The sequence below is a fragment of the Achromobacter sp. ACRQX genome, assembly GCF_022346505.1.
Lineage (GTDB): Bacteria > Pseudomonadota > Gammaproteobacteria > Burkholderiales > Burkholderiaceae_B > Achromobacter > Achromobacter animicus.
In genome coordinates, this window is record NZ_JAKRML010000015.1 from 1 (window position 1) to 55,710 (window position 55,710).

General features: G+C 66.5%; 50 protein-coding genes, 1 tRNA gene and 1 riboswitch (1 of these 52 only partly in view). Of the genes, 18 read left to right on the forward strand and 33 right to left on the reverse strand.

Annotated features, from left to right (window positions below; all coding sequences use genetic code 11):
• Positions 1-24 precede the first annotated feature (24 nt).
• The 3 genes from napE to MHZ91_RS14970 all read right to left on the reverse strand — a co-directional run bounded on the left by napE (position 25) and on the right by MHZ91_RS14970 (position 2,377).
• Entirely contained in the window at positions 25-183 is a 159-nt protein-coding gene (napE, locus tag MHZ91_RS14960; RefSeq protein ID WP_056569899.1) for a periplasmic nitrate reductase, NapE protein, read from the reverse strand.
• Between the two features lie 314 nt (positions 184-497).
• Entirely contained in the window at positions 498-1,370 is an 873-nt protein-coding gene (locus MHZ91_RS14965; RefSeq protein ID WP_239214334.1) for a 3-keto-5-aminohexanoate cleavage protein, read from the reverse strand.
• Between the two features lie 44 nt (positions 1,371-1,414).
• Positions 1,415-2,377 carry a 3-hydroxyacyl-CoA dehydrogenase family protein gene (locus MHZ91_RS14970; protein ID WP_239214336.1) on the reverse strand — a complete coding sequence of 321 codons (963 nt, stop codon included), beginning with the start codon at positions 2,375-2,377 and terminating at the stop codon, positions 1,415-1,417.
• A 121-nt stretch (positions 2,378-2,498) separates the two neighbouring features.
• On the opposite strand from MHZ91_RS14970, the gene MHZ91_RS14975 reads away from it, so the two are divergent.
• Positions 2,499-3,407: a LysR family transcriptional regulator gene (locus MHZ91_RS14975; protein WP_239214338.1), complete on the forward strand. Its 909-nt coding sequence runs from the start codon at positions 2,499-2,501 to the stop codon at positions 3,405-3,407.
• An 85-nt stretch (positions 3,408-3,492) separates the two neighbouring features.
• Here the strand turns inward: MHZ91_RS14975 and MHZ91_RS14980 are convergent, their stop codons facing one another.
• The 5 genes from MHZ91_RS14980 to MHZ91_RS15000 form a co-directional block, all read right to left on the reverse strand.
• A complete protein-coding gene (locus MHZ91_RS14980) occupies positions 3,493-5,928 on the reverse strand; it encodes a TonB-dependent receptor (RefSeq protein WP_239214340.1) in 2,436 nt (811 codons plus the stop codon).
• A gap of 70 nt (positions 5,929-5,998) precedes the next feature.
• Positions 5,999-7,051, reverse strand: a complete 1,053-nt coding sequence (locus MHZ91_RS14985; protein ID WP_239214341.1) for a FecR family protein — start codon at positions 7,049-7,051, stop codon at positions 5,999-6,001.
• 8 nt (positions 7,052-7,059) lie between these two features.
• Positions 7,060-7,581 (reverse strand): sigma-70 family RNA polymerase sigma factor, encoded by a 522-nt coding sequence (locus MHZ91_RS14990; protein ID WP_175124130.1) that lies wholly within the window; start codon positions 7,579-7,581, stop codon positions 7,060-7,062.
• Positions 7,582-7,809: 228 nt separating this feature from the next.
• Entirely contained in the window at positions 7,810-8,526 is a 717-nt protein-coding gene (locus tag MHZ91_RS14995) for a GntR family transcriptional regulator (RefSeq protein ID WP_239214342.1), read from the reverse strand.
• Between the two features lie 15 nt (positions 8,527-8,541).
• Entirely contained in the window at positions 8,542-10,317 is a 1,776-nt protein-coding gene (locus MHZ91_RS15000) for an IlvD/Edd family dehydratase (RefSeq protein WP_175124132.1), read from the reverse strand.
• A gap of 220 nt (positions 10,318-10,537) precedes the next feature.
• Here MHZ91_RS15000 and MHZ91_RS15005 point away from each other — a divergent pair, with 220 nt between their 5' ends.
• On the forward strand, positions 10,538-11,533 hold the full coding sequence (locus tag MHZ91_RS15005; protein WP_175138452.1) for a tripartite tricarboxylate transporter substrate binding protein: 996 nt from the start codon (positions 10,538-10,540) through the stop codon (positions 11,531-11,533).
• Between the two features lie 288 nt (positions 11,534-11,821).
• Complete coding sequence (gene pdeR / locus MHZ91_RS15010; RefSeq protein WP_175124134.1) at positions 11,822-13,819, forward strand: cyclic di-GMP phosphodiesterase; 1,998 nt, start codon at positions 11,822-11,824, stop codon at positions 13,817-13,819.
• 24 nt (positions 13,820-13,843) lie between these two features.
• On the opposite strand, the gene MHZ91_RS15015 is transcribed toward pdeR, so the two are convergent.
• Together MHZ91_RS15015 and MHZ91_RS15020 are read right to left on the reverse strand one after the other, a co-directional pair.
• The gene (locus MHZ91_RS15015) at positions 13,844-14,728 is read right to left on the reverse strand and encodes a crotonase/enoyl-CoA hydratase family protein (RefSeq protein WP_175124135.1); all 885 of its coding nucleotides are present in this window, start codon (positions 14,726-14,728) and stop codon (positions 13,844-13,846) included.
• A 322-nt stretch (positions 14,729-15,050) separates the two neighbouring features.
• Positions 15,051-15,794, reverse strand: a complete 744-nt coding sequence (locus MHZ91_RS15020) for an SDR family oxidoreductase (protein WP_239214343.1) — start codon at positions 15,792-15,794, stop codon at positions 15,051-15,053.
• Between the two features lie 117 nt (positions 15,795-15,911).
• Here MHZ91_RS15020 and MHZ91_RS15025 point away from each other — a divergent pair, with 117 nt between their 5' ends.
• The gene (locus tag MHZ91_RS15025) at positions 15,912-16,823 is read left to right on the forward strand and encodes a LysR family transcriptional regulator (protein WP_239214344.1); all 912 of its coding nucleotides are present in this window, start codon (positions 15,912-15,914) and stop codon (positions 16,821-16,823) included.
• On the opposite strand, the gene MHZ91_RS15030 is transcribed toward MHZ91_RS15025, so the two are convergent.
• The 7 genes from MHZ91_RS15030 to MHZ91_RS15060 form a co-directional block, all read right to left on the reverse strand.
• Positions 16,802-18,196, reverse strand: a complete 1,395-nt coding sequence (locus MHZ91_RS15030) for a GntP family permease (RefSeq protein ID WP_175124139.1) — start codon at positions 18,194-18,196, stop codon at positions 16,802-16,804. The genes MHZ91_RS15025 and MHZ91_RS15030 overlap by 22 nt on opposite strands.
• A 60-nt stretch (positions 18,197-18,256) precedes the next feature.
• On the reverse strand, positions 18,257-18,694 hold the full coding sequence (locus MHZ91_RS15035) for an NUDIX hydrolase (protein ID WP_218343448.1): 438 nt from the start codon (positions 18,692-18,694) through the stop codon (positions 18,257-18,259).
• Positions 18,695-18,744: 50 nt separating this feature from the next.
• The gene (locus MHZ91_RS15040; RefSeq protein ID WP_239214345.1) at positions 18,745-19,956 is read right to left on the reverse strand and encodes a hypothetical protein; all 1,212 of its coding nucleotides are present in this window, start codon (positions 19,954-19,956) and stop codon (positions 18,745-18,747) included.
• A gap of 179 nt (positions 19,957-20,135) precedes the next feature.
• Positions 20,136-21,377 carry an ABC transporter substrate-binding protein gene (locus MHZ91_RS15045; RefSeq protein ID WP_370647822.1) on the reverse strand — a complete coding sequence of 414 codons (1,242 nt, stop codon included), beginning with the start codon at positions 21,375-21,377 and terminating at the stop codon, positions 20,136-20,138.
• 172 nt (positions 21,378-21,549) lie between these two features.
• On the reverse strand, positions 21,550-22,293 hold the full coding sequence (locus MHZ91_RS15050; protein WP_105238367.1) for a GntR family transcriptional regulator: 744 nt from the start codon (positions 22,291-22,293) through the stop codon (positions 21,550-21,552).
• A gap of 14 nt (positions 22,294-22,307) precedes the next feature.
• The gene (locus tag MHZ91_RS15055) at positions 22,308-23,912 is read right to left on the reverse strand and encodes an AMP-binding protein (protein ID WP_239214349.1); all 1,605 of its coding nucleotides are present in this window, start codon (positions 23,910-23,912) and stop codon (positions 22,308-22,310) included.
• Positions 23,913-23,915: 3 nt separating this feature from the next.
• The gene (locus MHZ91_RS15060; RefSeq protein WP_239214352.1) at positions 23,916-24,956 is read right to left on the reverse strand and encodes a cyclase family protein; all 1,041 of its coding nucleotides are present in this window, start codon (positions 24,954-24,956) and stop codon (positions 23,916-23,918) included.
• Positions 24,957-25,059: 103 nt separating this feature from the next.
• On the opposite strand from MHZ91_RS15060, the gene MHZ91_RS15065 reads away from it, so the two are divergent.
• Complete coding sequence (locus MHZ91_RS15065; RefSeq protein ID WP_175124144.1) at positions 25,060-26,052, forward strand: tripartite tricarboxylate transporter substrate binding protein; 993 nt, start codon at positions 25,060-25,062, stop codon at positions 26,050-26,052.
• Positions 26,049-26,771, forward strand: coding sequence for an SDR family oxidoreductase (locus MHZ91_RS15070; RefSeq protein WP_239214355.1), 723 nt, complete (start codon positions 26,049-26,051; stop codon positions 26,769-26,771). The genes MHZ91_RS15065 and MHZ91_RS15070 overlap by 4 nt, the downstream gene beginning before the upstream one ends.
• A 796-nt stretch (positions 26,772-27,567) precedes the next feature.
• On the opposite strand, the gene MHZ91_RS15075 is transcribed toward MHZ91_RS15070, so the two are convergent.
• Positions 27,568-28,455, reverse strand: a complete 888-nt coding sequence (locus MHZ91_RS15075) for a DJ-1/PfpI family protein (protein WP_239214473.1) — start codon at positions 28,453-28,455, stop codon at positions 27,568-27,570.
• Positions 28,456-28,545: 90 nt separating this feature from the next.
• On the opposite strand from MHZ91_RS15075, the gene MHZ91_RS15080 reads away from it, so the two are divergent.
• Positions 28,546-29,220 (forward strand): DJ-1/PfpI family protein, encoded by a 675-nt coding sequence (locus MHZ91_RS15080; RefSeq protein WP_218343455.1) that lies wholly within the window; start codon positions 28,546-28,548, stop codon positions 29,218-29,220.
• Positions 29,221-29,386: 166 nt separating this feature from the next.
• Here the strand turns inward: MHZ91_RS15080 and MHZ91_RS15085 are convergent, their stop codons facing one another.
• Positions 29,387-29,869, reverse strand: a complete 483-nt coding sequence (locus MHZ91_RS15085; protein WP_105238374.1) for an Lrp/AsnC family transcriptional regulator — start codon at positions 29,867-29,869, stop codon at positions 29,387-29,389.
• A gap of 132 nt (positions 29,870-30,001) precedes the next feature.
• Between MHZ91_RS15085 and MHZ91_RS15090 the strand changes: the two genes are divergently transcribed.
• Complete coding sequence (locus tag MHZ91_RS15090; RefSeq protein WP_239214358.1) at positions 30,002-30,634, forward strand: LysE family translocator; 633 nt, start codon at positions 30,002-30,004, stop codon at positions 30,632-30,634.
• 259 nt (positions 30,635-30,893) lie between these two features.
• On the opposite strand, the gene MHZ91_RS15095 is transcribed toward MHZ91_RS15090, so the two are convergent.
• Together MHZ91_RS15095 and cydC are read right to left on the reverse strand one after the other, a co-directional pair.
• A complete protein-coding gene (locus MHZ91_RS15095) occupies positions 30,894-32,780 on the reverse strand; it encodes an ABC transporter ATP-binding protein (protein ID WP_239214361.1) in 1,887 nt (628 codons plus the stop codon).
• Between the two features lie 455 nt (positions 32,781-33,235).
• On the reverse strand, positions 33,236-36,844 hold the full coding sequence (cydC, locus tag MHZ91_RS15100; protein ID WP_239214364.1) for a thiol reductant ABC exporter subunit CydC: 3,609 nt from the start codon (positions 36,842-36,844) through the stop codon (positions 33,236-33,238).
• Between the two features lie 93 nt (positions 36,845-36,937).
• Here cydC and MHZ91_RS15105 point away from each other — a divergent pair, with 93 nt between their 5' ends.
• Positions 36,938-37,975, forward strand: coding sequence for a LysR substrate-binding domain-containing protein (locus MHZ91_RS15105; protein ID WP_239214367.1), 1,038 nt, complete (start codon positions 36,938-36,940; stop codon positions 37,973-37,975).
• Here the strand turns inward: MHZ91_RS15105 and MHZ91_RS15110 are convergent.
• From MHZ91_RS15110 to MHZ91_RS15120, 3 genes are read right to left on the reverse strand one after another with little or no spacing between them, the layout of a single operon-like run.
• Positions 37,972-38,760, reverse strand: coding sequence for an ABC transporter ATP-binding protein (locus MHZ91_RS15110; RefSeq protein ID WP_239214370.1), 789 nt, complete (start codon positions 38,758-38,760; stop codon positions 37,972-37,974). The genes MHZ91_RS15105 and MHZ91_RS15110 overlap by 4 nt on opposite strands.
• Entirely contained in the window at positions 38,748-39,518 is a 771-nt protein-coding gene (locus MHZ91_RS15115) for an ABC transporter permease (protein ID WP_175124152.1), read from the reverse strand. Before MHZ91_RS15115 ends, MHZ91_RS15110 begins: the two co-directional genes overlap by 13 nt.
• 18 nt (positions 39,519-39,536) lie before the next feature.
• Positions 39,537-40,535, reverse strand: coding sequence for an ABC transporter substrate-binding protein (locus tag MHZ91_RS15120; RefSeq protein ID WP_239214373.1), 999 nt, complete (start codon positions 40,533-40,535; stop codon positions 39,537-39,539).
• Between the two features lie 203 nt (positions 40,536-40,738).
• Between MHZ91_RS15120 and MHZ91_RS15125 the strand changes: the two genes are divergently transcribed.
• The 4 genes from MHZ91_RS15125 to MHZ91_RS15140 all read left to right on the forward strand — a co-directional run bounded on the left by MHZ91_RS15125 (position 40,739) and on the right by MHZ91_RS15140 (position 44,285).
• Entirely contained in the window at positions 40,739-41,926 is a 1,188-nt protein-coding gene (locus tag MHZ91_RS15125; RefSeq protein ID WP_239214376.1) for an FAD-binding oxidoreductase, read from the forward strand.
• Positions 41,910-42,536, forward strand: coding sequence for a HutD family protein (locus MHZ91_RS15130; RefSeq protein WP_239214379.1), 627 nt, complete (start codon positions 41,910-41,912; stop codon positions 42,534-42,536). Before MHZ91_RS15125 ends, MHZ91_RS15130 begins: the two co-directional genes overlap by 17 nt.
• Before the next feature lie 67 nt (positions 42,537-42,603).
• Positions 42,604-43,353 carry an electron transfer flavoprotein subunit beta/FixA family protein gene (locus MHZ91_RS15135; protein ID WP_191577349.1) on the forward strand — a complete coding sequence of 250 codons (750 nt, stop codon included), beginning with the start codon at positions 42,604-42,606 and terminating at the stop codon, positions 43,351-43,353.
• On the forward strand, positions 43,353-44,285 hold the full coding sequence (locus MHZ91_RS15140; protein ID WP_239214382.1) for an electron transfer flavoprotein subunit alpha/FixB family protein: 933 nt from the start codon (positions 43,353-43,355) through the stop codon (positions 44,283-44,285). Before MHZ91_RS15135 ends, MHZ91_RS15140 begins: the two co-directional genes overlap by 1 nt.
• A 90-nt stretch (positions 44,286-44,375) precedes the next feature.
• Here MHZ91_RS15140 and MHZ91_RS15145 read toward each other — a convergent pair whose 3' ends face one another.
• Together MHZ91_RS15145 and hutG are read right to left on the reverse strand one after the other, a co-directional pair.
• On the reverse strand, positions 44,376-45,389 hold the full coding sequence (locus MHZ91_RS15145; RefSeq protein WP_218343464.1) for a LysR family transcriptional regulator: 1,014 nt from the start codon (positions 45,387-45,389) through the stop codon (positions 44,376-44,378).
• 32 nt (positions 45,390-45,421) lie between these two features.
• Positions 45,422-46,225, reverse strand: a complete 804-nt coding sequence (gene hutG / locus MHZ91_RS15150; RefSeq protein ID WP_218343465.1) for an N-formylglutamate deformylase — start codon at positions 46,223-46,225, stop codon at positions 45,422-45,424.
• A 264-nt stretch (positions 46,226-46,489) separates the two neighbouring features.
• Between hutG and MHZ91_RS15155 the strand changes: the two genes are divergently transcribed.
• Both MHZ91_RS15155 and MHZ91_RS15160 read left to right on the forward strand, forming a co-directional pair.
• Positions 46,490-47,173 (forward strand): MarC family NAAT transporter, encoded by a 684-nt coding sequence (locus tag MHZ91_RS15155; protein WP_304505269.1) that lies wholly within the window; start codon positions 46,490-46,492, stop codon positions 47,171-47,173.
• Between the two features lie 254 nt (positions 47,174-47,427).
• A complete protein-coding gene (locus tag MHZ91_RS15160) occupies positions 47,428-47,661 on the forward strand; it encodes a hypothetical protein (RefSeq protein ID WP_239214384.1) in 234 nt (77 codons plus the stop codon).
• A 33-nt stretch (positions 47,662-47,694) separates the two neighbouring features.
• Here MHZ91_RS15160 and MHZ91_RS15165 read toward each other — a convergent pair whose 3' ends face one another.
• Entirely contained in the window at positions 47,695-48,981 is a 1,287-nt protein-coding gene (locus tag MHZ91_RS15165) for an LLM class flavin-dependent oxidoreductase (protein WP_239214385.1), read from the reverse strand.
• Between the two features lie 240 nt (positions 48,982-49,221).
• Positions 49,222-49,328, forward strand: a riboswitch (TPP riboswitch).
• Positions 49,329-49,429: 101 nt separating this feature from the next.
• On the opposite strand from MHZ91_RS15165, the gene MHZ91_RS15170 reads away from it, so the two are divergent.
• Both MHZ91_RS15170 and MHZ91_RS15175 read left to right on the forward strand, forming a co-directional pair.
• Entirely contained in the window at positions 49,430-50,881 is a 1,452-nt protein-coding gene (locus MHZ91_RS15170; protein ID WP_218343468.1) for a sodium:solute symporter family protein, read from the forward strand.
• Between the two features lie 101 nt (positions 50,882-50,982).
• The gene (locus tag MHZ91_RS15175) at positions 50,983-51,681 is read left to right on the forward strand and encodes a metallophosphoesterase (protein ID WP_239214386.1); all 699 of its coding nucleotides are present in this window, start codon (positions 50,983-50,985) and stop codon (positions 51,679-51,681) included.
• Between the two features lie 147 nt (positions 51,682-51,828).
• Here MHZ91_RS15175 and MHZ91_RS15180 read toward each other — a convergent pair.
• A tRNA-Ala gene (locus MHZ91_RS15180) sits at positions 51,829-51,904 on the reverse strand.
• A 204-nt stretch (positions 51,905-52,108) separates the two neighbouring features.
• Between MHZ91_RS15180 and MHZ91_RS15185 the strand changes: the two genes are divergently transcribed.
• Complete coding sequence (locus MHZ91_RS15185; RefSeq protein WP_239214387.1) at positions 52,109-53,167, forward strand: site-specific integrase; 1,059 nt, start codon at positions 52,109-52,111, stop codon at positions 53,165-53,167.
• Here MHZ91_RS15185 and MHZ91_RS15190 read toward each other — a convergent pair.
• The 5 genes from MHZ91_RS15190 to MHZ91_RS15210 all read right to left on the reverse strand — a co-directional run.
• Entirely contained in the window at positions 53,151-53,510 is a 360-nt protein-coding gene (locus MHZ91_RS15190) for a hypothetical protein (protein WP_239214388.1), read from the reverse strand. The genes MHZ91_RS15185 and MHZ91_RS15190 overlap by 17 nt on opposite strands.
• A gap of 54 nt (positions 53,511-53,564) precedes the next feature.
• Complete coding sequence (locus MHZ91_RS15195; RefSeq protein ID WP_239214389.1) at positions 53,565-54,236, reverse strand: hypothetical protein; 672 nt, start codon at positions 54,234-54,236, stop codon at positions 53,565-53,567.
• Entirely contained in the window at positions 54,223-54,522 is a 300-nt protein-coding gene (locus MHZ91_RS15200; protein ID WP_239214390.1) for a hypothetical protein, read from the reverse strand. The genes MHZ91_RS15195 and MHZ91_RS15200 overlap by 14 nt, the downstream gene beginning before the upstream one ends.
• The gene (locus MHZ91_RS15205) at positions 54,519-55,175 is read right to left on the reverse strand and encodes an AAA family ATPase (RefSeq protein WP_239214391.1); all 657 of its coding nucleotides are present in this window, start codon (positions 55,173-55,175) and stop codon (positions 54,519-54,521) included. Before MHZ91_RS15205 ends, MHZ91_RS15200 begins: the two co-directional genes overlap by 4 nt.
• 110 nt (positions 55,176-55,285) lie before the next feature.
• Positions 55,286-55,710 carry the 3' portion of a tyrosine-type recombinase/integrase gene (locus MHZ91_RS15210; protein ID WP_239214392.1) on the reverse strand. The gene runs 100 nt beyond the window's last position, so the window shows 425 of its 525 coding nt (coding positions 101-525); its start codon lies off the right edge, out of view; the stop codon is at positions 55,286-55,288.

Sequence of the window (55,710 nt, forward strand, 5' to 3'; positions counted from 1 at the left end):
GAATGGGGGGGCGGAGGCTTTGCATCAGCTTCCCGGGGGGCCTGCGAACATCTGGTAGATCCAGACCGCAAAACCGTACCCGGCCACGATGATCACTGCCAACACCGGGGCCATGACTGCCGTCAGGAATAGGAAACTTCGCAGTTCCTGGGCTTTTGTGTAGCCATCGGATTCGTCTTGCACACACCACCTCGCAGCAGAAACTTGTGGGGGTATTGCGTTAAACGTACAGATGCGAAAGTTTGTAGCAGATGCGCTTGCGCGGCGTCAATGTTGCAACACAGCGAAATAATGTCGGAGAGATTACAGAGCGGGGGAAAGGGGGCGCGTGCGTTCACCGGCAGGGGGCGATCGAAAGCGGGGTATCCGGCGGCCCCAGTCGACTGTGCGGATAAGCTGACAACGGTTAAATCCGCAGCCAGTTGACCGGCAGCCGGAATAACCGGTTGCGGATTAACCGGCTGCGATTTGCTTGCACCGCGTCAATCGTTAGCGCATCAACCGATCGCGCCGTAGATACGCCGCGCGTCCGCCGCCGTCGCCAGCGGCCGGCCCAGCGCCCGCGCGCCTTGCGCGGCCTGTGCGACCAGCGCCGCGTTGTCCGGCGCCACCGACCCGTCGCGCAGCTTCAGATTGTTTTCAAACCCGACTCGCATATGGCCGCCAAAGGCCGCCGCGGTCGTAACGCAGGCGTTTTCCTCGGGGCCGAAGGCGCAGATCGCCCAGGGCAACGAATGGTCGTAAGCGGCCAGGAACGGCAGCAGGTCGTAAGCCGACGACGTCTGTCCCGCGCTGTAGCGGCCCAGCACGAACAGCACCGACCATGCGCCCGGCGGCACCAGGCCGCGCGCGCGCAGCGACAGCCAGCGGCGCACGTCGGCGTCGTCGTACAGGATGATCTGCGTCATGACGCGTCGGTCGGCCAGCCACGCCAGGAAGGCGGCCAGCTCCGCTTCCGGAATGCCGGGCACGGCGATTTCGCGCAGGCCGATGGAGACGGCTTCGGGCTGCAATTCGCGCACCATCGCAATCTGCTCGGCGGCCTGATAGACGCCCGCCGCCTCGCTCGTCACCTGCACCAGTAGTTCGTCGCCGACGGCGCGCTGCACCGCCGCGAGCGCGTCGCGATAGGCCTGCGCATCCAGCAGATGGCTGCCGTCGGGCTTTCGGACGTGCATGTGCATCATCGCGGCGCCGGCGTCCAGGCATGCGCGGGCCTCGGCGGCCAGCGCGTCTGCGGTCAGCGGCACGGCGGGGTGGTCGGCAGCCTTCTTGTACGCGCCGTTGGGCGCGACGGTGATGATGACGGGCGAGTCGGCCAATGCGGCGCGGGGGAGGGCCGGAGCGGTGGTTGACGCAGAGGTGGACATGGTAGCGGGTGCGCAAGCAGGCACGGAGCGGGTTGCAGGCGCGTTCAAGGCTTGATCTCCGGCAGTTCGGGAGCGATCAGGTCCAGGCCGGCGCGCAGCAGCCGGTCGTAGCGGGCGCGCTCTGCGGCAATGGTCTCGGGCGTCCAGGCATAAAAACCTTCGCCTGCCTTCATGCCATGCCGGCCGTCGGCGGCGCGTTCGGTCAGGCAGCGCGCCGGATGGTCGGCGTTGCAGAATGTCGGATACATCGTCGCGCCGGCCGCCGCGTGCACGTCGATGCCCGCGTGATCGCGCTGCATCACGGGACCCGCCGCCAGGAACCGGAACCCAAATCCAAACCGCACGGCGGCGTCCACGTCCTCGGGCGACGCGATGCCGCGGTCGATAAGGTCGAAGGCTTCGCGCGACAGCGCGTGCTGCAGGCGGTTCGCCAGAAAGCCCGGCAGATCCTGCTTCACCTTGACCGGCACGCTGCCGCAGCGCCGCATGAAGTCGATCAGCGAATCCGCGCAGGCCTCGTCGCTGGCTTCGCCCAGTACCACTTCCACGAGCGGCACGAGGTGCGCCGGCATGAAGAAGTGCAGGCCCAGCATGCGGCCGCGCGTGTCCAGCCCCTGGCTGATCGCGCTGATCGGGAAGCTGGAACTGTTGCTGGCCAGGATGGCCTCGGGCCGCGTGCGCCGCGCCAAGTCCGCAAAGAGCGCCTGCTTGATGTCCAGGCGCTCGGGAATGCACTCGATCACCAGATCCACCGTGGACCAGTCCACCTCGTCCAGCGACGGCGCGGTGGCCAGCAGCGCGGCGTTTGACTCGCGCCCGATGGTCTTCAGGTTTTCCGCCACGCGCGCCGGCAGACCGGCCGCGCGCTCGGCATTCGATTCGATCACCGTCGTGCGGCACGCCGCGCGCGTCAACACGACGGCGACATCCGCACCCATCGTGCCGCCGCCCACCACTACCGCATGCGCCGCGCCCGGATTGGGCAGCGCGTTCCTGTCTTTCTGCATGCTGTTCTCCTGATTCTGAAATCACGCTTTGGCGCGAGTGTAGAGAAGGGCGGTTGATTGATGAATCAGAATTTTTGAATAGAATGATCGGTCAATCAGATCAATAGGCCGGGGACAAAACATGCAGATCAACCTGTCGATGCGGGACATCGACACCACGCTGGTGCTGGGCCGAACGCTCAACTTCCGCCAGGCCGCGGGGCAGCTGCATCTGTCGCAATCCGCGCTGTCCACCCAGATCCAGCGCATCGAGGACGCGCTCGGCGTGCGCCTGTTCGACCGCACCACGCGCACGGTTCGGCTGACGGCGGCGGGCGAGGTCTTCCTGCAACAGGCCGCGACCCTGCAGGCGGCATTCCGCGATGCCATCGCCGCGGTCGGCAGCATCTCCAGCGCGGAACAGGGGCAGGTGTCCGTGGCGGCGCTGCCGTCGCTGGCGGCGCGGCTGCTGCCGCGCGTGCTGATGGCCTACCGCCAGGCGCACCCGCACGTCGCGCTGAAGGTCCGCGACACGCTATCTGGCCCGGCGTTCGACCTGGTGCGTGCGGGCGAGGTCGACTTCGCGCTGACCGCCGCCGACCCGCAGCACGCCGACCTGCACTACGTGCCGCTGATGTCCGACAGCTTCATCTTGCTGATTCCGGAGGCACATCCGCTGGCGCGGGCCAAAGGGCCGCTGCGCTGGGCCGATACGGCTGGGGCGGAACATGTGTCCATGGTGCATCCAAGCAGCGTGCGCCAATACACGGAATGGGCCTTTCTGCAGAACCGCATTCGCTTCGCACCCGCGTTCGAGGCCGAGCACCTTACGACTATCGTGGCAATGGTCGAATGCGGGTTTGGCGTCGCGGCGTTGCCGGAGATCGCCGCAGGCGCGGTGGCGCAGACCGGCATCGTGCAGCGGCGGCTGACAGCGCCGGTGGCCGAGCGCTCGATTGGGTTGGTGACGGCCCGCCACCGCAGCTTGTCGCCCGCTGCGGTGGCGCTGGTGCAGACGTTGAGGGAATACGTGGCGCAGCCGCGGCAATAAAAAAGCCGGCCTCAAGGCTGAGGCCGGCTCTGCGGCATGAAGGCGATTCGCGGCGTCGGCCGTGAACCGCGGCACCCCCGTTGGATCAAAAGTCAATCTGCGCCGACAACAAGAACGTACGCGGCGCAGCAACCGTCGCGTACGAGCCGCTGGCCAGCCAGAAGTCCTTGTTGAACAGGTTCTCGATGTTCGCGCGGAACACCACGGAGCGGCCCAGGATCTCGGTGTTGTAGCGCGCGCCGATGTCGTAGCGCGTCCACGAGGGCAGGGTCAGCGTGTTGGCCGCGTTGAAGTACATGGACGACGTGTGGATCACGCGGGCGTTCAGGCTCAGGCCGCGGACCCACGGCGTGTCCCAGTCCACCCCCAGGTTGAAGGTGTTCTTCGGCACGCCGTTGGCGTCGTTGCCGTCGTTCACGCCGCCTGCGGTCTGCTTGAGCGTGGCGTCGTAGAACGTGGCGCTGGCCATCATGCGCAAGCCCGGCATGGCTTCGCCGAAGGCGGCCAGTTCCAGGCCGCGGTTGCGCTGTTCGCCGTCGAAGCTGTAGATGCGCGTGTCGGGATCGGTCATCGAGTTCGGGCGCGTGATCTGGAACACCGAGGCGCTGGTGATGATCTTGCCCCAGTCGACCTTGACGCCCGCTTCATACTGCTTGGACTTGTACGGTGCGAAGACCTGGCCGGCGTTGGCGGCGGTGGCGGGCGCGATGCCGCCGCGCGTCAGGCCGGACGTGAAGTTGCCGTACAGCGAGACGTTGGAGATCGGCTTGAACACGATGCCCGCGACCGGCGAGATCGCGCTTTCGTCGTACGACCCGGTGCGCGCGCCAGTGGCGGTCGAGTAGTTGTCGAGCACGACGCGCTGGTTGCGCATGCCGCCGGTGATCAGCAGGGTGTCGCCGGCGAAGGACAGGGTGTCGGTCAGCGTGTAGCTGGTCAGCTCGGTCTTCGATGCCTTTTGCGGCGCGCCGCGGTCGGCGGTGACGGGCGGTAGCGGGGCGGGGCGGAAGATGCTGGACGGCACGCCAGGACCGGAGGAGGTGACGTAGGCGTTGCCGGACTCCTGGTCCAGGCGCGTGGCCGACAGGTTCACGGTGTGGCCGATGCCCCAGGTGTCGAAGCGGGCGCGCAGGCCGATGTCGCCCGTCCATGTGCGCGAGTACGAATCGTAATAGGCGTTGGACACCGTGAAATTGCCCTGCGCGTCCGCCGGCCCCGACGGGAAGGTCTGCTCGGCGGTGCCGTAGCGGTAGCCGGTGGCGCCGTAGACCATCAGGTGGTCATTGATGTCGTACTCGAGGCGGGTGGCCACGGTCGAATCGTTCAGCGTGAGCTCGGTGCCGGGGTAGAAATTGCGGTGGCCCGAGGGCGGCGAGGGCAGCGACGTCACATTCGACTGAAAGCCGATCTGCGGACGGAAGTTGTCGATGTTCTCGTGCTGGGTGTAGGCATCCAGCGACCAGCGCAGTTTGGTGCCGCGGTAGTCCAGCGCCAGCGCGCCCACACCTTGTTCCTGCCTGCCGTCGTCGATGTTGGTGTCGCCGTTGCTGTAGACGCCGTTGACGCGGATGCCCCATTCGTTGTTGTCGCCAAAGCGCCGGCCCATGTCGAGCTGGCCGCCCAGTTGCGATTTGCTTTGGTAGGTGGTGGTCAGGCGAGTCAGGGGCTCGTCGCCGGCGCGCTTGGTGACGATGTTGATGCCGCCGCCGATGCTGCCGTTGGGGCCGATGCCGTTCATCAGCGTGCCGGGGCCTTTCAGGACTTCGACGCGCTCCATCATGGCGGCGGGCATGCGGCTGGCGGATGCCAGGCCGTAAAGGCCGTTCAGGCCGACGTCGCCGGCAGCCACGGAGTAGCCGCGGATCTGGAACTCGTCGGAAAAGCCGCCGCTGGAGGTGGTGGTGCGCACCGAGGATTCGCTGATGACGATGTCGGCCAGCGTGCGCGCCTGCTGGTTCTCGATCATCTGCGCGGTGTAGTTGGTGGTGCTGAACGGCACGTCCATGACGTCGCCCGTGCCCAGCACGCCCAGGCCGCCCCCGCGCGCCACCTGACCGCCCGCGAAGGGTGCGGGCAGGTTGGGGTCGGCGGCGGAAGCGGTGACCGTCACGGCGGGCAGGTTCGTGGTGGCGATGCCCGCGTTGGCGGGGCGGTCCAGGACGTAGCTGCCGTTCGACTGCGGCAGCACGCGGATGCCGGTGCCGGCCAGCAGGGCGTCCAGACCGCCCCGCACGCCGTAGGTGCCGCGCAGCCCGTTGCTTTGCAGACCGGCCGTCACTTCGGGCCGGAACGACAGCACGATGCCGGCTTCGCGTCCGTAGCGGCCCAGCGCGTCCTCCAGCGTTCCCGCGGGGATGTCGAAGCTGCGGGTGGCGGCGGCCTGTGCGTGGGCGGCGGTGGGGATGACCAGCGCGGGCGCCGCGAGCAGCGTGGCGGTGGCGATGCGGCCCGCCAGGCGCGCCGTGGCCGCGCGTCGCAGGAAACGGGAGGACTGGCGCTTGGGCGCCCGGACGTGATTCATGAACTGGCCTTTCAGAGAGGTGAGGTTGCTGTGTGCTCACCTGCCTTGACCCGCCAGATCGCAAAACGGATCAACTATTTTGTAACGGCGGTGCGGGACGTGCCGGGCCGGGGCCGGCGATGAGGTGCAGCCGGCGTCCGCGCCAGAGCCGCGTCTCGGTTTCGACGCGGATATCCAGGGTGGCGCTGAGCGCGGCCAGCACCTTGTCCACGTTGCTGACAGGAAACGAGCCGGACAGCCGCAGGTCCGAGACGGCGGGGGCGCAGCTGATCGTGTCGCGGCTATACCGTCCCAGCTCGGCGACGAAGTCGGCCAGTCGCATGCCGCGGGCCACGATGAAGCCGTCCTTCCAGGCGATCTGGTTTTCTTCGGCGGTGGCGGGCTGCGCGATGCCACGTGCCGAGTAGTTGGCGCGCAATCCCGCCTGCAACGTCAAGCCGTGCTCGGCATCGTCGCACGGGCGGATCTGGACCGCGCCCTGGAAGACGCTGACTTCCGTCGAGCCATCCAGCAGCCGTACGGCGTACTCGGTGCCGAGCGCGCGCGCGGTGCCGTGGGCGGTTTCAACGCAGAACGGCCGGTTCGGCGTGCCCGATTCGTGGGCCGTCGCGATCAGGATCTCGCCCGCGATGAGCGTCACGCGCCGGCGGTCGGCGCTGTAGTGCACGTCGATGGCGCTGTCCGTGTTCAACACCAGACGGGTGCCGTCCGGCAGCGTCACGTTGCGGCGTTCGCCGATGGCGGTGCGATGGTCCGACGTCCAGGTGCGCCACGGCGTGATCTGCCCCACGCCCCACGCCGCGCCGCTCGCGATGGCCAGCGCGCTCATGGTTTTCAAGGCGCGGCGGCGCTGGGCGGAAGCAGGTGCGGCCAGCGCTGCCTTCGCGATGGCCGCGTTGGCGGGTCCGGCCAGCGGCCGCAGTGTGCCCTGCACGGATTCAATGCGCAGCCACGCGCGCTCGTGGTCCGGGTGCGCAGCGCGCCAGGAGGCCCATTCGCGCACCGTTTCCGGCGCGACGGGTTCGTCTTGCAGTTCCACCAGCCATTCCAGCGCGCGCTGCGCGACGGCGGGCGGCAGGGTGGCGGCGTCGCGCGTGTTTCCGTACCAGGACGAGGTGGACATGCGCCGGCTCATCCCGTGAAGGAAAGATCGGCAAAGCAGCAGCGCTGCAAGGCCTTGACGAGGTAGCGCTTGACGGTGGGGATCGAGATTCCCAACGCGTCGGCCACCTGGGCGTGGGTGTGACCTTCAAGCTGCGACAACAGAAAGGCCTGCCGCACGAGGGCGGGCAGGCCGTCCAGCAGGCGGTCCAGCTCCAGCAAGGTTTCCAGCACGATGGCCCGGTCTTCAGGCGACCAGTGCACCGCTTGCGGCGCCTGGGCCAGCGCGTCCAGGTACGCGCGTTCGAGCTTTTCGCGGCGCCAATGGTTGGACACCAGGTGCTGCGCCACGGTGGTCAGAAACGCGCGCGGTTCCGTGAGCGTGGCGGGAATGCGTTCGCTGCTCAGGAGGCGGATGAAGGTGTCGTGCGCCAGGTCTTCGGCCTGGTCTGCGTTGCCCAGGCGGCGTCGCAACCAGCCCCTGAGCCAGGAGTGATGATCGCTATAAAGTGTTTCGATGGAAGAGGGGAAGGCGCATCCCGGCGTACTCAAGATCCAACCTTTTGGTCTAGCCGCCGGCGCCTCGCAGTGGGAGGCGGGACAACTGCACATGCGAATTTCTGGAAATAGTAATTGTTATTATTACCGATTCCAGGCACGGCTTGTCAAATTGTTGCCGAGCGCGCACGGCCGGGCGTTGCCCGGAAACGTCAGACGTAAGTGGCGAGCCGGGGCGGTCGGATGTGAGCGTTCGGACGGCGAGCCGTTACACGCGAGCGGTCAGACCGGCGCGGAAGGCGCCAGATAGGCGCCCTGCGTCTGCGCATATGCCTGTTGCGACGCCAGATAGGCATCACGCGACGGGATCAGGTGATCACGGCACACCGCCATCAGCGCGTCGCGGTCGCCGTCGCGCAGCGCCTGGATCATCGTCCAGTGTTCCTGGCGCGCGCGTTCGCGGTGCCCGGCCGTCACCAGCGAGCCGAAGCGGATCGGGTGGGTGCGGCGCGCGTATTCCTCGATGGCCTGTCCCAGCACCGCGTTGTCCAGCAGCCCCACGAATTCCCGATGAAAGCGCTGGTTGCTGCGGAACACGCGGCGCGCGTCGCCAGCGGCGACGGCGGCATCGTGTTCGCGTTGCACCGCCACCAGCGCGGCCAGCCGCGCTTCGGACACGGGCAGCGGCATCTGGCGGGCGGCGTGCACTTCCAGCACTTCACGCAAGGCATACAGTTCCATCACCTCGCGCACGGAAAACGCGCGCACCACCGCGCCGATGTTGCGCTTTTTCTCGACCACGCCCAGCAGTTCCAGGTCGACCAGCACCTGGCGCACCGCGTGCCGCTTCATGCCGAATCGCGCCATCAGCTCGTCCTCGGTCAGGCGTTCGCGCGGATGCAGCCGGCCGAAGACGATGTCTTCTTCCAGCGTGGCCACCGCTGCCTGGACGGCGTCGGGGGCGGGTTCCTGCAAGGCGGCGGGCGTGATGGCGTTCATGGCAAAAGGTCGGGATTACTTCTTGGGGACCGTGTCGTTCGTGACACCGGCCCGCAGGAAGTCGAAGTCGACGCCCTGATCGGCCTGCGTCACGGACTGCAGGAACAGCTTGCGGTAGCCGCGGTCGGCGGTGGGGCGCGTGATGGGATTGGCGGCCGTGCGACGCGCCAGCTCGGCGTCATCGACAAGCAGCGCGATCTCGCGCCTGGCCACCGACAGGCGGATGCGGTCACCGTTCTGCACATAGGCCAGCGGGCCGCCGATGGCGGATTCGGGCGTGACGTGCAGCACGATCGTGCCGGCCGCGGTGCCGCTCATACGGCCGTCCGAGATCCGGACCATGTCCTTGACGCCTGCGCGCGCCAGCTTCTTGGGAATGGGCATGTAGCCGGCTTCGGGCATGCCGGGCGCGCCGGTGGGGCCGATGCGCTTGAGCACCAGGATGTCGTCGGCGGTCACATCCAGCGCGTCGTCGTCGATGCGGCGCGCCATGTCTTCGGCGTCCTCGAACACGACGGCGCGGCCTTCGTGCTCCATCAGCTTGGGGTTGGCTGCCGATTGCTTGATGATGGCGCCGCCGGGCGCGAGGTTGCCGCGCAGCACGGCCAGGCCGCCTACCGGATAGATGGGGGCGGCGGCCGTGCGGATGACGTCCTGCTTGAAGGGCGGCGGGGCGTCGTCCAGTTCTTCGCCGAGCGTGCGGCCGGACACGGTGAGGACGTCCAGATGCAGGAACGGGCGCAGCTCGCGCAGCAGCGCGGGCATGCCGCCCGCGTCGTGGAAGTCTTCCATATAGTGCTGGCCCGACGGCTTCAGGTCGACCAGCACGGGCGTCTCGCGGCTGATGCGATCCAGGCCGGCCAGGTCGATGTCGATGCCCAGGCGGCCGGCGATGGCGGTCAGGTGGACGATGCCGTTGGTCGACCCGCCGATGGCGAGCAGCACGCGCAGCGCGTTTTCGATGGACTTGCCGTTCAGGATGCGGTCCGGGGTCAGGCGCGAGGCTGCCATGGCGACGGCCGTGGCGCCGGTGTGTTCGGCCACGCGGACGCGGTCGGCGGTGACGGCCGGGGCGGACGCGCCGCCCGACACCATCATGCCCAGCGCCTCGGTAATGCAGGCCATGGTGCTGGCCGTGCCCATGACGGAACAGGTGCCGACACTGGCAACCAGCTGGTTGTTCACGTCGGCGATCTCGACGGCGTCGATCTCTTCGGCGCGGTAGCGGCCCCAGTAGCGGCGGCAGTCGGTGCAGGCGCCCACGCGTTCGCCGCGGTGCGAGCCGGTCAGCATCGACCCGGTGACGAGCTGGATGGCGGGCACGCCGGCCGAGGCGGCGCCCATCAGTTGTGCGGGCACGGTCTTGTCGCAGCCGCCGATCAACACGACGGCGTCCATCGGCTGCGCGCGGATCATTTCCTCGGTGTCCATGGACATGAGGTTGCGCAGGTACATGCTGGTGGGCTGCGAGAAGCTCTCGTGCACCGAGATGGTGGGGAAGTCCATGGGCAGGCCGCCGGCCAGCATGACGCCGCGCTTGACGGCCTCGATGAGTTGCGGCGCGTTGCCGTGGCAGGGGTTGTAGCTGCTGCCGGTGTTGACGATACCGATGATGGGACGCGCCAGCGCATCGTCCGACAGGCCGGCGCCCTTGATGAAGGCCTTGCGCAGGAACAGCGAAAAGCCAATGTCGCCGTAGTTGGTCAGCCCGCGGGCGACGCCGCGCGCAGTGGCGCTGTCGCTGTCAAAAGGGCCCTTGCCGGGCTTGCCGCCCTTGGTGTCGTCCGTCATTTTCAGTCCCGATAATATTATTGATAATCCTGCGGCGACATCATATCCAGCCCTTCGCCGGGCCTGCAAGCGGTTTATGGTGGTAGCTTAATTGATCTGTTTTAAAGATCAGTCGATAGAAAAATACCGATTCTTCAATCAAGGGTGGCCCCCTACACTGGCGCCGTTGACGAACCGGGCGTCCGTTCATTCCTATACCCATCCCGGCTGGAGAGACCACATGTCAGACCTGCGTCTGCGGCCGCGCCGCGCCGTGCTGTTTTCCCTGCTGGCGCTGTGCGCCGGCGTTTCCGCCCCGGCATTCTCGGCCGACGCCTATCCCGACAAGCCGATCCGCATGATCGTGCCTTACCCGCCCGGCGGCGCCACCGACGTGATCGGCCGTGTGCTTGCCCAGGAACTGACGGGCGCGCTGGGCCAGACCGTGGTGGTGGAAAACCGCGCGGGCGCCGCCGGCAACATCGGCGCGGACCAGGTAGCCAAGGCGCAACCCGACGGCTACACGCTGCTGATGGGCGCGCTGACCAGCCACTCCATCAACGCCGCGCTCTATCGCGGCCGCGTCACGTACGACGTGGAAAAGAGCTTCGCGCCCGTCGCCATCGTGGGCACGGTGCCCCTGGTGTTCGTGGTGAACCCGTCGGTGCCGGCCAAGACGCTGCCCGAGTTCATCGCGCTGGCCAAGTCCAAGCCCGGCTACGTGACCATGGCATCCGCCGGTAACGGCTCGCCCCAGCATCTGGCCGGCGAAATGTTCAAGCGCACCGCCGGCGCGGACATCCTGCACGTGCCCTACAAGGGCAGCGGCCCGGCCATGACCGACCTGATGGGCGGTCAGGTGCTCAGCATGATCGAAACGGTGCCTGCCGCGCAGGGCAACATCAAGGCGGGCAAGCTGCGCGCGCTGGCGGTCACCTCGCCGCAACGCGTCGATGCGCTTCCCGACGTGCCCACCGCCGCCGAAGCCGGCCTAAAGGACTTCGAGGTCAGCTCGATGTTCGGCATCGTGGCCCCGGCCAATACGCCTGCGCCGGTCATCGACCGCCTGAATGCCGAGCTCAAGAAGATCCTGGCCAAGCCCGAGGTCAAGGCGTCGCTCTTGAACCAGGGCGCGATTGCGACGTGGACGTCGCCTGCTGACGCCAGCGCGCGTGTGTCGGCTGAAGTCGCACGCTGGACCAAGGTGATCGACGAGGCGGGCGTGAAGGGCGAGTAAGTCCCTTCTGACGGCGCGCCGCGCCTCATTGCTCCCTACGCCGGAAATTCGCCACGAATTTCCGGCGTTCTCGTTTTTGCGGCTTCTGAAAGGAACCGAAATAATCGCTTCCGCCGCCTTGTGCGCTGCGCTGGGAAAGACGCTGTATTTCAGAGAATTGCACTGACGCTGCGAACGGCTATGCAATAAACCGCAATAAAGCGGTTTTGGGGCCCGACAAGGTGGTTGACCCCAAATTCAGTAGCCCGTAATGTGTTTCGCGGGCCTTAGGACGGCGGGGGGATACCAATGACTGAGAACCAGGACGAAAAGTCGATCCTGCACACGCATTTCGGTACGCATAGCCCATATTGGCGGTTGTCCGCCGATAGCGATGCGATTGAACTCGCCGCAGTCAAGGGCGCAACCAATATCGCCATGGCCTTGCGCCCGGACCAGGCCGAGGCCGTGCGCGGCCTGACGGGCATCACGTCCAGCGTGCGGATCGACATCATGCTGTATGGCGATCTGCTTCACCTGCACCTGGTTGGCCGCAAGATCAATCCCAACGAATGGGCCGGCACCGCATCGGCCCACACCGATACCGAATCCGTCGCCAAGGACCTCGTAGAAGGTCTGTCGTTCGCCGAAACGGTAGTGTCCGAAGCCAATTCGGTCATCGTGATCGTCGACCAGAACGGCCGCGTGCAGCGCTTCAACAAGCTCAGCGAGGAATACACCGGCAAGCGCGAACAGGACATCGTGGGCCGCAGCGTCTTCGACATGTTCATGACGCGCGAGGAGGCCATTGCCTCGCGCCGCAATATCGCCGAGTTCTACAAACGCGGCCAGTCGTACGAGGTCGAGCGCACGATCAACACCGTCAAGGGGCCGCGCCTTTTCCTGTTCCGCAACAAGTTCGTCACCAGCGGCAGCGGCGAAAAGCGGGTCTACCTGATCTGCTCGGGCACCGACATCACCGAAGAACGCCAGGCGCAGGAGCGCCTGCGGGTGCTGGCCAACACCGACATGCTGACCAACCTGCCCAACCGCCACGCGATCACGTCGCGGCTGAAGGCGGCGCTGGCGGCGGGCCGCGAAGGGCGGGGCGGCGTGTTGTTCCTGGACCTGGACAACTTCAAGCGCATCAACGACCACTATGGCCACGGTTTCGGCGACCGGCTGCTGAAAGCGGTGTCGGTCGCCATCTCGAACTGCCTGTCCGATGGCCAGACGCTGGCCCGCCTGGGCGGCGACGAGTTCATCGTCCTGCAGGAAGAGGCGCAGGCCTGGCAACTGGAAGCCACCGCGCAGCGCATCATCGAGCGGCTGCGCGAACCGTTCCGCCAGGGCCTCATCGAGGTCTACACCAGCTGCTCCATCGGCATCGCGATGTACCCCGATCACGGCGCCGACCTGGACAGCGTGGTGCGCAGCGCGGATATCGCCATGTACGTGGCCAAGGAAGCGGGCCGCCATACGTATCGCGTGTTCCAGCCCGACATGGACCGCCGCAACGCGGACTATGTGTGGCTGGACACGAACCTTCGCAAGGCGCTGGCCGAGAACCACCTGATGCTGTACTACCAGCCCAAGCTGGTGGGCCGCACAGGCGAGGTCGACGGCGTGGAAGCGCTGGTGCGCTGGCGTTCGCCGGAACGCGGCATGGTGGGTCCGGACACCTTCATTCCCTACGCCGAGGAATCGGGGCTCATCTCGCCGCTGGGCGTCTGGGTGATGCGCGAAGCAGCCCGGCAGGCAGCGGCATGGAAGCGCGAGGGCCTGAACCTGCGCATCGCGATCAACATGTCGGCCCGCCAGCTGGACGACAAGGGCGTGGTCAGCGAATTCATGCGCGCCATCAACGATGCGAATCTCAACCCCTGCCTGGTCGACATCGAGCTCACGGAAAGCTGCCTGATCGACGATGAAGACGCCGCCATCGAACTTATCAAGCAGTTCCGGCAACTGGGTGCGCGTGTGCATCTGGACGATTTCGGCACGGGTTATTCGTCGCTGTCGCAGCTGGCGCGGATTCCGCTGGACGCAATCAAGCTTGACGCCAGCTTCGTGCGGGGCGTCAACGAAAATCCGGTCTCGCAGGCGCTCGCGCGCGCCATCGTTGCCGTGGCGCGCACGCTCGAGCTCCAGGTCATTGCCGAAGGCGTGGAAACCCAGGAAGAAACCGTCTTCCTGGACACCCTGGGCGTGGACGCCAAGCAGGGCTACCTGTACGCCAAGCCCATGCCCGCGGCGGAGCTCACCGCCTGGCTGGCGCAGCGCCGCCGGCTGCATCTCATTGCATGACGCAACCGGCGGCGCGCCGCCGGATCAGTGCATGGTGGCCACTTCGGTGGCCTCCGAATTGCTCGCCGTGCGGCGGTTCTGCGCCATCACCAGCCGCTCCATGTAGGCGCGGTCCTTCGGATCGATGGAGAAGGCGGCTTCGACCCAATCCTCGGTAATGTCCATCAGCTCGGCGCGCGGCAGAGCCAGCACGCGCTGGCGCGCGCGCAGCATGGCGCGCATGCCATTGAGCTTGGGCCGCATCACGTCGATGAAGGTGCGCGTGGCCTTGAAGGCCTCGCCCGGCTCGAACAGCACGTCCACCAGGCCGCGGCCGTGATACCACTCGGCCGTGTGCGATTCGCCGGTGCTGATCAGTTCCTCGGCCAGCTTCATGCCCGAACGGCGCGCGACCAGCGAATAGCCGCCCATGCCGGGGAAAAGGTTGAACGCCATCTCAGGGAAGCCCATGCGCGCATTGTTTTGCGCGAGCACGAAGTGGTGGGCCAGCGCGGCCTCGAAGCCGCCGCCCAGCGCGGTGCCTTCGATCATGGCCAGCGAGATGGCGCCGGTGTCAAAACCGCGCGTGGCGGCGTGCACGCAATCAACGCATGCACGGGCATAGGCCCGCAGCGCCTCGCGCTTGCCGGTGCGGATGGCCTCGGCAAAAAAGTTCAGGTCGCCGCCGACGTTGTAGATCTGTGGCACCAGCGAGCCCGTGACCCAGAAGTCGATGGGCAGGCCGGAGTCCTTGGCGGCGCGCGCCAGGGTCATGATCTCGTCGATGAGTTCATGGTTAAAGCACGGGCGCGGTTGCGCGCGCAGCATCATCCACATGACACGGCGACCTTCCTCGTAATACGCGGAGATCTGCTTCAGATTGCCTGCGGCGGTAAAGGGGTGGCAGTCCGGATGAATGAGTTGATTCATTGCTTTCGTCCAATCGATCAAGGTGAGTCGGAGTACTGCCGGGTCAGGCTAAACCACGGCTTACGGACTCCGTCTCATGCAAACCTCGTCCAACTGGCCAGACTTTTCCGTAAATCAAAGTCCGGAGCGCGCAAACTGAAAATTTGAAGACCGCTGAAATTGCCTCGGCCCATCGGGCGAGGCGCGCATGGGTAATTCGGATGAGGACATCAGCAAATATGCGGCATTCAGCGCCGTGAAAGAAAAGCCCGGCCGAAGGGCCGGGCTCGTGCGTTGGGATGAGTGCGCGCGTTCAAGGGGCGCTGGCGCGCGCGAGAAATTTTCAGGCCACGCCACCATTCGCACGCACGATCTGCCCGTTCACCCACCCACTGTCGGGTCCCGCCAGGAACGAGACGATGCCCGCGATGTCTTCCGGTTGGCCCAGGCGTTCCAGCGGCGGCATCTTGGCGTAGTGCTCGATCAATTCGGGGCTCTTGCCCTTGAAGAACAGCTCGGTGGCGACAGGGCCGGGGGCGACGGCGTTCACCCTGATCTGGCGTCCGCGCAGTTCCTTGGCGAAGACCTGCGTCAGGCTTTCGACGGCGGCCTTGCTGGCGATGTAGACCGAGTAGCCGGGCAGGTTGAGCGCGACGGTGGTGCTGGACACGTTGACGATGCTGCCGCCATCGGCCAGACGTGCGGCGGCCTCGCGCAGGGTGTTGAAGGTGCCGCGGGTGTTGATGTCGAACGTCCGGTCGTACAGGTCGTCGCTGGTTTCCGCCAGCGGCTGCACCTGCAGCACGCCCGCGCTGTTGACCAGCACGTCGATCCGGCCGAACTCGGCCTGGATGGCATCGAACATCGCGCGCACGTCATCGGGCTTGGCAACATCGGCGCGCACGGCCAAGGCGCGTCCGCCGGCTTGGCGGACTTCGCCGGCCAGGGCGTCGGCTTCTGCCGCGCTCGAGGCGTAATTGATGGCGACGGCAAAGCCGTCGTCTGCCAGGCGGCGCACGATGGCGGCGCCGATGCCGCGCGATCCGCCGGTGACCAGGGCAACGCGCTGGGAAGCTTGGGCGTTCATGGGTTTTCTCCTTGGATGAGTGGGTGAGACGTATGATCGACTATTCCGATCCAAAGATAATTACGCCTGCTTTGCTAAGATAATTTCATTTGCTTTAACAATAGGCGGGGCAGGGGCATGGATCGTTTCCAGGAAATGCAGGTGTTCGTGCGCATTGCCGAACGAGGCAGTTTCACCAAGGCGTCGGACGACCTGCGCATCCCGCGCGCCACGGTCACCAACCTGATCAAGCGGATGGAGGCCCGGTTAGGCGCGCGACTGCTTGACCGCACGACGCGGCAAGTCCGGCTGACGCACGACGGGGAGGCCCACTACCAGCGCTGCGTGCGGCTCCTGGCCGACCTGGAGGAGGCCGACGGCGCTTTCCTGGACACGGCGCCCAAGGGGCTGTTGCGGGTGAACGCGCAGGGCACGCTGGCCCGGTTCTTCGTGATGCCCGGCCTGCCGGATTTCCTGCAACGCTATCCCGACATCGCCCTGCATCTGGGCGAAGACGACCGGCTGGTGGATCTGGTGCGCGAAGGCGTCGACTGCGTGCTGCGCGCGGGCGTGCCGCAGGACTCGACGCTGGCGGGGCGGACGATCGCCCAGATGCCGCAGGTGACGGTCGCCAGCCCCGCCTATCTGTCGCGCCACGGCGTGCCGGACAGCGTGCAGGCGCTGGAACATCACATAGCCGTGGATTACGTGTCCAGCGTGACGGGCCGCGCCGTGCCGCTGGATTTTCGGGTGGACGGGCGCATCGTCCAGGTGCGCCCGCGTGCGGTCGTCAGCGTGAGCGGGGCCGAACTCTACACCAGTGCGGCGCTCGCGGGCCTGGGATTGGTGCAGGTCCCGCGCTACCGCGTGGAGCGCGAACTGGCGGCGGGGCACCTGAAGATCGTGCTGCCCCACGCGCCGCCCGCGCCTATGCCGGTTTCCGTGCTGACGCCGCAGAACCGGCAGGTGCCGGCGCGGGTGCGCGTGTTCACGCAGTGGCTGGCGGGCGTGTTCGCCGCCGCCTTCGATCAGACGATGCCGGTCAGGTAGAAGACGCCGATCACCAGGAACACCGACAGCGTCGATATCAGCGTGATGGCGAAGATGTCGCCGTAGGATTGGCGGTGCGTAAGACCCGTGACGGCCAGCAGCGTGATGACCGCGCCGTTGTGCGGCAGCGTGTCCATGCCGCCGCTCGCCATCGCGGCGACCCGGTGCAGCACCTCCATCGGGATACCTGCCGCCAGCGCGCCGTCGATGAAGGTCTGCGACATCGCGGCCAGCGCGATGCTCATGCCGCCCGAGGCCGAGCCCGTGATGCCGGCCAGCGTCGTTACCGCGACCGCTTCGCCCACCAGCGGATCGGGAATGGCCTTCAAGGCCTGCGCGACCAGCAGAAAGCCCGGCAGCGCGGCAATCACACCGCCAAACCCGTATTCGGCCGCCGTGTTCATCGACGCGAGGAGCGCGCCCGACACGGCGCTCTTGCTGCCTTCGGCAAAGTGCGACTTGATGGCGCGGAACGAGAACAGCAGGATGGTGACGATGCCTGCGATCAGCGCGCCCATCACGGCCCACAGCGCCACCTGTTCCTCGGCGTTGACGGGCAGGGGCTTGGCCAGGCCGGGCAGGTCGACTTCGGAACCGGCCGGATACCAGCCCGGGATCCAGCGCGTCAGCAGGAAGTTCATGACGCCAACCACCACCAGCGGCAGCAGCGCGATCAACGGATGATGATTGCGCTCACCGGTGGGCGCCGCGGGTTCGTTGCGCAGGTCCGTGCCGTAGGTCTCGCCAGCCGCTGCCGCGCGCTTGCGGCGCCATTCCAGGTAGGCGATGCCGGCGGTCAGCGTGAACGCGGCGCCAATGAGACCGAGCCAGGGCGCGGCCCAGGTCGTGGTCTCGAAGAACGTGGTGGGGATGATGTTCTGGATCTGCGGCGTGCCGGGCAGCGCCGTCATGGTGAAGGTGAAGGCGCCCAGCGCAATCGCGCCGGGCATCAGGCGCTTGGGGATGCCGCCCTGGCGGAACATCTCGGCGGCAAACGGGTAGACCGCGAACACCACCACGAACAGCGATACGCCGCCGTACGTCAGCACCGCACACACCAGCACGATGGCCACGATGGCGCGCTCGGCGCCGATCAGCCGCAGCACCGCCTGCACGATGGCGCGTGAAAAGCCCGACAGTTCGATGAGCTTGCCGAACACGGCGCCCAAGAGGAACACGGGGAAATAGAGCTTGGCAAAACCGGCCATGCGCTCCATGAAGATGCCCGAGAACACGGGCGCCAGCGCTGAAGCGTCTGTCAGAAGCACCGCGCCCATGGCTGCGATGGGCGCGCACAGGATGACGCTATAACCTCGATACGCCGCCAGCATCAGAAACGCCAGCGCCGCCACCACGATGAACAATCCGGTCATTCGGTACTCCAGGAATGAAGAGACAAGGGGTGTGGGGCTACACCTTAACGTATCGGGCGTTTAGCGCGCTGCCATCAGATCTGCCGCCTTGTGCGCCAGCTCCGCCACCCCGAAGCTCGTGGCCAGCGCGTGGGCATCAAGGTCAGCCAGGGACACCCAGCGCGCATCGCGGGCATCGTCCCCCGCTACCGGCTCACCGGACACCCAGCGGCACAGCACGGCGATCAGGATGAAGTGGCGGCGCAGGGCGCCGGTGTCGTCGCGGTCGAAGACGTCGACGGCGTCAAAGACGTGCAGCGGCTCGGCAGTGACGCCGGTCTCTTCCAGTAATTCGCGCGCGGCCGCGTCAGCCAGCCGTTCGCCCGCGTCGATCTTGCCGCCCGGAAACGCCCAGCGATCCTGATCGGGCGGGTTGGCGCGGCGCACCAGCAGCACGCGGCCGTCGCGCACGACGGCGGCGATGGTGGCAGCGATGGGGCGCGGGGCGGGGGTGGTCATGCGGATCTCCAGCGGCAGTCAGACGTCCGGCAAGGATACGCCCCGTCCGTTCATACCTCTTCGATGCGTCGCTTGGGCGCGAACGGCGTGCCCAGATCGAGCAGCGCATAGATGCGTTCGGTGATGCGCTGGCGCCGCGTCGGCTTGCCCATGCGCCACCGCACGTCGAGCCAGAGGAGCGGCAGAGCGAAGCACAGCCACACCAGCAGGAACATGCCCAGGATGAACAACGCGAGTTCCGGAAAGTCGCCCTGCAACGCCTCGGGATCCATGAGCCAGGTCAGGCCAATAAGGAACAGCCAGACCGCAAGCATCAACCCGCCGATGGCCTTGAGCAGCGGCGCGCGCTGGTTCATGCCGACGCCGACCGGCGTGTCCCTGCCGGGAAAGGCGCGGAATCGCAGATGACACATATAGGTGCGCCCGTCCTCAAGGTTGCGCAGGGCATACACCGCGTGCGGCTCGTCTGGCGCCGGTTGGGCATTGACGGCCATCTCGACGTAGTCGTTCTGCGCCAGGAACGGCTGCCAGCTTCCCAGTGATTCATCGACCGTCATCAGGAACTGGCGGCCCTGAACCGAAAAGCGATAGTGGCCGTAAGTCGGGCCCTTATGCACATGCCGCGTTTCATGCGTGATGCCGTCCAGCTGCCCGCGGATCAGGAGGAGGGGCGGATCGCCCTCCTGCGTCAGCGCAGCCGGTTCCTGCTGAAGCGGTGAGGGGGCTGGCGCAGCGTTCATGGCAGCTGGGCGCTTCGCGGGATCGAACAGAGCCTCGCTGGCAAGGATGCGCGGCCGCTCGCGGCGGTTGTGCCAGAGGGCGTGCAAGGCGCTCGCGGCAAGTATCAGCCCAATCATCGCGATCACCAGCGCGAACACCATCAGGAACACGCGCGGCAGCGTGGTGATGCCAGACAGCCACGCCGCGCCCAGGCCGGCCACGCCCACGGCGCCGGAGATGACGGCCTCGCGCCCGCTGCGCCTTTGCGCGGTCTGGTAGGTGAGCGGCGCAATGGGTTCGCCTTGCGCGGGCACGGCCCAGCAAAAGCGGTTCAGGCCATGCTCGGCTTCCAGCACGCCAATGCGCACGGCAGTGCCTTTATTGTGGAAGGCGCGCAGCAGGGCGATGTGCGAGGGGTCCAGCGCGGAACCCCAGATCGTCTCCGCACCGACCCGCAGGAAGACATCGTTTCGCCGCACCGGCGTTGCGACCCGGATCTGGTCGATGGTTCCCTCGATGATGCGGGCTGCGCGTTGCGGCATGTCGGAGCGGCGAAAGGCAAAGCGGCAAGGATAACGCGCCGGGCGTACTCGGCGGCGGGCGTAGTCGGCGGCGGGCGTCCCCGCGGCGGGGCGTCCCCGCGGCGGGCGTCTCCCGCGGCGGGCGCTTCACGCCGCCGATGCCATCCGCCGCAGCCCCCCCCCGAGGACGCCCCGCCGTACTACTTCTTGACCAGCGGGCAGGTCGACCGCGACAGCGGCATGAAGGCCTGGTCGCCCGGCAGCGTGGCCACCAGCTTGTAGTAGTCCCACGGCCGCTTGGATTCCGACGGCTTCTTGACCTCGAACAGGTACATGTCGTGCACCATGCGGCCGTCTTCGCGGATGCGGCCGTTGGTGGCGAAGAAGTCGTTGATGGGCGTGGCCTTCATCTGCTTCATCACCGCCGTGGGTTCGTCCGTGCCTGCCGCCTGCACCGCTTTCAGATAGTGCATGACCGACGAATACGTGCCCGCCTGGCTCATGTTGGGCATCTTCTTGAGCTTGTCGTAATAGCGCTGCGACCACGCGCGGGTCTGGTCGTTCATGTCCCAGTAGAAGGCTTCAGTCAGCGTCAGGCCGGCGGCCGCGTCCAGGCCGATGGCGTGGATGTCGTTGATGTAGAGCAGCAGGCCCGCCATCTTCTGCCCGCCCTTGGTCAGCCCGAACTCGCTGGCCGCCTTGATGGCGTTGACGGTGTCGCCGCCCGCGTTGGCCAGGCCCACGATCTGCGCCTTGCTGGCCTGCGCCTGCAGCAGATAAGAGGCGAAGTCGCTGGAGCCGAGCGGGTGGCGCGAGGCGCCCAGCACCGTGCCGCCATTGGCCTTCACGACGTCGGTGGCCGACGCCTGCAGCGTGTGGCCGAACGCGTAGTCCGCCGTCAGGAAGTACCAGCTCTTGCCGCCTTGCTCCACGGTGGCGCGTGCGGTGGTGTTGGCGAGCGACCAGGTGTCGTAGGTGTAGTGGACGGAATAGGGAGAGCACAGGTCGTTGGTGATGCGCTCGGTGCCCGGCCCGCTGAAGACCACGATCTTTTTCTTTTCACGCGCCACTTCCAGCACGGCCAACGCGGGCGCGGAGCCGGCGACGTCCATGATGGCGTCGACCTTCTGGACGTCGTACCACTCGCGCGCCTTGGCGGCGGCGATGTCGGCCTTGTTCTGGTGGTCCACCACCAGCAGGTCCACCTTCTTGCCCAACACGGTGCCGCCGAAGTCGGCAATCGCCATCTCGGCGGCGGTGGCGCTGCCCTTGCCGGTCACGTCGGCATAGACGCCGCTCATGTCCAGGATCAGGCCCAGCCGCACCACGTCGTCGGAGACGGCGGGGGCGGGCGTCTGGGCCTGTGCGATGGCGGCGGCAAGCGCGGCCGCGGCAAAGGCGGTCGTGGCGAACAAGCGAACAATCGTGCTGCGGCACTGCATTGAAATCCGGGTCCTGTCGGCATGTCTCATGGTTGTCTCCCTGTATGCCGGATTCTTTTCGGATATGGCGGGCGCGTATGTAGGTTTTGTTTGCTGCTGCACCCAGTGTGTTCGGACGGCGGCGGTCGTTGGTGGGGGGCGGCTTTCTCCTGAGGCAGATTGGGTGAAGCGCTCAGCGGCTGGTGAGCAGGTCGAACTCCATCCGCACCTTGCGGAATGGAAACTCCAGCCGCGCGAAATACACCACGCGGCCGTCGATGCAGGCATAGCGGCGCAGCTCGGCCACCGGGGAAGACACGGGTATCTGCAGCGACTCGGCAGACTCCTGCCCCGCTTCGATCACGTTCAGGACCTGGCGGGCTTCAGAAATGCGCGCGCCGTAAAACTGGTCCAGCACCGGGGCGACGGTGCTTTTCTGAATGCGGGCGCGGTGCTTACGGAAGAGGCCGCTGTCCAGAAAGACCTCGCTGTAGCAGAAGGGGCCTGCATCCGTCGTATGAATGCGCCGCAGGTACTGGAAGCTGCCGCTGCGGTCGGCGCCGCACGGCATGCCCAGCGTGTCGGGCAGCGGCGAGTCGGCGCTGGACTCCACCAGCGACACCGTGCCGAGCTGGTTGCTCAGTTCGACCGTTTCGGCCCAGGTCTTGGGAATGAGCAGCGTGGGAGTTTCGGGCAGTTCGGCGTTGACGAAGGTGCCGGAGCCGCGCGAGCGCCGGATCAGGCCGTCTTCTTCCAGCAGGCCGAACGCCTGGCGAATGGTCGCGCGCGAGATGCCGTAGGTCTCCATCAGCGATTCCAGCGGCGGGATCTGCTGTCCGGGCCGCCACGTCCGGTTCTGGATGTGGCTGCGGAACAGCGCGGCGGCCTGCAGATAAAGCGGCTGGGGACTGCGCGAAAAAAGCTTGCGGGCGGGCATGGCGGGATGAAGGGCTATGAAGCGGAAGCCGAGAGCATAGCGTCCGCCATCTCGCGCAGCCGGTGCTTCTGGATCTTGACCGAGTTGGCGCTCTCCACTGACGGGAATGCGTCCAGCACGGTAAAGCCCGCCGGCGCCTTGAAACCTGCCATGGCCGCCTTGCACGCCGCGGTCCAACCGGCCGGGTCGGCCTGCGCGCCTTCCTGCAGCAGCACGAAGGCGTACGGCACGATCTTGCCGTTGCGCGTCGCGCCCACCACCTGGCAGGCCCGCACGCCCGGCAGGGTCTCGACGACCTGTTCGATCTCCACCGGATTGACCAGGAAGCCGGACAGCCGCAGCGAGTCGCCCATCCGGGTCTGGAACACGAACTGGCGGTCGGTCAGCGTGTAGCCCAGGTCGCCGGTCTTGAAGTAGCCGTCATCCGTCACGGCTGCGCGGGTCGCGTCCGGGTTGTCCAGGTAGCCCTGCATCAGGCTGGGCGACAGGATTTCGATTTCGCCGGACTGGCCATGCGGCAGCACCTGGCCGGACTCGGGATCGCGGGCGCGCACACGGGCGTTGGGGTAGATGAGCGTGCCGCCGGGCTGGTGGCGGGCCGACACGTCGCCGTCGGCGGGGTCGCGGGGCTGGCCCGCCACCAGCGCGATCAGTTCGCTGGAACCGTACAGGCCCGTGAGCGGCACGCCAGCCGCGCGGGCCAGGTCCAGCATGTTGTCCAGCGCGGGGGTGAAGCTGGCGAAGCCGAATAGCTGCACGGACGCAAACGCGCCGGGCGCGGCGGCCTGCATCATGCCGACCAGCGCCTCGTTGTTGGCGTAGGTGTGGGTGACGGCGTGCCGGGCGATGGCCTGCGCGGATTGGGCCGCGTCGAACACAGGGGCGCAGACGACGGGCACGCCGCGCGCCAGGCCGCCGGCCAATGTCGCAAAACCGAATGCGCCGCAGAACGGCGCGCTGGCCAGCACGCAGGTCCGGTCGTCGTAGCCGAACGCCCGCGCCACCATCGCGCCGTGGCGCAACAAGGTCTTTTGATCGTGCAGCACGAACTTGGGTTTGGACGTGGTGCCGGATGTGGTGAAGCACAACACGCCGGCATTGGCTTGCGCGACGGGGGCGGGGTCGGCGCAGGCCAGCAGCGCGTCGTACCGGTGCACCGGTTTGCCGTGAAGCGATGCCGGAGGAAGTTCGTCGGGCCCAGCCAGCGCGACCGCGCCCTGCAACTGATCCACATCCACGGGCGCGACGCCATCCAGGATGCCCTGGAAGTCGATGCCTTTGAAGTCGGGCCAATACACCAGCCAGTCGGCGCGGCCGCGGCCCAGGATGTCGGCCACTTCGACCGAGCGGAAGCGCGTGTTGACGGCCAGCACCAGCGCGCCTAGATGGGCGCACGCAAGAAAGGATTCGACCCAGGCCGCGCAGTTGGGGAGCCAGACGGCGACGCGGTGCCCGGGCTGCACGCCGATGCGGGCCAGGCCCGCCGCCAGCGCGAGGCCGCGCGTGCGCAGGTCCCCGAAACTGAGCGGTTGATCACGATCGATGAGCGCAACGGCATCGGGTTGCCGGGCGGCCAGCGCGTCCAGATGGTCGGAGAAGGTCGAGTACGGCAGGGGCATGGCTTACACCGTGGCGATAGGCGTCACAGGCGAGCCGACGGCGCCGGGCATGCGCAGGGGCGGGGCGGTCAGCAGGAACCGGCTGCGGCCGTTTGCATGGAGCCAGTCGGCCAGGTCCTTCAGGTACCACAGCTCGGCCAGCGGTACGCCCAGCTTGAAGAGGCAATGGTGGTGCAGCGGCAGGATGGAATGGCCGGGGCCGGATGTGCGCGCAGGATACGATTCGACCGCGTAGTTGTCGGCGCAGATGGCGGCGATGCCGGAATGCGTGATCCAGTCCAGCAGCGCGGGGTCGGCGCCGTCCAGCACCGCGCCCGTCTGCTCCAGTTTGTGCGGATCGGGGTGGCCATTCATGGCCACGACGGCTTCCGCGAAACCGGTGCGCAGCACCAGCATGTCGCCGGGCTCGGGCTGGGCGTCCTGCTCGCGCATGGCGGCTTGAAGCTGCGCATGGCCGACGATCGTGCGGCCCGGGCCAAAGGCACGCGCCAAGTCCACCAGCACGCCGCGGCCCTGCATGCCTTTTTCGGCATAGCGGCTGACGCTGAGCTTGCGCGCATACGAGCCGCCCGGCGGGCAGCAGGCGGCTGCCGAGTTGTCGGGATCGGCGCCGCCAAACACGTCCACGCCGGCGGCGTAACCGTTGTAATAGACGCGGCGCGCCTGGCCGTCGCCCTGGATGTCGAACATGGCGCCCACGTGGCACAGGCCGTCCCACTGCGTCGAATACTGCATCGACAGCGTGACCTGATCGTCCGACAGCACGTCAATGGCTTCGGGCTGTACCTGCGACATCGCAAAGTTCAGATAGGGCGTGCCTTCGCGGAAGGTGGGCTTGAGGGTGGGCGCGTGGCGGCGCGGATTGAGCACGTTGCCGCCGGGCAGATCCAGCGGCAGCGACAGGCAGAAGACCTTGCCGGCACGGACTTCGCGCACCGCCTGCAGCACCTTTTCTTCGGTCAGCAGGTTCAGGCGGCCCAGTTCGTCATCCGGGCCGAAGTCGCCCCAGGTGGAACCTTCGGGGCGTTGCGTCCAGCGTTTCATCTGCTTGTCTCCTGTCGGTTTTTCATGTTCTTATGAATATAGTACGTATTTACGTACTTTAAAAAGAAATCCGCAATCAGCGGGTTCGATAGGAGACGAGACCATGACGCAATTGCAGCATCCGCGCGCCGGATGGCGCATCGCCCTTGCCGCGCTGGCCGTTCTGGCGCTGCCTGCGGTCCACGCCGCGGGCTATCCCGAGCACCCTGTGACCGTCGTCGTACCGTATCCGCCGGGCGGCGGCGCGGACCTCTTTGGCCGCGCCATCGCCAACGCATTGCAGCCGGGCCTGAAGCAGACGGTGCTGGTCGAGAACAAGCCGGGCGCGGGCGGCAATATCGGCATGGCTTACGTCGCTCGGGCGAAGGCGGACGGCTACACGCTGGGGCTGGGCACGATCGGCACGCAGACGATCAACCAGTTTCTCTACAGCAACATGCCGTTCGATCCCGAGCGCGACCTGGTGCCGATCGCGCTGGTGTCCACGACGCCGAACGTGATCGCGGTCAGCGCGAAGTCGCCGTACAAGACGGTGGCGGACGTGATCAAGGCGGCCAAGCAGTCGACGGACAAGAAGCTGACTTACGCGTCACCGGGCATCGGTTCGTCGGTGCACCTGACGGGGGCTTACTTCGAGGCCATGGCCGGGGTGACGATGCTGCACGTGCCGTTCAAGGGCACGTCGGCGTCGCTGCCGGCGGTGGCGGGCGGGCAGGTGGATCTGCTGTTCGACAATCTGCCGGGGGCGCTGGCGCAGATCAAGGACGGGAATCTGGTGCGCGGGGTGGCGGTGACTTCTGCGGCGCGTGATCCGTCGGTGCCAGACTTGCCGACGGTTGCCGAGTCCGGATTGCCGGGGTTTGACGTGACGGCGTGGTTTGCGTTGTATGCGCCGCGCAATACCCCCGCGCCGGTCGTTGAACAACTGATTGCCGCCGCCCGGAGCGGCTTGGCGACGCCGGCCATCGCCGCCAACTTCGCCACGATGGGCGCGAAGCCGGGCACCCTGTTCGGCAAGGATCTGGCCGCGTTCGAATCCGCCGAACGCAAGAAGTGGGGCGGACTCATCAAGGACCAGGGAATCAAGGCGCAATGAATTCACCCTTCGCTCTCGTGACCGGCGCAAGCCGGGGAATCGGCCGCGCCATCGTGGCGCGGCTGATTGAAGACGGCTTTCAGGTCGTCAATTTCAGCCGTACGGCGCCCGAGACACTGTTGCCGGGCGAGACGTTCCGGTCGGTGGACCTGTGCGACGCGGCGGCGACTATTGCTGCGGGCCGTGAGTTGGCGGCGCAGGAACCGGTGCTGCATCTGGTCAACAACGCGGGGATGATCCAGGTTGCGAACATCGAGGACATTACGCAGGAGGAACTGGCGCGGACGATGGCGTTGAATCTGACTGCGCCGATTCTGCTGATGCAGGCGCTATTGCCGGGGATGCGGCAGGCGAAGTACGGGCGTGTCGTGAATATCGGCAGCCGGGCGGCGCTGGGCAAGGGCGGTCGGTCGGTGTATGGGGCGTCCAAGGCGGGGCTGGCGGGGATGACGCGGACCTGGGCTTTGGAGCTGGCGGGCGATGGCATTACGGTGAACACCGTGGCGCCTGGGCCGGTTGCTACCGAGCTGTTCAACCAGTCCAATCCGCCAGGGGCACCGAAGACGCTGGCGCTGGAGGCGGCGATTCCCGTGGGGCGCGTGGGGCGGCCGGATGAGGTGGCGCATACCGTGGCTATGTTTCTGGACCCGCGGGCGGGGTTTGTGACTGGGCAGGTGCTTTATGTTTGCGGGGGGATGTCGGTGGGGTTGTTAGCTTGAGTGTCGTTGCTGGCCATCGTCGGCGTTCTTGAGACGCCCGGCGCGGCGTGGGCCTGGGGCGGGCGGGGCTCCGATTGCGGTCCGGAGCCTTCGCTCCGGACTGCCCCGTTGTCAACCTCGTACGCCTTCGGCTCCCTACGGTTTCCCTCGGGCGCATCTAAACGCCCCGCCCGCCCCAGGCCCACGCCGCACCGGGCTCGACTTGCTTGATCTTTGAGGGTGTTGGGGCGAGTTGGGTTCTTGAGGTTTTGGCACGCACTGGTGTGGAAGAGAAGCGTCTTGCGGTGCCCGCCCCCGGGCGGCCGCGCGGGCGGCCTTCGTGGGCTTACGCGCTGTCTTGCGTCGTGGCGATGACGCTTCGCGTGTGGCTGCTTCCGCTTCTGCGTCAGGGTCAGTGGGAGTGTCATAAATTCGCTGTTTGACACCCTGATCCCCATCAGCGCGCAAGCGCACACCGCCACGACGACCCACCGACCCAATGCCGGGTTGCCGCCGTCCGGGCGGCAGCAACCCGGCGGCCCCGCAGATTTCCTGCCCCGCACACAGGTCTTGTAGCGCGCAAACCAAAGACCCTCGTAGCACGGCGTCGTGGTCCCCGTTGGCACGAGCGCCGTCGATGCGCCCGAGGGAATCTGAAGGGAGCCGAAGGCGGACGAAGATGACGAAGGGGGAGGCCGGAGCGAAGGCTCCGGACCGCAATCGTGGGCGCTCGTGCCAACGGGGACCGCGGCGTCGGGCGACCTACGAAGATCGAACACAGCCTTGCCGTCATAGCTGCTGACACGCGGCCTTGCCACTACTGCCGCGGACGCTTGAACACCGGACCCACGTGTTGCTCGACGGCCTTCCTCGTCATCTTCCCCGCGCCCTCCAAGGCACCGGCGCGCTCTTCGCGCAGACGCCGCAGCACTTCGGTCGGCGCGACGCCGAAGTGTGCTGCGAACTTGCGCTGGAAGGTGCGCCGCGACATGCCGCAGGCGTCGGCCATGTCGTCCACCGACCAGCGGGCCGACAGGCGTGCTTCCATTTTTTCGACCAGTTCGCGGAATGGGGCGGCCACGCGGTCCTGCAGCCGCAGCGTCTGGCTGTACTGGCGTTGGTCGCCGTTGCGGCGCATGAAGACCACCAGCCGCCGCGCGACCTGCTGGGACAGCGCGGCGCCGAAGTCGCGTTCGATCAGCGCCAGCGCCAGGTCGATGCCGGCGGTGACGCCCGCGGAGGTCCAGTATTTGCCGCTTTCGATGAAGATGCGGTCGTCGTCGACGCGCAGGCCCGGGTAAAGCTTGCGCAGCCGGTCGGCCGAGCGCCAGTGCGTGGTGACGGCGCGGCCATCGAGCAGGCCGGCGGCGGCCAGGATGAATGCGCCCGTGCAGACGCTGCTGGTGCGGCGTGTGCCGGCGTCGCGGCGGCGTAGCCAGGCGCGCGTTTCGCCGTGCGCCGCGGCGCGATCCACGCCGGGGCCGCCGGGCACCAGCAGCATGTCGATGGGCGCGTCGTCGTCCGCTTCGAAGGTGCCGTCCACTTGCATGCGCAGCCCTTGTTCCCAGGTGGTTACCACCGGAGATGCCGCGATCGTGTTCAAGGCATATAACTGGCGGCCCGACTCTTCGTTGGCCGAGCTGAAGGCCTGCCACGGTCCGGCCAGGTCCAGCGGCTGGAAACCGTCGTACAGCACGAACAGCACGCGTTGTGGCGCGATTGGCGCGCTTTCTGGCGCACCGCGCGGCGCGCGTTCGCCTATGCTGGGTTCTGGCGTTTTCATGGGAGCAACGTCATGAAGGTGAATATCGTCTTGTTCGAAGGGCTGACTCAGCTGGATATGACCGGGCCGTACGAAGTGCTGGCGAACGCGCCGGGATTTACCGTGGATTTTGTCGCAAAAACGATGGAGCCGGTGCGCTGCGACCGGGGGTTGCGCTTCGTGCCTACGCAAACGATCGACTCGGCGCCGCCTTGCGACCTGCTAGTCGTGCCGGGCGGGCCGGGCACGGACGACGCCATCGTCGATCCGGCGTGGGTGGATTTCACCCGCAGGCAGGGGCAGGGCGCCAAATACCTGTTCGGTATCTGCACGGGATCGCTGCTGCTGGGCGCGGCCGGGCTGCTGCGGGGCAAGCGGGCGTCGAGCCACTGGCGGGCGAGGGAACTGCTGGCGCGGTTTGGGGCCACGCCGAGCGACGAGCGCCTGTGTGTGGACGGCAATGTGTTCACGGCCGGCGGCGTGACGTCGGGGATCGACATGGGGCTGAAGGTGGTGGCGTCGCTGTGCGGCGAGGATGTCGCCAAGCTGATCCAGTTGCAGATCGAATACGATCCGAAGCCGCCGTTTCCGGGCGGCACGCCCAAGACGTCGGAGCCGGCGATTGTGGAGCGCTATCTGGCGATGTCGCAGGCGCGATTCGAGCGACGCAGCGCGGCGGTGGATCGGGCGGCGGCCGCCATGCGGTGAGGCGGTGAGCATGGCAAGAGGGCGGCGATTCGGCCGTGTCGGCGGCGGCCATGCCGCGGGGGGGAGGTGTCGCGACGATGGCGATGCCGTGGCGGCGAAGTTCATGCCGTCACAGCGGTGCCCCTGCCTTTGAAGAGGGGTCGCATAGCCTTTATCGCTGCGCCGCTCACCGCCCCAGATGGTCCAGCGGCAGCGGGCTCTGCGGCTTGACCGTCTGGATCGCGAAGTTGCTGCGGATGTCCTTGACGCCGGGCAGTTTCAGCAAGGTATGTAGCAGGAACTGCTCGTACCCGCGCAGGTCGGGCACCACGACCTGCAACAGGAAGTCGGACTCGCCGGACACCAGATGCGCGGCGATCACTTCCGGCAGCGCGCTGACCTCGTTGCGGAACATTTCGGCGTCGCGCTCATGGTGGCGTTCGACCTTCACGCCCACGAATACCGTCAATCCCAATCCGACCTCGTGCGGATCCAGCCGCGCTTCGTAGCCCTGGATGACGCCGGCTTCTTCCATCATCCGTACGCGCCGCAAGCAGGGCGAGGGCGACAGGCCGATCTGGTCCGCCAGCTCCACGTTAGTGAGCCGGCCGTTCTTCTGCAGCGCCTCCAGAATCCGGCGGTCGTAGGCGTCAAGTTGGCGTTTTGGCATGGATTTGTGGAATTCAGGCTTGGGTTGGTGGGTTGTGCCAGGAATGGTATCCAAGTTGGCAAGAATGGCAAGCACATGCCAGCCTCTTTTTTCTAGAATCTCGCCATTGAAAACTTGCGGTGGAGCGCGGTCATGGCCGATATGGCGTTGTTTCTGGGAGCCTTGCTGATTGTGTACGTGGTGCCCGGGCCGGACATGATCCTGCTGCTGGAAACCGGTCTGCTGCGCGGCCGCGGGCAGGCGCTGGCGGTGGCTGCGGGCTTGGCGATTGCTCGTGCGGCGCACGTGACGCTGGCCGCGCTGGGTCTGGCGGCCTTGTTCAAGACGCACCCCTGGGCGTTCGACGCGGCGCGCACGGTGGGCGGCTGCTATCTGGTGTGGCTGGGGATCCGTCTCTTGCGCGCGCCGCTTGCCGTTCCGCCCCTGGACGGGGAGGCCGCGCCGCGACATGCAGGCTGGGGACCCGCGCTGATGAGCGGCGTGCTCACCAATGTGCTCAACCCCAAGGCCTTGCTGTTCTGCTCGGTGCTCCTGCCGCAGTTCGTGTCGCCGGAGCGCGGCCCGATTGGCCAGCAGTTCGCCGTGCTGGGCGTCATCCTCGTCGGATTGGGCCTGACGTTCGACGTGCTGTGCGCGCTGGCGGGCGGTGCGGTAGGCCGCTGGATGTCCGCCAGCCCGCGCGCACAAAAGATCCAGAGCCTGGTCTTCGGCACCGCCCTGATCGGCTTCGGGTTGCGCCTGACCTTCGCCAATCGCCCGGCCTGAGGTGCGCGGCACCTGGTTGGGAGTTGGACAGCCATGGTTTTGTAAGACCAAATGAGGTGTCAGACATCCATGGATTTTTCAGGACCAAATGAAGTGTCAGACACCCGGGATTTTGTAGGACCAATTGAAGTGTCTGACACCCGGGATTTTGTAGGACCAAATGAGGTGTCAGACACCGGCCCTATGCGTCGAAATCCGCAACAAAATAAGGCCCAGCGCGCGATCGCGCCGGGCCTTATTGCTTAGCACCGCACCTGCGTTACTTGCCGAAGGCGAACGACGCTGCGTCGACCTCGTCAGCCTTGGCGGGCGGCGGTACGGCGCCGTCTTCCAGCAGTTCCGCGGGATCCAGTCCCTTGGTCAGCTCCAGCGCCTGGCGCTCGAACAGGCGCCGGTACAGGCCGCCCTTCAGGCGGATCAGCGCGTCGTGGCTGCCTTCTTCAATCACGCGGCCATGGTCCATCACCAGCAGGCGGTCCAGAGCCCGGACTGTCGACAGGCGGTGCGCTACGACCAGCGTCGTGCGGCCTTCCATCAGGCGGTCCATCGCGCGCTGGATCAGCACCTCGCTTTCGCTGTCCAGGCTGGACGTGGCTTCGTCCAGGATGAGGATCGGCGCGTCCGCCAGGAACGCCCGCGCAATCGCTACGCGCTGGCGTTCGCCGCCGGACAGCTTCACGCCGCGTTCACCGACCAGCGTCTCGTAGCCCTTGGGCAGCGCCATGATGAAGTCATGCGCACTGGCCAGCCGGGCAGCCTGCTCGATGTCGGCCTGCGACGCGCCGGGGCGGGCGTAGGCGATGTTTTCCGCCAGCGTCCGGTGAAACAGCACGGGCTCCTGCTGCACGATCGCGATCTGCCCGCGCAGCGACGCCTGCTTCACCTGGGCGATGTCCTGCCCGTCGATGGTGATGCGGCCACCGTTCACGTCGTACAAGCGCTGGATCAGCTTGATGAAAGTCGTTTTGCCCGAACCCGAGTGGCCGACCAGGCCCACCCGTTCGCCCGGCGCGATGCGCACCGAGAACCGGTCGTACAGCGCGACGTTGTGCGCGCCATAGCGGAACGTCACGTCTTCGAAGCGGATCTCGCCTGCCGTCACCGCAATGTCGCCCGCGCCCGGCCGGTCTTCCACGCCCAGCGGCTGCTTCTCCAGCGACACCAGTTCCTCCATGTCGTTGACCGAGCGCTGCAGGTTGCGGATGTGCATGCCCACGTCCCGCAGATAGCCTTGGAGCACAAAGAACATGGTCAGCGTGAAGGTGATGTCGCCCACGCTGGCCTGGTTGCGCGACCACAGCAGCAGCGATGCGCCCAGGATCGAGGCCTGCATGGCGACGAGCATCGCGCCCTGGATGCCGCCGTTGAACGTAGCGCGGATCCAGGTGCGGCGCGTGCGGCGGCGCCACTTGTCGATGACGCGGTCCAGCCGCGCTTCCTCACGCGTCTCCGCGCCAAAGGCCTTGACCACGGCGTTGCAGCTGACCGCATCGGCCAGCGCGCCGCCCATGCGCGTATCCCAGGCATTGCCCAGGCGCGCGGCGGGCGCCACGTACGCCAGCGACAGCGTGGCGGTGACGGCGATGTAGAGCACCGAACCCAGGCCCACGACCAGCCCCATCAGCGGCCAATGCGCGCCCAGCAGCGCGGTGGCGCCCACCAGCATGACGACCGACGGCAGCAGCGCCACCAGCAACGTGTCATTGAGCAGGTCCACCGCCCACATGCCGCGCGTGATCTTGCGCACTGTCGACCCCGCGAAGCTGTTGGCATGCCAGTCGGTCGAAAAGCGCTGCACGCGGTAAAAGGCATTCGAGGCGATGCCGTTCATCATCTTCAGCGTGAAGGTGATGATGTTCTGGAACACCGCCTGGCGCAGCAGCGTCCCGCCCACGCCTAGCGCAACCAGCAGCCAGAAGGCGGTGATGGCGGCGGTCCAGGCAAGCTGGTCGCCGGCCGCGCCCGAAGCCACGGCGTCGACCAGGCGGCCGGCGTACATCGGGGTCAGCACGTCGGCCACGGCGGACAGCAGCGCCAGCGCCACGATCACGACGATGCGCAGCGGCTGCCGGCCCCAATAGCGGAAGGTAAAGCCCAGGACATCCTTGAAGGCCTGTCCTCGAAAATCGATTTTTTTTCTAGCCATTGCCATGGCCTGGCGGCAGAGCACACGCCAGGTTCCTTGTAAGGAAAGAGGAAAAACACGCCGTGCGCCGGAAGGGGCGCTGGCAACTGCGTTAAGGGTTCAAATGGGCACGGCGGACCGGTCGCCAGGTAGTGAACTGGCGATGGTGCCGCGCGGGCGACGACTTAATGGCGTCGCGGGGACACGCGCGGGACGGCGTTCGGCATGGGGTACATCATGCGGCCTCCCTGTCGGTGGGTGAGGGGAAAAAAGGAAGTGGGCACAGGCCCGAATTGCCGATTCTATCCAAGTGATGTAGGCGAATCAACGGGCCGCGCGTGGGGACAGAATGCGATGTCGGTTTTTTTCAACGCGGCGGATGCGGCAAATGCGCCCGACGCCGCATGCGTCGCAAACGCTGCGATCAAGACGATCGCAGCGGATCAGCGGGCACAACGAGCGGCGCAACCGCCGCGCTAACCGGGCAGCGACGCCGCGCCCGCAGCGGTATACCCGCCCTGATGGCTTGCCAGCCGCGCATACACGCCTTGCTTGCGCAGCAGTTGGTCGTGCGTGCCGGACTCGGCCAGCGTGCCGCGGTCCAGCACCAGGATCAGGTCGGCGTCGCGAATGGTGGACAGGCGATGCGCAATCACCAGCGTCGTGCGGTGGCGCATCAGCACGTCGAGCGCGCCGCGCACCTGCATTTCCGACAGCGTGTCCAGATGCGACGTGGCTTCGTCCAGAATCAGCACCGGCGCGTTCTTCAAGAAGGCGCGCGCAATCGAGATGCGCTGCCGCTGACCGCCTGACAACTGCATGCCGCGTTCGCCCACGCGCGTGGCCAGCCCCTCGGGCAGACGCTGCACGAAGTCGGCCAGTGCCGCCTGTTCCAGTGCACGCATCAGATCTTCGCGGCTGGCCTCGGGACGCGCCAGCCGGATGTTGCCTTCGAGCGTGTCGTTGAACAGATAAGTGTCCTGCGTGACCAGCGCCACGCGCTCGCGCAGGCCGTCGAGCTGGAGTTGGCGCACGTCCACGCCGTCCAGCTTGACTGCGCCTTCGCGGGGATCCCAGAAGCGCAGCAACAGGCTCGCCACCGTGCTCTTGCCCGCGCCCGAGGCGCCGACAATCGCCACCGTGGCGCCGGCAGGCGCGGTGAAGCTAAGCTGCCGCAGCGTGTCCTGGCGCTTGCCGGGGTAGGCGAAGCTGACGCGCTCGAACGCGAGCGACAGGCCATGCGGCGCCACCGGCGCGGGCAGGGGGCCGTCCACGACGGGTTCGCGTTCGTTGGCCACCACGTGCAGGCGGCGCGTGGCGGCGATGGTGTCGGCCAGTTGCCGGCTGACCTGCGAGATCTCGGACACCGGCAGGAACGTCGCCAGCGCGATCAGCACCAGCAGCGGCAGCATGGCGGCCGCCAGCGTACCGGCCTGCACCTGCAGCGCGCCCACGACAGCCACCGCGAGTCCGCCCAAGCCCATCGCGATTTCAAACCAGGCCGTCTGGCGGGACAGGTCGCGCAGGATGGCCAAGCGCCGCGCCCGATAGTGATCGGCGACCTTCAAGAACTGATCGCGGCGGCGGCCCGTCGCCTGGAAGGCGGTCAGGTCGGCCAGGCCCTGGATGGTGTCGGTGGTGTGAGCGCTCATTTCACCCAGCGCCTCGCGCGCCTTGTCGCCCAACGCATCGACGCGGCGCCGGCCGCGCACGGGAGAGACCAGCGCATAGGCCAGGAACGGCAGCAGCGCCAGCGCCACCGGCCAACTGTAGAACCCCAGGAAACCCAGCACGGACAACGGCACCAGCACGGACACGATGGCCGGCGCGATGGTGTGCGCGTAGAAATACTCGACCATCTCCACGTCCTGTGTGGCCAGCGCGACCAGATCGCCCGAGCGGCGTTGCAGCAGGTACGCGGGCGCCAGCCGTTCCAGCTTGTCGTAGAGCTTGACGCGCATGTCGGCCAGGAGCTGATAGGCCATCGCATGCGCCAGCCACGATTCCAGCCAATGGAACAGCGCGGCCAGCGGCGCGGCGATCAGCAGGCCGACGATCAGCGCGGTGGTATCGCCGCCGTCGCGGATGGCGGCCACGATCAGGGCGCTGAACACGCCCACGCCGATGAAGGCGGCGACACGCGCCACGCCCAGCAGAATGGTCGCGATGAGGGTGCCGCGCCATGGGCGCACCACCGACAGCAGGGTGCCCAGTGTGGCGCGCCAGCCGACCTGCTCGGCATCCGCGTCCAGCGACCGCAGGGCCGGACCGGGCGCGTTGCCGTCGTCGGGCTCGGCGGCGGGATTGCCCGCCGCCTGCTGTGCCGAGGGCAGGGAGCCGGCGGCCGGATTGCGGTGCGCGGCCGCCTGTTCGTGCATCAGGCGGTAGTACAGCCCTTTCTCGCGCATCAGGTCGGCATGCGGTCCGGCTTCGGCCACTCGGCCCTGGTCCAGCACCAGGATGCGGTCCGCGCCGATCACGCTGGCCAGCCGGTGCGCCAGGATCAGCGTCGTGCGGCCGGCCATGAGGCGGTCCAGCGCCTGCTGGATCAGCGCCTCGTTCTCGGTGTCGACCGACGAAAGCGCCTCGTCCAGGATCAGGATGGGCGCGTCGCGCAGCAGGGCGCGGGCGATCGCCACGCGCTGGCGCTGGCCGCCCGACAATTGCAGGCCGCGCTCGCCAATGCGCGTGGCGTAGCCGTCCGGCAGCGCCATGATGAAGTCGTCGATGTTGGCGGCGCGGGCGGCGGCGCGCACCTCATCAAGCGTTGCGTCGGGGCGGCCCAGCCGCAGGTTGTCGTCGATGGTGCCGTGAAATAGCGTGATGTCCTGGCTGACCAGCGCGATGTGTGACAAGAGGAACTGCGTGTCCAGCGCGTTGACGTCGTGCCCGCCCACGCGGACCGCGCCGGATTGCGGCACGCATTCGCGCAGCAGCAGCCGCACGATGGTGGACTTGCCCGCGCCGCTGGGGCCGACCACGCCGACCCGTTCGCCCGCCGCAATGCGGAACGCCAGGCCCCGGTGGGCAGCGCGTTCGGGCGTGTACGAAAAGGCGACGTCGTCGAACTCGATGGTCGGCGCCAGGCGCGCAGGGCCCGCTTGCGCGGCGCGCGCGTCGGGGGCGGGCGTCAGTGGCTGTGCGTCCATCAGCGCGTGAATGCTGGCGGCGGCCGACTGGCCCAGCATGCCCCGGTGCAGCACCGCGCGCAGATCGCGCAGTGGGCGGAAAATCTCGGTGCCCGCCATCAGCACGATCAAGAGCGCCTCGACGCTCATGTCGCCGGTGGTCACGCGCCAGGCGCCCAGCGTCAGCGCCAGCGCGGCGCCCAGCGCCACGCCCAGGTCGCTGATGCCGCGCGTCAGCAGGCTGACGGACAGTACCCAGAACGTGTTGTCGGACAGACTGCGAGCGCGGGCGGCAAGCCGCTCGCCCCAGGCCTTGCCCTGGCCATACGACTTGAGCGTGGGCAGCCCCTGGACCGCGTCCAGAAACTCTTCACCGAATTCGTTGAGCGACCGGCTGCGCGCCAGGCTGGCACGGCGGTCCAGCATGTGCACCGCCATCGGCCCGAACAATGCGAAGAGGGCGGCGGCCAGGAAGACGAGGGCGGTCGGCACGTCCCAGAACGCAATGACGGCAAAGATGGCAAAGGGTGCGGCGGCCGCGATGGCGACCTGCGGCAGATACTGTCCGAAGAAGGTCTGCAACTGTTCGACGCCGTCCACCACGGTCAGCATGACGCCGCCCGTGCGCTGGTTGGCGAACCATGCCGGTCCCAACGCGACGATGCGGTCATACAGCTTCGCGCGCAGCGTGTGCTGGATGGCAGCGGATGTGCGGTTGGCCTGCACCGTGCGCCAGTCGTCCAGCAACGCCCGCAGCAGCACCATGGCCGCCACGCATAGCGCCGGCATTGCCCATTCCTGCCACGGCGCCCCGTCGAAAACGCGTGCGAGCAACTGCCCCAGGAACACGTACCGCGCAATCCCGGCCGCCAGCGCCAACAGGCCCAGAAAGATGCCGCCCGCCATGCCGGCACGCAGACCCTCGGTCAGACGCCACAGCCTCGAATCGAAATACATAGCATTACTCCATCCAGAGCCTGCATCGTCCCCGATCCGGCGCGCGCGCGAAAGCGATGAATTTTCAATCAAGGGTTGAGATAAACTCAACCGATGTCCGATTCCTCTACCCGCACGCCGCCGCTGGCCGCGTTGCGCGCCTTCGAAGCCGTGGCCCGTCTAGGGAGCCTGAGCCGCGCCGCTGCCGAGCTCAACGTCACGAAAAGCGCAGTCAGCCATCAGTTGCGGGCGCTGGAAGCCGACCTGGGAACCTCGCTGCTGCGCCGCGGCGGCACCGTGCGGCGCGCCGAAACCACGGAAGCGGGCGCTGCGCTGCTGGCTTCCGTACAACAGGCCTTGACCCTATTGGAGACCGCCTGCCGCAATGTCCGGGCCAGCGCCCGCGGCAAGCGGCGCTACACCCTGAACGTGTCCGCCAACCCGTCGCTGGCCGCGCTGTGGCTGGCGCCGCGCATCGGCCGCTTCATTGAATTGCATCCGGACATCGACATCCAGGTGTATCTGCACGCCAGCCAGGATCCGGCCTGGAAAACCCAGGACATCGACCTGGCCTTCCTGCACGTGCGCGCGATGGGGCCGCACATTGCCGCGCCGGGCGACATTCCGCTGATGACCGAAACCGTGGTGCCGGTGTGCAGTCCGGCACTGGTGCCCGAGGCCGACCGCAATGACCCGCGCGTGTTCATGCGCCACCGCTGGCTGGAAGAAAAGCACATCGACAGCCCCGAGACCGATTGGCGCACGTGGGGACCCCGGCTGGGGATTGCGCCGGATGATTGGCAGGATCCGATGGTGCTGAGCGGCTTGAGCACCGTGGTGGCCGCCGCGGCGGCCGGGGTGGGCATCGCGCTAGGCCGCGCGCCGCTGATCGACGAAGACCTGGCGAGCGGCCGGCTGGTGCCGCTGATTCCCCATCTGCGCATGCCGGGCTCGTGGGGCTATGTCATGCGCATCCACGCCAACCGGCCGATGGATCCCTCATTGCCCGCGCTGGTGGAGTTTCTGGCCGAGGAAGGCCGCAGCACAGGCGCGTGGCAAAGCCCCGACGGCGTATTCGGCAGCCTTGCCCCGCATGACGTTCACGCCGAGCATCAAGATCGTCCAGCCGGATCGCGCACGCGGCGCGGTTAATCGGCCGTCAACTCCATGCTGCGCGTCACTTCCTCCTGCACGCGCTCCCAGATCGCCCGCTTCAGTTCCACGAATCGCGGCGACAATTGCACGTCCGCGCTGCGCGGATGCGGCAGGTCGTTCTGGATGTCCTGCACGATGCGGCCGGGCTTGGAACCCATGACCGCCATCCGCGTCGACAGGGTCAGCGCCTCGTCGATGGAGTGCGTGATGAAGACGATGGTCTTGCCGCTCTGCTCGTAGATCGACAGCAATTGGTCCTGCAGCACCTGCCGGGTCATCGCATCAAGCGCCGCGAACGGCTCGTCGAACAGCATCACGTCCGGGTCGTTGGCCAGCACGCGCGCAATCGACACGCGCTGCTTCATCCCGCCCGACAGCGCGTGCGGATACTTGTCCGCCGCGTGCTTCAGGCCCACCATCTCGATGAACTTGCGGGCGATCGGCGCGCGCTCCTGGCGCGACATGCCGCGCATCTTCAGGCCGAACTCCACGTTCTCCTGCACCGTGCGCCACGGAAACAGCGCGTACTGCTGGAACACCATGCCGCAGGCGGCGGTCACGTCGGTGACCTTTCTACCGTTGATCTCCACCGAGCCCGTGTTGGGCGTGATGAAGCCCGCCATCAGATTCAGCAGTGTCGATTTGCCGCAGCCCGAGGCGCCCAGCAGCACCAGGAATTCTCCGCGCTTGACCTCCAGGTTGACCTTGTCCAGCACCGGCACTTCGCCGTAGGCCTTGGAGACGTCCGTCAGCCGGATCATCGTGTCGTTCATCGCTGCCATGCCAGCACCCATCGTTCAAGAAGCCGCAAACACAGATCGGTCACCAGCACGGTGAAACTGATCAGCACCATGCCCAGCACCACGGTGTCGGTCTGGAAGAATTCCTTGCCGTTCATGATCATGAAGCCCAGGCCTTCCTTGGACGCCACCAGTTCGGCCGAGATCACGCAGGTCCAGGACAGGCCCAGGATGATCTTCATGCCCGACAGGATCTGCGGCAGACAGCCCGGAAACAGCACCTCGCGCATGACCTGCCAGCGGTTGGCGCCCAGGTTGCGCGCGGCGCGTACCAGCACGGGGTCGATGCTGCGCGAGGCCTCCATCACGTACAGCAACGCGGGCACGAAGGACCCCATGAACACGATGCTGTACTTCTGCGTTTCGGTGATGCCGAACCACAGCAGCGACAGCGGAATCCAGCTCATGGACGGCAGGGGACGCAGGAACGAGATGATGGGATCGAAGACGGCGCGCGCCACCTTCGACGTGCCCAGCAGGATGCCCAGCGGAATCGCCACGATCACGGCAGCCAGAAAGCCCACCATGACGCGGCGCGTGGAGGCCAGCACGTTGTAGAACAGCGTGCCCTGGTCAGACATGGACAGCGCGCGCGCCAAGACCTGGGACGGCGCGGGCAGGAAGATGGGATCGACCGCGCCGGCACGGCACAGGCCTTCCCACATCAGCAGAAAACCCAGCAGCGAAAACACGCTGACCCAGAGCAGGCGCGTTTCGCGGGATGACGAACGTGTGGACATAGGCAGACTGTCCCGGGCTCAGAGGTACGAGGACTGGACCCAGTCCTTGACGGTGGGCGCGCGGTCGATCTGCTTGAGCGACACCAGCATCTCGGCCAGCTTCTGCATGCCGTTCACGAAGTTGCCGGGCTCGATCATCAGCGCCTTCTGATCTTCAGCCGAATACCACTGCGTCTGCTTGATAACGGCCAGCTGCTCGTCCTTGGACAGGCCGGTCAGCTCCAGCAGCACGCCGGCCGCTTCCTCGGGCTGGTTGGTCAGCATGGCGTTGGCCTGGAACACCGCCTGCAGGAACTTGCGCACGGCGTCCGGATTTTCCTTGCCCAGCTTGGCGTGCGTCAGCAGCACGTCGGGTCCGGGGGTGATGGCGTATTGCTTGTAGAGCGAGAACGCGGTGTCGTCCAGCAGCACGTGCGTGCCCGGCACGGCCTTGATGCGGTCAAACGCCGGCGTCCAGGCCACGGCCGCGTCGATCTGGTTGCCCTGGTAGGCAGACAGCAGGTTGGTCGCGGGCAGGTTGATGATCGAGACATCGCGATCGGGATTCAGGCCGGCCTGGCGCAGAACGTCCAGCAGCAGCACGTGGGCGCTGGAGGCGTACGTGACGCCGATCTTCTTGCCCTTCAGGTCGGCAACGGATTTGACGTTGTCGCGCACGAGCACGCCTTCGGCACGGCCGAAGTTGTTGGGGGTGGCGATGACCTGGAACTGGCGCGCGCCGGCGGCCATCAGCGCCAGCGACGACACCACGCCCGTGCCCGCCAGGTCCACATTGCCCGCCATCACCGCGCTCATGCGGTCCGACGACGTGGCAAAGCTCTGCCATTTGATGACCAGACCCTGCTTGGCGAACAGCCCCGTCTTCATCGCGATGTAGGCGGAGTAATGGCCCAGCCAGGCCGAGCCGCCATAGGTGTAGGACGCGCCGGCGGCGCGGCCGATCATCGGAAAGCCCAGGGCGCTTGCGCCCGCAAGTGCAGCGGTGCGCACCAGCATGGCGCGGCGATTCATGTTCATATTTTTCCCCTACTTGAATGTAGATTGACCGATAGATTCCATGTCGCCGGCACTCTGGGGTGCGGCAGACGAGACTTTCGCCCGAGCGCCTGGCGGCGGCATGAATATAAGGAGCGGCGATGGTCAACATCAGCGGCGCTTAAATTTCTGCAGCTCCGAAACGGCGGGTCCACACTCGCCGCACTTGTCCTTGGAGCCTTGTCGTGAAAAGTTTTGACGTGATCGTGATTGGTGCCGGCGTGATCGGCAGTTCGGTGGCGTTTCACCTGGCCGAACTCGGTGCGAAGAACGTGCTGGTGCTGGACCGCGAGACCATCGGCGCGGGCACCACGTCGCAGTCGTCCGGCATCCTGCGCACGCACTATTCCGTGCGCGAGAACGTGGAGCTGGCCCAGCGTTCGTGGAGCGTGTTCAACAATTTCGCCAGCTATCTGGGCGACGAAGAGGCCTCGTGCGGCCTGGTCAAGTGCGGCTACCTGATCACCGCCGCCGACGACGACAAGCTGGAACCGCTACGCGGCGCGCTGGCGCAGCAGCAGGCGCAGGGCATCGCGCTGGAATTGCTGAATGCCGCGCAGGCGCGCGAGCTGCTGCCCATTGCGTCCTTCGACAACGCCGCGCTGATCGGCTATGAGCCCGAGGCGGGCTTTGCGGACGCGTATCTGGTGGCCACCAGCTTTGCACGCGGCGCCCGCCGCCGCGGCGTCACCATCCGCGAAAACGTCAACGTCCAGCGCCTGATCATCGACAACGGCCGCGTGACGGGCGTGGTGACATCCGAGGGCGACTACAGCGCGCCGCTCGTCATCAGCACGCAGAACATCTGGACGCCGGAACTCGCCGGCTGGACCGGCGTGGCGATGCCCGTCGTGCCGGAGCGCCACGCCGTGCTCGCGCTGGAATGCGACGCGGCGCCCTATACGTATTCGATGCCTGTCTTCAAGGACCTGGCCTCGCCCGGCATGCTGTATTGCCGCAGCTATGGCGGCAACCAGATGCTGGTCAGCGAAGGCATCGTCGGCGAGGCGCTGCAAAAGAGCGATGCCGAGCAGGGCGACATTCCGCTGGACTACGTGGCCGAGGTGGGCGCGCAGGTGGCAGACCGCTTCCCCGCGTATGAGGCCGCCGGACTGGCGTCGTCGTGGACCGGTGTCTACGACGTGACGCCTGACTGGAACCCCGTGCTGGGCCGTGTGCCGGGGGTCGAAGGGCTGATCGTGGGCTTCGGCTTCTCGGGCCACGGCTTCAAGCTCTCGCCCACCGTGGGCCGCGTGCTGGCGCAGGAAGCGCTGGGTCTGGCGACCGACGTGTCGCTCACGCCTTACGAATTGGGGCGCTTTCAGCGCGGCGCGCTGTTGACCGGGAAGTACGGCCTTGGCGCAGTCTCCTGATCCGCGCGGTCCGGTGCAAGCCAGCTGGTTGGCGCTGCCGCCCGAGCCGTGGAAGAACGGCGGGGGTGTCACGCGCACGCTGGCGGCTGATCCGGCCGGGCGCTGGCGCGTCAGCATCGCCGATATCGAACGCGATGGGCCGTATTCACGCTTTCCCGGGTATGACCGCGTGTCGGTCGTGCTGGCGGGCGAGGGCGTGATGCTGCAAGGCGAGGGTGTGGCCGTGCCATTGCGGCTGCGTGAACCGGCGGTGTTTGGCGGCGATGCGTTGCTGCAATCCACGTTGGTGGGCGGACCGGTGCAGGTGCTGAATCTCTTTGTCTTGCGAGGCGGTGCAAGGGCGTCGGTGACCTGTTCGGGGTCGGCGTCCGGTTGCTGCGAGGTCGGCGCGTTGCCGGCCGGCGCGGATGGGCTCGAGGTTACGCGGGTGCGGGTGACGGCGGGGGCATACGAGATGACGCGCGGCGTGGAAATGCCGGGCGTCGACACGCCGGGCGTCGATACGCCGGGCGTCGGTACGCCGGGCGTCGCCAACCCCGGCGCCCCAGCCACGCAAACCGACTTCACCGTGATCCTGGACATCACCGTCCAGAAAAGCTTCCCGGACTGACCAAACTACAGCCGTCCCAGTCACAACCCGGGGCGTCCGTTGATTCCTTTCACTCAGGAGTGTTTCCATGAAGGTACTTGCCGCGGTCAAGCGCGTGGTTGACTACAACGTCAACGTGCGCGTCAAGGCCGACCAGAGCGGCGTGGATATCGGCAACGTGAAGATGTCGATGAACCCGTTCGATGAAATCGCCGTCGAGGCGGCCGTGCGCCTGAAAGAGCAGGGCGCGGCTGCTGAAGTCGTGGCCGTGTCGTGCGGCACGGCGCAGTCGCAGGAGACGTTGCGCACCGCGCTGGCCATCGGCGCCGACCGCGGCGTGCTGGTGCAGACGGATGCCGCCTTGCAGCCGCTGGAAGTCGCCAAGCTGCTGCGCGCCGTCGTGGTCAAGGAAGCGCCCGCGCTGGTGATCCTGGGCAAGCAGGCCATCGACGACGACGCGTGCCAGACCGGCCAGATGCTGGCGGCCCTGCTGGGCTGGCCGCAGGCCACCAACGCCAGCGCCATCGCCATCGGCGACGGCACGGCGCGCGTGACGCGCGAGGTGGACGGCGGCCTGGAAGTGGTGGAACTGACGCTGCCTGCCATCGTCACGGCAGACCTGCGCCTGAACGAGCCGCGCTATGTCACGTTGCCCAACATCATGAAGGCCAAGAAGAAGCCGCTGGATGTGGAAACGCCGGACGCGCTGGGCGTGGACCCGGTGTCCCGCCTGCAGACGCTGCGCGTTGAAGAGCCGGCGGCGCGCGCACCCGGCATCAAGGTTGCCGACGTGGCCGCGCTGGTCGACAAACTGAAGAACGAAGCCAAGGTGATCTGATGACTGTTCTTGTTATTGCCGAACACGATAATCGGGCGCTGAATGGCGCCACGCTCAACGCCATTTCTGCCGCGGGCAGGCTGGACATGCCGGTCCACGTACTGGTCGCGGGCGATGGCGCGCAGCCGGTGGCCGAGGCGGCTGCACGGGTCGCCGGGGTGGCAAAGGTGCTGCTGGCGCAGGCGCCGCAGCTTGCCGATGGCCTGCCGGAAGCCGTGGCCGCGCAGGCCGTGGCGGCGGCCGCCGGCTACTCGCACGTCTTCCTGGCCGCGACGGCGCAGGGCAAGAGCGTGGCGCCGCGCATTGCCGCGTTGCTCGATGTGGCGCAGGTGTCGGACGTCATCGAAGTGCTGGCGCCCGATACGTTCAAGCGTCCGATCTACGCCGGCAACGCGATCGCGACGGTCAAGAGCGGTTACCCGGTGGTCGTGGCCACGATCCGCCCCACGGCATTCGATGCGGTGTCTGCCGAAGGCGGCAGCGCCACGGTGGAAGCGGTCGAGGCCGTGACGGGCACGGGCTTGTCACGATTCATCAGCCGCGAGATCGCGGTGTCAGAACGCCCCGACCTGGGCGCGGCGCGCGCCGTGGTGTCGGGCGGACGCGGCCTGGGCAGCGCGGAAAACTTCAAGCTGCTCGATCCCCTGGCCGAAAAGCTGGGCGCGGCGCTGGGCGCGTCGCGCGCGGCCGTCGACGCGGGTTATGCGCCGAACGACTGGCAGGTCGGCCAGACCGGCAAGATCGTCGCGCCGGACCTGTACGTGGCCGTCGGGATTTCGGGCGCGATCCAGCATCTGGCGGGCATGAAGGATTCCAAGGTCATCGTCGCCATCAACAAGGACGGCGACGCGCCGATCTTCGGCGTGGCGGATTACGGGCTGGTGGGCGACCTGTTCGAAGCCGTGCCGGCGCTGACGTCCTCGCTGCCGTGATGGAAGCGGCGTTGGCGCCGCAGAACGCGCCAACGCCGCAGGCAGCCCTTCGCTGCCGAACCCCGCGTTCGGGGCGCCGCGGGCTTTACGTCAACGCCGCAGGCTGCGCCACAGCGTGGCCGGCGGCAGCCCCAGCGCCGGGGCCAGTTCCTTCTGGATCAGGCGCTCCATCGCCATCAGGATCACGTCGCGCGCCTCGGCGGGCAGCTTGCCCACCTCCTGCTGGCGCGCGGCCAGATACAGCGTGCGCGACAGCGCGGGATCGTCGGCCCGCGCCGCGCCCAGGAAGGGCGCCAGCGGCAGCACGCGCAGCTGGTCCAGGAAATGGCGCGACTGCCAGATGCACAGCGGCGTGCTGATGCCAAAGCCCAGCCCGGCCGTGACCAGGCTGAGCAGCGGATCGGTATTGTCGAATTCGTAGGTGCGCTCGATCATCACGCCGTGCGACTCGACCAGCCGGTCGATCTCGGCGCCGATGAACGAACGTGCGCTGTAGCGGATGAACTGGGCGCGCTGGCCCAATTCTTTCAGCGTGTCGATCCGGTCCATGCTCATCGAGCGCGGCACGATCAGCACGTAGGGTTCGCTGAACAGACTGTACTTGCGGATGGTGGGCTTGCCTGCCGATGCGCTGGTGGTGACGACGAGGTCGAGCTGCCGGTCTTCCAGCTGCTTGTCCAGCACGGGCGTGATGCCCGACCACAGCCGGATCTGGCGCGACGCGCCGGACAGGCCGTGGATCAGGGTCGGTCCAAGCGTGCCGGCAAACGAGTCTACGCAGCCGAAGCGCACGATGTTGCGCTTGGCCCGGCTAAGGTTGCGCACGCTTTCCGTCATGTCGCCGGCCTGCGCCAGCAGCCGCGCGGCGTGTTCGAACAGCAGCTCGCCGGCCGGCGTGGGCCGGGCAGGGCGGGTGCTGCGGTCCAGCAGTTCGGTCGACATGGCGGCTTCAAGCTGCTTGATCCGCTGCGACACGGCCGCCTGCGAAAAACCCAACAGCCGCGCCGCGCCCGAGACCGACGCCGCTTCCACCACCGCCACCCACGTCAACAGCAGGCTCCATTCCGGATAGTTTTCCGTGCTGGTGAACGAAAAGCGGTTCATGGCGTGGGCGTCCGGCGGCGTTTCAACAGGGCTTAGCGCTGGCGCGCGGTGGTCTGGCGCAGCGCGGCAGTCACCATGCCTTCGACCACCGGAATGACCTTGTCGGCCAGATCGGGGCGATAGCCGTACGGGTATGTTTCGTCCATGTAGGTGGACTGGCACATCTCGAGCTGGATGGCGTGCACGTTGTCAGCCGGCGAACCGTAGTGGCGCGTGATGTAGCCGCCCTTGAAACGGCCATTGACGGCCCAGGTGTAATCCTTGCAGCCGTTCAACTGCTCTTGCACGGCGGCCAGGATGTCGGGCGCGCAGGAGGCGCCGTCGGACGTGCCGATGTTCAGGTCGGGCAGCTTGCCCTCGAAAAGGCGCGGCAGGACGCTGGCGATCGAGTGCGCTTCCCACAGCAGCACCGTGCCGTGCTCGGCCTTGATGCGGTCAATCTCTTCTTGCAGCTTGGCGTGATACGGCTTCCAGTACGCCTCCAGGCGCTGGGCGCGTTCCGCGTCGGTCAGCACAGCATCGTTCTGGTAAAGCGCATCGCCGCGAAAGGCCTGGGTGGGGCACAGGCCGGTCTTGGTCTGCCCGGGATACAGGCTTTCGTCGTTGGGCGGGCGGTTCAGGTCGACCACGTAACGGGAATAGCGCGCGCCCAGCACGGACGCGCCCAACGCCTGGGCGAACTGATACAGGGTGTCCAGATGCCAGTCGGTGTCGCCGGATTGCAGGGCGACGTCCGTCATGTGCGGACGCTGCGCGTCGGGAATCTGGCTGCCGAGGTGGGGAATGGAGATCAGCAGCGGGGCGGTGCCGCGGCTGAATTGAAAGAGGTCGGTCAAGAGGAAACTCCGGGTGGCAATGGCAATGCGCCGCGGCAGAGCCGCAGGCAACGGGCGCTTGTATGCTAGGCAGCACGGCCCGCTGCGGGAATTGCATCAGTTTAATGGATGCTGATGATTAGCCGCGCCGATGCTCATGGCGATGGCCGCGGCGTGGTCACGGTGAGCCGCGTTCTGGGTCGCGCTGGTCAGCCGCGGCCCGTGGACCGAGTTGCTGGGCCGCGTGAGGTAGAGTAGACGGCGCGCACACTCTAGCGAGCGGACATGATTGATGAACTGATTCAACTGGGCAAGCTCGTCAGCCTGGGTCTGGCGCTGATGCTGCCGCTGGCCAATCCGCTGACGTCCATGACGCTGCTGCTGTCGCTTGGCCAGCAGATACCGTTCAAGGAACGGCAGAAGCAGGTGACCCAGGCGGCGTTCTACGTGGTCGGGATCATGCTGGTGACCTACTACGCCGGCGCGCTGCTGATGCACACCTTCGGCATTTCCATCCCCGGGCTGCGCATTGCGGGCGGACTGATCGTGGTCAGCATCGGCTTCAGCATGCTGTTTCCATCGGACCAGCCGCGCGCCCTGGAGGCCGAGGCCGCGGCCGACGCGCAGGAGCGCCAGAGCCCCAACATCGCATTCGTGCCCCTTGCCCTGCCCGGCACGGCGGGACCCGGCACGATCGCCATGATCATCAGTGGCGCGTCGTCGGTCGATTCGGCCATTGCACCGGACTATGCGCGTTGGGTGGTGGGCGTGGCCCCGATCATCGTGTTTGCGCTGCTGGGGCTCTTGTTCTGGGTCTGCCTGCATTTCGCGGGCCGCATCGTCGCCGTCATCGGCAAGAGCGGTGTCGAGGCGATCTCACGCGTGATGGGATTCCTGCTGGTCTGCATGGGCGTGCAGTTCGTCATCAACGGCGTGTTGGAGATCGTGGAGAAGTTTCCCAACGTGTAGCGGGCATAGGGTCAGGCGTTCCGTCCTTGCATGCCTGCGCTGCGCCGGGCAGTCCATAAAGTCACGCGGATTTTGATTTCACCCCGTTTCGTGAAGCTTGTAGAAACATAATCTACGCTACATTACATTTTTGATTTTTCGCCGTGGGCAGTCATGCTTGCCCGCGACGGCAGTTTTTGTATGTGCAACATCATTGAAGACAAGATCAGGCAGTGCGCGGTAGCCCGCGAATCCATCGCGGTCGGCGCGCCGACGTGCCGGTCAAGCTCCTGCGGTACGGCCGCCGCAATCTGCAAGCGTGCGTCATGATGGCCTGGCTACCCTTGATCGTGTTGGGGCTGGTGGTCAGCGGCGTAGTCACCGCCTTGATGCGCGAGCCGGGCGTCCGCCTTTACGACTGGATCGCCACCCGCGCGCGCCGGCCGCAGCCGGCTGCCCGGCGGCGTGTCCCCGAAACCGAACGCGGACCATTGACCCAGACAAGCTGATCGCCACGCGTTTCGGTCCGGCGTCTGCCGCTCTCAGCGGCCCGGTCGTTTTAGGCCCAGATGCCCGCGCAGCGTGGCGTGTTCGTAGTCCTTACGGAACAGTCCGCGCTGTTGCAGCACCGGCACCACCTGCTCCACAAAGTCGTCGATGCCGCCCGGCAGTGACGGGGGCATCAGGTTGAAGCCGTCGGCGCCTTCGTTCCTGAACCAATGTTCCATCCGGTCCGCGATCTGCTCCGGCGTGCCCACCATCGTGCAGTGCCCGCCGCCCGCGGCCAGCCGGCCAAGCAACTGGCGCACGGTGGGCTGCTCGGTTTCGATGATGCGCAGGATGGTGCCGTAACGGCCTTTGGGGCCGGTGAACTCGGACAGCGGGGGCAGGGGCGGCACGGGCGCGTCCAGTTCCCAGCCCGAACAATCCTGCAGGACGAACGTGCCAAGTTGGCGCAATGAGGCGTCCGCGGGCAGGAGTTCGTCCAATTCGCGCTGCTTGGCGCGGGCCTCGGCTTCGGTCGAGCCGACATAGGTCACGAGGCCCGGCATGATGGGCACGAACGCGTCGCGGCCAGCTGCCCGGACACGTTGCTTGATGTCGCGGTAATAGGACTGCGCGGCGGGCAAGTCGTAAGCCACGGCATAGATGGCTTCCGCGCGGCGCGCCGCCAGATCGCGGCCCTGATCCGAGGCGCCCGCCTGGAACAGCACCGGATGCCCCTGCGGCGGTCGCGGCACGGTAAGCGGGCCGTCCACCAGAAAGTGTTCGCCGTGGTGATCTATCTTGTGTAGGCGGTCCGGCACGCCGAAGTGGCCGTTGCGGTCGATGACCAGCGCCTCGTCGTCCCACGAGTCGAACAGCCTCAGCGCAACGTCGACAAATTCCTCGGCGCGCGCGTAGCGCCAGTCGTGGCCGGGCATGGCTTCGTAACCGTGATTGCGCGCCTCGGCGTCGAACATCGAGGTCACCACGTTCCAGCCCATGCGACCGCCCGAAATGTGATCCAGCGAGGCCACCATGCGCGCCGCATGAAAGGGCGTGAAGAACGTGCTGGACACCGTGCTGATCAGGCCGATGCGGGTGGTGGCGCGGGCGATCGCGGCCATCGTGGTGAGCGGTTCGAGATACCAGCGCGGCCCGTCGCCGATGTTGTCCATCGACTGGCCGTCGGCAAAGAAAATGGCGTCGAGCTTGCCGCGCTCGGCCGTGCGGGCCAGGCTTTCGTAGTAGCTGATGTCGCCCAGCCGCTCGGCCGCCGAGTCCGGGTGGCGCCAGGCCGCGCGATGGTGGCCGCAGCCGAAAATGAACAGGTTCAGGTGCATCATGGCGATCAGCTCGTCGATTGCTTCATCAGTTGCGTCATCAATTGCGTCATTGATTGCGTCATTGACTGCCGCGTCCGGCACGCCCGCGGGTGCCGCAAGCGGGCGAACTTAGCATAAAACGGCGGGCGGGCGCCGTTGCGGTCGGCGGGGCTTGCGCGGCCGCGGCGCCTGCCCGGCATACCCGGCCCAACGTTTCTCACGCCGCGCGTTGACATCGCCGCGCCGCTCTCCTAACCTTGCGGCAATTCCTGGGGGAGCCCTGTACGGGCTGAGATTCCGCGTCAACGCGGTAACCCTTTGAACCTGATCCGGGTAATGCCGGCGAAGGGAAGGACTCCGCAAGTCTCTCGCGCGCCCTCCCTGATTCCATTCATCTTGCGGCCTCCCTGACGGCGGGCCGCCGCGTTACGCGTCCGGCCTCAGGCCGCCCGCGGGAGGACCGACCTTCATGTTGACCCAAACCACTGCCCTGGTATGGCTGCTGCTGTTCTCGGGCGGCTTCGCCGTGGCCAGCGTGCTGTACACCCGGCGCAAGCGCGGCACCCTGGAAGACTACATCGTCGCGCGCAACAGCCAGGGGTCGTTTGGCACGATCCTGACGCTGATGGCGTCCACGCTGGGCGCATGGATTCTCTTTTCGCCGGCGCAGGCCGCAACCTGGGGCGGGCTGGCCGCCGTGATCGGCTACGCGCTCGGGTCGATGTCGCCGCGCCTGGTCATGATTCCGCTGGGCCGGCGCATGCGCGAACTGATCCCGCACGGTCACACGCTGACCGAATTCCTGATGGCGCGCTACGGCCGGCCCATGTACGGCCTGGCGCTTTTCATCATGCTGTTCTACCTGTTCATCGCGCTGTCGGCCGAGGTTACCGCCATTGCCAAGCTGGTCGCGATGCTGGCGCCCGTGCCGCTGTGGGCCACCGCCGCCATCGTGATGGGGACGACCTTGCTCTACACCACCTACGGCGGCCTGCGCTCGTCCATCTTCACCGATCAGGTGCAGATGATGATCATCGTGCCGCTGCTGGTCGTGCTGTGCGTCGTCGGCTGGCAGGCGGCCGGTGGCGCATTACCCACCATCGAAGCCCTGCAGGCCAAGGCGCCGCAACTGCTGGACCTGACCGACCCGGTGGGCGTAAAGGCGGGGCTGACCTTCTTTGTCGCCATTTTGCTGACCGGCATCTTCCACCAGGGCAACTGGCAACGCATCTACGCCGCCCGCGACACCCGCACGATGCGCAACGGCTTTCTGCTGGGCGGCGTGCTGGTGGCGCCTTTCATCTTTTTGATGGGCCTGTTCGGCCTGGCGTTTGTCGGTTTGGCGCCCGAGGGCGACAGCTCGATCGCGCTGTTCAGCGTCATCATGCCGCACGCCCCGGCGTGGTTCGTCATCGCCCTGATTCCGCTGGGCCTGTCCCTGGTCATGAGCACCGCCGACACCGCCATCAGCGCGGTGTCCAGCATCATCGCGGTCGACCTGCGCCGCCTGATGCCCAACGCCGGCGGCGCCACCATGAAGCGCCTGGCGCGGTGGCTGGTGCTGCTGATGGCGATCCCCGTGATGATCGTGGCGTCGCAAGGCTACAGCGTGCTGTACCTGTTCCTGCTGGCCGACCTGCTGTGCTCGGCCGCCGCCTTCCCGGTGTTTTACGGGCTTTTCAGCCGCAAGCACGATGGATTCACGGCGACCGCGGCCACCATCACGGGGCTGATCGCCGGCCTGTTCTTCTTCCCCGCGCCGGGGGACAAGCCGACTTTCCTGCTGGAATCGTTCCTGCTGGCGGCGTTTGTGCCGGTGGTGACGACGGTGCTGATCCGGCTGGTGATGCGCGGACGGGAGGAGTTTGATTTCTCGACGCTGAGCGCGGCGGTGCGGCGGTTGGATAAGGAGACGGTTTGAGGGGGGGGCAGGCAGAGCCGCGTAAACTCGCAGATTGTCCGAAATTTGCCTACAAATTTCGGACAGCCCTCAACTTATAAGGATGATTCGGGGGACGTCGGGTGGAAGCAGCTCAAAGGTCCGGAAATCTGCGTGTAGAGCGCTTTGGTCTAAACACCAAAGGCCGCGATCTCGCCGTTGGCGACATACACGGCCATTTCGGCCGGCTTGAAGCCGCGCTTGCCGCAGCCCAGTTTTCCCCCGAGCATGACCGCTTGTTCGCCGTCGGTGATCTCGTCGATCGCGGGCCAGAGTCCGCCGAGGTTCTGGCTTGGCTAGAGCGCCCCTGGTTTCACGCGATCTGCGGGAATCACGACCTCATGACGTGGCGGCGCGCCATGAACAACCCCATTCCCGACGTGGATCATCGCCTCCATGGCGGCGAATGGCTGGACGCGTGCGATGGCGACACCCAGGTCCGCATCGCTACATGCCTGAATGCCTTGCCGTTGGCCATCGAGGTGGAAACGCCGGGCGGTGTCGTCGGTCTGGTGCATGCCGACTTTCCCTATGACGATTGGCAAGCCATTCATGGCGCCGGCTTCAGTCTGGACGATGAAGACGCGTGCCTGTGGTCCATCGACCGCTATCGAATGCAATATGCCAAACCGGTCCGAAACGTCCGTGCGGTTGTCCACGGGCACATGACGCTGCGCAAGCCGGCGCAGCTGGGCAATGTGTATTACATCGACACGGGAGGTTGGCAGGACGGGGGGCGGTTCACGCTGCTGGATCTGCACACGTTGAAGCCTTGCCGGTGAAACGGCCTAGCGCCGTCGCGCTTGCCGTACAAATATTGCCGTTCCATAGGCGGGCTGTAGGTTCCACCTACGGGCCGTAGACATCCAGCCTGCAGAAACAAAAAAGCCTTGGCACACAAAGTGTCCAAGGCTTTTCCGTCTGGAATTTGGTGGAGCGGAGGAGGATCGAACTCCCGACCTTCGCATTGCGAACGCGACGCTCTCCCAGCTGAGCTACCGCCCCAAAGCCTCGAAAGGCTCACAATTACCGCTAAGTAATCAACAACTTAGCTGATGATGCGATAATACATGAACATTTAATCCGTCGTCAATTTTGATTGTTGGTCCAATTTTGGTCCACACGCAAAAATAACTGCGAATCTTGGTCCACGGCATCGTCGTGGCCCAGCATCATAGACGAAAAACCCGCGCAGAGGGAGCGAAAATCATGGCTGACTTTACCAAGCGGGGTGACCTGCAGTGGCGGGCGCGCGTCAGGCGGCGTGGCCACCCCACGCAGTCAGCCACGTTTGAGACGCGCGCAGAGGCGGAGGCCTGGGCCCGGGACATCGAGTCTCGGATGGACAAGGGCAGCTTCAAGGACAAGTCGGCGCTCAAGGGCGAGCTGTTCGGTGAGCTCCTGAAGAAGTATCGCCTCGAAGTGACGCCCGGCAAGAAGGGCGCCAAGAAGGAGGCGTATCTGCTCCAGCAGCTCGAATCGAGCGGCTTGGGCAAGCTCGAGATCGCCAAGATCGATCCGGCGGACATTCGCGACTACCGCAACGCGCGGCTCGAAGAGGTGTCTGGATCCACGGTGATCAGGGCGCTGAACGTGATCTCGGTAGTGTTCAACCACGCCATTTCGGAATGGAACGAATACCGCGGCCTCACAAACCCCGTGGCGACCGTGGCGCACCCTAAGAAGAACAAGGCACGCACGAGACGATATGCGCCGGGGGAGATGGAGGCGATCATCGCGGAGACCCGGTCACCTGTGCTGGTCGATCTCATCCCTGTCGCCGTGGATACGACGATGCGGCGCAGCGAGATGGTGAACCTCGACTGGGCCGACGTTCTCTTCAAGACGGACACGATCGTGCTCTACGACACCAAGAACGGGGAAGGGCGCACCGTCCCGATGACGCCGCGCGTCAAAGAGATCCTGTGGCGCCGGAAGGAGGCGGCTGGCGGGGCGAAGGCGACTGGAAAGGTGTTCCCGGTTCAGCCTGACTCGGTGACGCAGGCGTTCGGGCGGGCGCGGGACCGTGCGAGGGAGAAATACGTGAAGGCGTGCCTGGCGCGGGGGAAGGAGCCGAACCCGAAGTTGTTCGTCGACCTGGCGCTGCACGACTCGCGCCACGAAGGCACGAGCCGGCTATTCGAGAATCACGGGTTCAACATCATGGAGGCCGCGTCGGTGACGGGTCACAAGGATCTGCGGATGCTCAGGCGCTACACGCACCTGGACACGCAAAGGCTGGCTGAACGGCTCAAAAAGACAGGTTAGCCAAGCGCGCGGCGCGCTCCTTGGCCTCGCGTTTGGTGGGGCGCCCAGGACCGCGGCGCTTTTCGATGACGGGCTCAGAGGCCAGTGACGAAGCCGGGGTCTCAACCTCCTTCGCTTCGTAGATGATCGGCTGCCCGCCTTCCAAATGCACAATGAGGTCGTGGATTGCGACCAGAGGTCTCTTGCCCGTCGAACCCAGATAGGTCACACGCACGGGGAACTTGCTCAGCGCGTGCAGGTTATAGGCTGTCTTGGGCGTCATGCCCATCGCCACGCCGGCTTTAACCAGGGGTAGGTAAAGCTTGCCCGGAAATTGGGCCAGAACGAGTTCGCGGGGTGTCATGTGTTTCGTCTCCATAGGAACACTAGGGACAACTTATTATAGGCAGCGCTAACTCTAATATTGGAACTCCCCTAGTTGGGCTATCCCATCGGCCGCCTTTGTGGCGCAACAGAAAGTCGCCCAGAGGGCCGCCTCGCTATCAATCGGGATCGCCCGGTCGTAGAGCCGCGCCAGCTCTTCATATTCCTGGCCGTTGGTGATGTCCAGCACGGTCTGCCGCAGTCCCAGCATTGGCTGGACGTAGCCGCCGTGGGATACCTCCCAGAACACGTAGGGAAGCCGGAAGTGCCGCGGGAATTGTTCGGCCACGCGAACAGCCAGGTCGGTCAGGCTGTCCATCTCCAGGTAGTCGCGCCAGGTCAGCTCGATCACCTGCTCGCAGGTCAGCTCGCACTCCATGCCGAACACGAGCGCCGCCCGGCGGGCCGGCGTGGTCTGCTCCAGCCAGGCGCGAATCTCGCCTAGGGTCACCCGCACTTCGGGCACCGCGAAATAGCATGCCTTCGGTATGGACGAGAGCCGGCCGTCTGTCACAGCCTCCCACATGGTCTTCATCAGCGCCTCAACTTGACGCTTGGCGGTGAAGTGCCGTGCAGTCGCGACGTGCAACTGCAGGAAGGCGCGCAGGTCAGCGGTGGTCAGCGTTTCGACCTTTCGGCCCCAGAGCGGGCACTGCATCAGCAGCCCAACGGATGGCTGCTGGCCCAGCAGTTCACTTACGAGCATTCTCTTCTCCTACAAACTCGGCAAGCAGCTTCTCCACGTGCGCTTCGATTGCCTCAAGGGCGATCTGGTGCATCGAGTGGGGCGAGCGCTCGGCAAGGAATTTCAACTTCAGGTGCGGGGGCTCATCGAGACGCAGGGTGTAGCCAACCTTGATGCGTGGATTGGCGCCGGCCCAGGGGAGCGTTCCCTTGTAGACCTGCGCCGGCGCAGCGGAGGTCCAGTCTTCGTTGTTGCGCAGGCGCGCGGCAAGATCGGTGGAGGATGGTAGGGGCTTGAGTCCGCTCATGCGAAGACCTCGTCGTAGAGTGCCTGAATCTCGTGGGCTGCCTTCGCATTATCGCCGGCCGCCAGCTCGCACACCGCCACACCGTCGCGCGCGGCCCGCCGAAACGATACGCGCTCGTGGATGGTCGTTCGCGCAACACCCAGCGTCTGGTGGCATTCCCGCAAGTATTCGCGCATCTCGCGGTCCTCGCGCAGCGATGGATTGGGCGAGGCCAGGTTCGCGCACACCAGCGGGCGTAGTGCCTCGTTGCCGCGGGCGCGCGCGTCGTAGAGCATTTGCTCCATTGGCGTGAGGGTCCAGATATCGAACTGGCTGGGTTTGACTGGAATGACCATGCGGTCCGCGATCATGGTGGCCGCGCGCAGCTCCAGGCTGTCCCGGCCGCCGGCGTCGACAATGATGGTGTCGAACTTGTCGCGCAGCTTCGCGATGTCATAGCCGGTGGACGGACCTGTCTTGCTCATGAAGGTGATCTTCGGCAGGTTTGGGCGCTCGGACGCCTCGCGCACGCTGGACCATACCGTCGATGAAACGTTGCTGTCCGTGTCAACGAGAAGCACGTCCTGGCCCCGCGCCGCGCAGAGCACTGCCAAATTGGTGGCGACGGTGGTCTCGCCGGTGCCGCACTTGTCCGATCCAACGAGCACGATCATGTGATCTCCAGCCATATGGAATGGGTGCAAGTGCGATGCAACCATTCGGTGGTAAACGATGCGCTGCGGTGTGGTGTGATACCGCGCGCTAAGCCAATGCTGGCGCGGCGCTACGTGAGCAGACCGCTAAGTTTCTTCAGTCGTTCGGGGGACGAGTGCAGGTATTCCTGCGTCGTGGTGATCGAGGCGTGCCCCATGAGGGTCATGACGCCATACACGTCGGCGCCGCGCTCGACGAGGTTGGTCGCAAAGCTGCGCCGGCCAGAATGAGATGAGCCCGGCACACCCGCGGCACGGTAGAGGTTGCCGATCAGCCGCTGCATGGTGTTGGCGCTGAACCCGTCGCCCTTCTGCGAAAGGAAGAGCGGCCGTTCGGGTGCGCGCGTTCCGCGGGTGCGCAGGTAGGCTTGAATCGATGCGCGGGTGCCTGGGTGGACGAGGTAGACCTCGCGGAACTTGGCGCCCTTCGTCATGTGCTTGAGCAGCCGCACGGCGTCGCGCAGCTCGCCCTGACGCGTGAGCACGTCGCCGAGCG

What these genes read in the sequence shown, in the direction of transcription:
- MHZ91_RS15060 (WP_239214352.1), bottom strand. Translation starts at nt 24,956, where the DNA reads ATGAAACGCTGGACGCAACGCCCCGAAGGTTCCACCTGGGGCGACTTC.
- cydC (WP_239214364.1), bottom strand. Translation starts at nt 36,844, where the DNA reads ATGTATTTCGATTCGAGGCTGTGGCGTCTGACCGAGGGTCTGCGTGCC.
- MHZ91_RS15015 (WP_175124135.1), bottom strand. Translation starts at nt 14,728, where the DNA reads ATGAATCAACTCATTCATCCGGACTGCCACCCCTTTACCGCCGCAGGC.
- MHZ91_RS15115 (WP_175124152.1), bottom strand. Translation starts at nt 39,518, where the DNA reads ATGTCCACACGTTCGTCATCCCGCGAAACGCGCCTGCTCTGGGTCAGC.
- MHZ91_RS15070 (WP_239214355.1), top strand. Translation starts at nt 26,049, where the DNA reads ATGAATTCACCCTTCGCTCTCGTGACCGGCGCAAGCCGGGGAATCGGC.
- MHZ91_RS15030 (WP_175124139.1), bottom strand. Translation starts at nt 18,196, where the DNA reads ATGACCGGATTGTTCATCGTGGTGGCGGCGCTGGCGTTTCTGATGCTG.
- MHZ91_RS14995 (WP_239214342.1), bottom strand. Translation starts at nt 8,526, where the DNA reads ATGAACGCCATCACGCCCGCCGCCTTGCAGGAACCCGCCCCCGACGCC.
- MHZ91_RS15080 (WP_218343455.1), top strand. Translation starts at nt 28,546, where the DNA reads ATGAAGGTGAATATCGTCTTGTTCGAAGGGCTGACTCAGCTGGATATG.
- MHZ91_RS14985 (WP_239214341.1), bottom strand. Translation starts at nt 7,051, where the DNA reads ATGTCCACCTCGTCCTGGTACGGAAACACGCGCGACGCCGCCACCCTG.
- MHZ91_RS15185 (WP_239214387.1), top strand. Translation starts at nt 52,109, where the DNA reads ATGGCTGACTTTACCAAGCGGGGTGACCTGCAGTGGCGGGCGCGCGTC.
- MHZ91_RS15120 (WP_239214373.1), bottom strand. Translation starts at nt 40,535, where the DNA reads ATGAACATGAATCGCCGCGCCATGCTGGTGCGCACCGCTGCACTTGCG.
- MHZ91_RS15040 (WP_239214345.1), bottom strand. Translation starts at nt 19,956, where the DNA reads ATGCCGCAACGCGCAGCCCGCATCATCGAGGGAACCATCGACCAGATC.
- MHZ91_RS15090 (WP_239214358.1), top strand. Translation starts at nt 30,002, where the DNA reads ATGGCCGATATGGCGTTGTTTCTGGGAGCCTTGCTGATTGTGTACGTG.
- MHZ91_RS15190 (WP_239214388.1), bottom strand. Translation starts at nt 53,510, where the DNA reads ATGACACCCCGCGAACTCGTTCTGGCCCAATTTCCGGGCAAGCTTTAC.
- MHZ91_RS15105 (WP_239214367.1), top strand. Translation starts at nt 36,938, where the DNA reads ATGTCCGATTCCTCTACCCGCACGCCGCCGCTGGCCGCGTTGCGCGCC.
- MHZ91_RS15165 (WP_239214385.1), bottom strand. Translation starts at nt 48,981, where the DNA reads ATGATGCACCTGAACCTGTTCATTTTCGGCTGCGGCCACCATCGCGCG.
- MHZ91_RS15200 (WP_239214390.1), bottom strand. Translation starts at nt 54,522, where the DNA reads ATGAGCGGACTCAAGCCCCTACCATCCTCCACCGATCTTGCCGCGCGC.
- MHZ91_RS15000 (WP_175124132.1), bottom strand. Translation starts at nt 10,317, where the DNA reads ATGACGGACGACACCAAGGGCGGCAAGCCCGGCAAGGGCCCTTTTGAC.
- MHZ91_RS15020 (WP_239214343.1), bottom strand. Translation starts at nt 15,794, where the DNA reads ATGAACGCCCAAGCTTCCCAGCGCGTTGCCCTGGTCACCGGCGGATCG.
- MHZ91_RS15045 (WP_370647822.1), bottom strand. Translation starts at nt 21,377, where the DNA reads ATGCAGTGCCGCAGCACGATTGTTCGCTTGTTCGCCACGACCGCCTTT.
- MHZ91_RS15055 (WP_239214349.1), bottom strand. Translation starts at nt 23,912, where the DNA reads ATGCCCCTGCCGTACTCGACCTTCTCCGACCATCTGGACGCGCTGGCC.
- MHZ91_RS15140 (WP_239214382.1), top strand. Translation starts at nt 43,353, where the DNA reads ATGACTGTTCTTGTTATTGCCGAACACGATAATCGGGCGCTGAATGGC.
- MHZ91_RS14965 (WP_239214334.1), bottom strand. Translation starts at nt 1,370, where the DNA reads ATGTCCACCTCTGCGTCAACCACCGCTCCGGCCCTCCCCCGCGCCGCA.
- MHZ91_RS15155 (WP_304505269.1), top strand. Translation starts at nt 46,490, where the DNA reads ATGATTGATGAACTGATTCAACTGGGCAAGCTCGTCAGCCTGGGTCTG.
- MHZ91_RS15035 (WP_218343448.1), bottom strand. Translation starts at nt 18,694, where the DNA reads ATGACCACCCCCGCCCCGCGCCCCATCGCTGCCACCATCGCCGCCGTC.
- MHZ91_RS15135 (WP_191577349.1), top strand. Translation starts at nt 42,604, where the DNA reads ATGAAGGTACTTGCCGCGGTCAAGCGCGTGGTTGACTACAACGTCAAC.
- MHZ91_RS15170 (WP_218343468.1), top strand. Translation starts at nt 49,430, where the DNA reads ATGTTGACCCAAACCACTGCCCTGGTATGGCTGCTGCTGTTCTCGGGC.
- MHZ91_RS15085 (WP_105238374.1), bottom strand. Translation starts at nt 29,869, where the DNA reads ATGCCAAAACGCCAACTTGACGCCTACGACCGCCGGATTCTGGAGGCG.
- MHZ91_RS15205 (WP_239214391.1), bottom strand. Translation starts at nt 55,175, where the DNA reads ATGATCGTGCTCGTTGGATCGGACAAGTGCGGCACCGGCGAGACCACC.
- MHZ91_RS15110 (WP_239214370.1), bottom strand. Translation starts at nt 38,760, where the DNA reads ATGGCAGCGATGAACGACACGATGATCCGGCTGACGGACGTCTCCAAG.
- MHZ91_RS15050 (WP_105238367.1), bottom strand. Translation starts at nt 22,293, where the DNA reads ATGCCCGCCCGCAAGCTTTTTTCGCGCAGTCCCCAGCCGCTTTATCTG.
- pdeR (WP_175124134.1), top strand. Translation starts at nt 11,822, where the DNA reads ATGACTGAGAACCAGGACGAAAAGTCGATCCTGCACACGCATTTCGGT.
- MHZ91_RS15065 (WP_175124144.1), top strand. Translation starts at nt 25,060, where the DNA reads ATGACGCAATTGCAGCATCCGCGCGCCGGATGGCGCATCGCCCTTGCC.
- MHZ91_RS14970 (WP_239214336.1), bottom strand. Translation starts at nt 2,377, where the DNA reads ATGCAGAAAGACAGGAACGCGCTGCCCAATCCGGGCGCGGCGCATGCG.
- MHZ91_RS15095 (WP_239214361.1), bottom strand. Translation starts at nt 32,780, where the DNA reads ATGGCTAGAAAAAAAATCGATTTTCGAGGACAGGCCTTCAAGGATGTC.
- MHZ91_RS15145 (WP_218343464.1), bottom strand. Translation starts at nt 45,389, where the DNA reads ATGAACCGCTTTTCGTTCACCAGCACGGAAAACTATCCGGAATGGAGC.
- MHZ91_RS14975 (WP_239214338.1), top strand. Translation starts at nt 2,499, where the DNA reads ATGCAGATCAACCTGTCGATGCGGGACATCGACACCACGCTGGTGCTG.
- MHZ91_RS15005 (WP_175138452.1), top strand. Translation starts at nt 10,538, where the DNA reads ATGTCAGACCTGCGTCTGCGGCCGCGCCGCGCCGTGCTGTTTTCCCTG.
- MHZ91_RS15195 (WP_239214389.1), bottom strand. Translation starts at nt 54,236, where the DNA reads ATGCTCGTAAGTGAACTGCTGGGCCAGCAGCCATCCGTTGGGCTGCTG.
- MHZ91_RS15025 (WP_239214344.1), top strand. Translation starts at nt 15,912, where the DNA reads ATGGATCGTTTCCAGGAAATGCAGGTGTTCGTGCGCATTGCCGAACGA.
- MHZ91_RS14980 (WP_239214340.1), bottom strand. Translation starts at nt 5,928, where the DNA reads ATGAATCACGTCCGGGCGCCCAAGCGCCAGTCCTCCCGTTTCCTGCGA.